This window comes from Acidimicrobiales bacterium (assembly GCA_035547835.1).
Lineage (GTDB): Bacteria > Actinomycetota > Acidimicrobiia > Acidimicrobiales > Iamiaceae > DASZTW01.
Genome location: DASZTW010000012.1, coordinates 115,343 through 167,579 on the forward strand (window position 1 = coordinate 115,343; position 52,237 = coordinate 167,579).

46 protein-coding genes (1 of these 46 only partly in view) are annotated in these 52,237 nt (G+C 70.1%); 28 read left to right on the forward strand and 18 right to left on the reverse strand.

Annotation, left to right across the window (positions count from 1 at the left end; genetic code table 11):
- Nucleotides 1-330: the 5' end (the start) of a TIGR03619 family F420-dependent LLM class oxidoreductase gene (locus tag VHA73_10955; GenBank protein HVX18539.1), read on the reverse strand. It extends 558 nt beyond the left edge of the window; only the first 330 of its 888 coding nucleotides appear in the window; the start codon lies at nt 328-330; the stop codon falls past the left edge of the window.
- Nucleotides 331-403: 73 nt separating this feature from the next.
- On the opposite strand from VHA73_10955, the gene VHA73_10960 reads away from it, so the two are divergent.
- A complete protein-coding gene (locus VHA73_10960; GenBank protein HVX18540.1) occupies nt 404-1,195 on the forward strand; it encodes an SDR family NAD(P)-dependent oxidoreductase in 792 nt (263 codons plus the stop codon).
- A gap of 27 nt (nt 1,196-1,222) precedes the next feature.
- Here VHA73_10960 and VHA73_10965 read toward each other — a convergent pair whose 3' ends face one another.
- Nucleotides 1,223-1,867 (reverse strand): pyridoxamine 5'-phosphate oxidase family protein, encoded by a 645-nt coding sequence (locus VHA73_10965; GenBank protein HVX18541.1) that lies wholly within the window; start codon nt 1,865-1,867, stop codon nt 1,223-1,225.
- Between the two features lie 63 nt (nt 1,868-1,930).
- On the opposite strand from VHA73_10965, the gene VHA73_10970 reads away from it, so the two are divergent.
- The 3 genes from VHA73_10970 (at nt 1,931) to VHA73_10980 (ending at nt 8,128) form a co-directional block, all read left to right on the forward strand.
- Entirely contained in the window at nt 1,931-3,520 is a 1,590-nt protein-coding gene (locus tag VHA73_10970) for an AMP-binding protein (GenBank protein ID HVX18542.1), read from the forward strand.
- 272 nt (nt 3,521-3,792) lie between these two features.
- Nucleotides 3,793-6,339, forward strand: a complete 2,547-nt coding sequence (locus tag VHA73_10975) for a hypothetical protein (GenBank protein HVX18543.1) — start codon at nt 3,793-3,795, stop codon at nt 6,337-6,339.
- Nucleotides 6,340-6,403: 64 nt separating this feature from the next.
- Nucleotides 6,404-8,128, forward strand: a complete 1,725-nt coding sequence (locus VHA73_10980) for a class I adenylate-forming enzyme family protein (protein HVX18544.1) — start codon at nt 6,404-6,406, stop codon at nt 8,126-8,128.
- Between the two features lie 19 nt (nt 8,129-8,147).
- Here the strand turns inward: VHA73_10980 and VHA73_10985 are convergent, their stop codons facing one another.
- Genes VHA73_10985 through VHA73_11005 form a run of 5 tightly spaced genes read right to left on the reverse strand, consistent with a single transcriptional unit; the run spans nt 8,148 to nt 14,364 of the window.
- Nucleotides 8,148-9,938, reverse strand: coding sequence for a biotin/lipoyl-binding protein (locus VHA73_10985; GenBank protein ID HVX18545.1), 1,791 nt, complete (start codon nt 9,936-9,938; stop codon nt 8,148-8,150).
- A 1-nt stretch (nt 9,939) separates the two neighbouring features.
- A complete protein-coding gene (locus tag VHA73_10990; protein ID HVX18546.1) occupies nt 9,940-11,175 on the reverse strand; it encodes an ABC transporter permease in 1,236 nt (411 codons plus the stop codon).
- Nucleotides 11,172-11,888: an ABC transporter ATP-binding protein gene (locus VHA73_10995; GenBank protein ID HVX18547.1), complete on the reverse strand. Its 717-nt coding sequence runs from the start codon at nt 11,886-11,888 to the stop codon at nt 11,172-11,174. The genes VHA73_10990 and VHA73_10995 overlap by 4 nt, the downstream gene beginning before the upstream one ends.
- Entirely contained in the window at nt 11,888-13,252 is a 1,365-nt protein-coding gene (locus tag VHA73_11000; protein ID HVX18548.1) for a biotin/lipoyl-binding protein, read from the reverse strand. The genes VHA73_10995 and VHA73_11000 overlap by 1 nt, the downstream gene beginning before the upstream one ends.
- Nucleotides 13,249-14,364: a DUF5666 domain-containing protein gene (locus VHA73_11005; GenBank protein ID HVX18549.1), complete on the reverse strand. Its 1,116-nt coding sequence runs from the start codon at nt 14,362-14,364 to the stop codon at nt 13,249-13,251. The genes VHA73_11000 and VHA73_11005 overlap by 4 nt, the downstream gene beginning before the upstream one ends.
- Before the next feature lie 156 nt (nt 14,365-14,520).
- On the opposite strand from VHA73_11005, the gene VHA73_11010 reads away from it, so the two are divergent.
- From VHA73_11010 to VHA73_11030, 5 genes are all read left to right on the forward strand, one after another.
- Complete coding sequence (locus VHA73_11010) at nt 14,521-15,423, forward strand: SDR family NAD(P)-dependent oxidoreductase (GenBank protein ID HVX18550.1); 903 nt, start codon at nt 14,521-14,523, stop codon at nt 15,421-15,423.
- Entirely contained in the window at nt 15,424-16,614 is a 1,191-nt protein-coding gene (locus VHA73_11015; protein HVX18551.1) for an acyl-CoA dehydrogenase family protein, read from the forward strand.
- Nucleotides 16,614-17,396 carry an SDR family oxidoreductase gene (locus VHA73_11020; GenBank protein ID HVX18552.1) on the forward strand — a complete coding sequence of 261 codons (783 nt, stop codon included), beginning with the start codon at nt 16,614-16,616 and terminating at the stop codon, nt 17,394-17,396. Before VHA73_11015 ends, VHA73_11020 begins: the two co-directional genes overlap by 1 nt.
- A 122-nt stretch (nt 17,397-17,518) precedes the next feature.
- Complete coding sequence (gene rsgA / locus VHA73_11025) at nt 17,519-18,538, forward strand: ribosome small subunit-dependent GTPase A (GenBank protein ID HVX18553.1); 1,020 nt, start codon at nt 17,519-17,521, stop codon at nt 18,536-18,538.
- 68 nt (nt 18,539-18,606) lie between these two features.
- Nucleotides 18,607-19,032: a hypothetical protein gene (locus tag VHA73_11030; protein ID HVX18554.1), complete on the forward strand. Its 426-nt coding sequence runs from the start codon at nt 18,607-18,609 to the stop codon at nt 19,030-19,032.
- Nucleotides 19,033-19,072: 40 nt separating this feature from the next.
- Here the strand turns inward: VHA73_11030 and VHA73_11035 are convergent, their stop codons facing one another.
- Genes VHA73_11035 through VHA73_11045 form a run of 3 tightly spaced genes read right to left on the reverse strand, consistent with a single transcriptional unit; the run spans nt 19,073 to nt 21,515 of the window.
- The gene (locus VHA73_11035) at nt 19,073-20,284 is read right to left on the reverse strand and encodes a lipid-transfer protein (GenBank protein ID HVX18555.1); all 1,212 of its coding nucleotides are present in this window, start codon (nt 20,282-20,284) and stop codon (nt 19,073-19,075) included.
- On the reverse strand, nt 20,284-20,739 hold the full coding sequence (locus VHA73_11040; protein ID HVX18556.1) for an OB-fold domain-containing protein: 456 nt from the start codon (nt 20,737-20,739) through the stop codon (nt 20,284-20,286). The genes VHA73_11035 and VHA73_11040 overlap by 1 nt, the downstream gene beginning before the upstream one ends.
- Complete coding sequence (locus VHA73_11045) at nt 20,736-21,515, reverse strand: SDR family oxidoreductase (GenBank protein HVX18557.1); 780 nt, start codon at nt 21,513-21,515, stop codon at nt 20,736-20,738. The genes VHA73_11040 and VHA73_11045 overlap by 4 nt, the downstream gene beginning before the upstream one ends.
- Before the next feature lie 77 nt (nt 21,516-21,592).
- On the opposite strand from VHA73_11045, the gene VHA73_11050 reads away from it, so the two are divergent.
- The 6 genes from VHA73_11050 to VHA73_11075 are packed head-to-tail and all read left to right on the forward strand — an operon-like array spanning nt 21,593 to nt 27,197.
- Entirely contained in the window at nt 21,593-22,369 is a 777-nt protein-coding gene (locus VHA73_11050; protein HVX18558.1) for an enoyl-CoA hydratase family protein, read from the forward strand.
- On the forward strand, nt 22,366-23,280 hold the full coding sequence (locus tag VHA73_11055) for a CoA-transferase (protein HVX18559.1): 915 nt from the start codon (nt 22,366-22,368) through the stop codon (nt 23,278-23,280). The genes VHA73_11050 and VHA73_11055 overlap by 4 nt, the downstream gene beginning before the upstream one ends.
- Entirely contained in the window at nt 23,277-24,065 is a 789-nt protein-coding gene (locus VHA73_11060) for a CoA-transferase (protein ID HVX18560.1), read from the forward strand. The genes VHA73_11055 and VHA73_11060 overlap by 4 nt, the downstream gene beginning before the upstream one ends.
- On the forward strand, nt 24,062-25,144 hold the full coding sequence (locus VHA73_11065; GenBank protein HVX18561.1) for a nitronate monooxygenase: 1,083 nt from the start codon (nt 24,062-24,064) through the stop codon (nt 25,142-25,144). Before VHA73_11060 ends, VHA73_11065 begins: the two co-directional genes overlap by 4 nt.
- Nucleotides 25,144-26,334, forward strand: a complete 1,191-nt coding sequence (locus VHA73_11070; protein ID HVX18562.1) for an acyl-CoA dehydrogenase family protein — start codon at nt 25,144-25,146, stop codon at nt 26,332-26,334. The genes VHA73_11065 and VHA73_11070 overlap by 1 nt, the downstream gene beginning before the upstream one ends.
- A 5-nt stretch (nt 26,335-26,339) precedes the next feature.
- Nucleotides 26,340-27,197 (forward strand): acyl-CoA dehydrogenase family protein, encoded by an 858-nt coding sequence (locus VHA73_11075; GenBank protein HVX18563.1) that lies wholly within the window; start codon nt 26,340-26,342, stop codon nt 27,195-27,197.
- A gap of 195 nt (nt 27,198-27,392) precedes the next feature.
- On the opposite strand, the gene ettA is transcribed toward VHA73_11075, so the two are convergent.
- Nucleotides 27,393-29,075 (reverse strand): energy-dependent translational throttle protein EttA, encoded by a 1,683-nt coding sequence (gene ettA / locus VHA73_11080; GenBank protein ID HVX18564.1) that lies wholly within the window; start codon nt 29,073-29,075, stop codon nt 27,393-27,395.
- 86 nt (nt 29,076-29,161) lie between these two features.
- Here ettA and VHA73_11085 point away from each other — a divergent pair, with 86 nt between their 5' ends.
- Together VHA73_11085 and VHA73_11090 are read left to right on the forward strand one after the other, a co-directional pair.
- Nucleotides 29,162-32,845: a multifunctional oxoglutarate decarboxylase/oxoglutarate dehydrogenase thiamine pyrophosphate-binding subunit/dihydrolipoyllysine-residue succinyltransferase subunit gene (locus VHA73_11085; GenBank protein HVX18565.1), complete on the forward strand. Its 3,684-nt coding sequence runs from the start codon at nt 29,162-29,164 to the stop codon at nt 32,843-32,845.
- A gap of 149 nt (nt 32,846-32,994) precedes the next feature.
- The gene (locus VHA73_11090; protein ID HVX18566.1) at nt 32,995-33,939 is read left to right on the forward strand and encodes a DUF559 domain-containing protein; all 945 of its coding nucleotides are present in this window, start codon (nt 32,995-32,997) and stop codon (nt 33,937-33,939) included.
- Nucleotides 33,940-34,023: 84 nt separating this feature from the next.
- On the opposite strand, the gene VHA73_11095 is transcribed toward VHA73_11090, so the two are convergent.
- Nucleotides 34,024-34,662: an HAD-IA family hydrolase gene (locus tag VHA73_11095; GenBank protein ID HVX18567.1), complete on the reverse strand. Its 639-nt coding sequence runs from the start codon at nt 34,660-34,662 to the stop codon at nt 34,024-34,026.
- A 93-nt stretch (nt 34,663-34,755) separates the two neighbouring features.
- On the opposite strand from VHA73_11095, the gene VHA73_11100 reads away from it, so the two are divergent.
- Complete coding sequence (locus VHA73_11100; GenBank protein ID HVX18568.1) at nt 34,756-36,297, forward strand: histone H1-like repetitive region-containing protein; 1,542 nt, start codon at nt 34,756-34,758, stop codon at nt 36,295-36,297.
- Between the two features lie 12 nt (nt 36,298-36,309).
- On the opposite strand, the gene VHA73_11105 is transcribed toward VHA73_11100, so the two are convergent.
- Nucleotides 36,310-36,906 (reverse strand): DsbA family protein, encoded by a 597-nt coding sequence (locus VHA73_11105; GenBank protein HVX18569.1) that lies wholly within the window; start codon nt 36,904-36,906, stop codon nt 36,310-36,312.
- Nucleotides 36,907-36,960: 54 nt separating this feature from the next.
- On the opposite strand from VHA73_11105, the gene VHA73_11110 reads away from it, so the two are divergent.
- From VHA73_11110 to VHA73_11120, 3 genes are read left to right on the forward strand one after another with little or no spacing between them, the layout of a single operon-like run.
- On the forward strand, nt 36,961-37,752 hold the full coding sequence (locus VHA73_11110; GenBank protein HVX18570.1) for an exodeoxyribonuclease III: 792 nt from the start codon (nt 36,961-36,963) through the stop codon (nt 37,750-37,752).
- A gap of 10 nt (nt 37,753-37,762) precedes the next feature.
- Nucleotides 37,763-38,485, forward strand: coding sequence for a PaaI family thioesterase (locus VHA73_11115; protein ID HVX18571.1), 723 nt, complete (start codon nt 37,763-37,765; stop codon nt 38,483-38,485).
- Nucleotides 38,486-38,509: 24 nt separating this feature from the next.
- A complete protein-coding gene (locus VHA73_11120) occupies nt 38,510-40,708 on the forward strand; it encodes a cation:proton antiporter (GenBank protein HVX18572.1) in 2,199 nt (732 codons plus the stop codon).
- 158 nt (nt 40,709-40,866) lie between these two features.
- Here the strand turns inward: VHA73_11120 and VHA73_11125 are convergent, their stop codons facing one another.
- Together VHA73_11125 and VHA73_11130 are read right to left on the reverse strand one after the other, a co-directional pair.
- On the reverse strand, nt 40,867-41,358 hold the full coding sequence (locus tag VHA73_11125; protein HVX18573.1) for a DUF2505 family protein: 492 nt from the start codon (nt 41,356-41,358) through the stop codon (nt 40,867-40,869).
- Nucleotides 41,355-43,403 (reverse strand): ATP-dependent DNA helicase UvrD2, encoded by a 2,049-nt coding sequence (locus VHA73_11130; GenBank protein HVX18574.1) that lies wholly within the window; start codon nt 43,401-43,403, stop codon nt 41,355-41,357. The genes VHA73_11125 and VHA73_11130 overlap by 4 nt, the downstream gene beginning before the upstream one ends.
- 22 nt (nt 43,404-43,425) lie before the next feature.
- Between VHA73_11130 and VHA73_11135 the strand changes: the two genes are divergently transcribed.
- Nucleotides 43,426-44,139, forward strand: coding sequence for a PH domain-containing protein (locus VHA73_11135; GenBank protein HVX18575.1), 714 nt, complete (start codon nt 43,426-43,428; stop codon nt 44,137-44,139).
- Nucleotides 44,140-44,306: 167 nt separating this feature from the next.
- Here VHA73_11135 and galK read toward each other — a convergent pair whose 3' ends face one another.
- Nucleotides 44,307-45,314 carry a galactokinase gene (gene galK, locus VHA73_11140; GenBank protein HVX18576.1) on the reverse strand — a complete coding sequence of 336 codons (1,008 nt, stop codon included), beginning with the start codon at nt 45,312-45,314 and terminating at the stop codon, nt 44,307-44,309.
- 56 nt (nt 45,315-45,370) lie between these two features.
- Between galK and VHA73_11145 the strand changes: the two genes are divergently transcribed.
- Genes VHA73_11145 through VHA73_11170 form a run of 6 tightly spaced genes read left to right on the forward strand, consistent with a single transcriptional unit; the run spans nt 45,371 to nt 50,006 of the window.
- Nucleotides 45,371-46,258 (forward strand): alpha/beta hydrolase, encoded by an 888-nt coding sequence (locus VHA73_11145; GenBank protein ID HVX18577.1) that lies wholly within the window; start codon nt 45,371-45,373, stop codon nt 46,256-46,258.
- Between the two features lie 27 nt (nt 46,259-46,285).
- Nucleotides 46,286-47,434 (forward strand): CaiB/BaiF CoA-transferase family protein, encoded by a 1,149-nt coding sequence (locus VHA73_11150; protein HVX18578.1) that lies wholly within the window; start codon nt 46,286-46,288, stop codon nt 47,432-47,434.
- A gap of 5 nt (nt 47,435-47,439) precedes the next feature.
- Nucleotides 47,440-48,291: a PIG-L family deacetylase gene (locus VHA73_11155; GenBank protein ID HVX18579.1), complete on the forward strand. Its 852-nt coding sequence runs from the start codon at nt 47,440-47,442 to the stop codon at nt 48,289-48,291.
- A gap of 52 nt (nt 48,292-48,343) precedes the next feature.
- Nucleotides 48,344-48,670: an antibiotic biosynthesis monooxygenase gene (locus VHA73_11160; GenBank protein ID HVX18580.1), complete on the forward strand. Its 327-nt coding sequence runs from the start codon at nt 48,344-48,346 to the stop codon at nt 48,668-48,670.
- A gap of 36 nt (nt 48,671-48,706) precedes the next feature.
- Complete coding sequence (locus tag VHA73_11165; protein HVX18581.1) at nt 48,707-49,045, forward strand: hypothetical protein; 339 nt, start codon at nt 48,707-48,709, stop codon at nt 49,043-49,045.
- A 25-nt stretch (nt 49,046-49,070) separates the two neighbouring features.
- Nucleotides 49,071-50,006 carry an oxidoreductase gene (locus VHA73_11170; protein HVX18582.1) on the forward strand — a complete coding sequence of 312 codons (936 nt, stop codon included), beginning with the start codon at nt 49,071-49,073 and terminating at the stop codon, nt 50,004-50,006.
- A gap of 34 nt (nt 50,007-50,040) precedes the next feature.
- Here the strand turns inward: VHA73_11170 and VHA73_11175 are convergent, their stop codons facing one another.
- Nucleotides 50,041-50,277: an Lrp/AsnC ligand binding domain-containing protein gene (locus VHA73_11175; protein ID HVX18583.1), complete on the reverse strand. Its 237-nt coding sequence runs from the start codon at nt 50,275-50,277 to the stop codon at nt 50,041-50,043.
- A gap of 344 nt (nt 50,278-50,621) precedes the next feature.
- A partial coding sequence (locus VHA73_11180) for a phosphoenolpyruvate carboxykinase (GTP) (protein HVX18584.1) occupies nt 50,622-52,237 on the reverse strand: 1,616 nt, incomplete at its 5' end.

Here is a 52,237-nt window from a genome sequence, read left to right on the forward strand (position 1 = left end):
GCGGCCGCCCGAGATCACCGCGGCGGTCGACAGACCTTTCGCCACGGTGAAGAGGTCGCGGGCGGGCGCCACGTAGACGTTGGTCATGAACCGCACGTTGGTGGTGAGCACCGCCATCGCCGAGGTCACCGCGAACGGGTCGGGGTAGTGGGTGTCGGGTCGCCAGAGCGGCTCGCCGTCGGCCGTGTACGGATAGCGCGTCTTGTAGTCGCGGGCGAAGAACAGGTGATCCGGCACCATCATCCCGGCGAGCTCGCATGCGTCGGCGGTGCGGGCCGCCTCCAGCTGCACGTCGGTGTCGAGGAAGGCGACGGAAGCCCAGAAGTCCATGGGAGCCTCGCGGGTAGAAAACGAGAACGTGTTCTACCATCCCGCGAGAGGGCGGGCGAGGAGGGAGCAGCTCATGGCGGTACTCGACGGCCACCGGGTGGTGATCACCGGCGGCGCATCGGGCATCGGCGCGGCGACGGCCCGGCTGATGGCCGCCGAAGGCGCGCGCGTGGCGATCGTCGATCGCGACGAGGGCGGCGCGGCCGAAGTCGCGGCTGCCACCGGCGGCGTGGCGTTCGGGGCCGACGTGGCCGACTCGTCCGCGGTCGGCGAAGCGATCTCGGCTGCTGCCGCGGAGCTCGGCGGCGTCACTGACCTGTTCGCCAACGCGGGCGTCGGGATCCTCAAGCCGCTCCACACCTACACCGATGCCGAGTGGCGGTTGGTGCTCGACGTCAACTTGACCGGCACGTTCAACTGCGTGCGTTCCGTCCTTCCGCTGCTCGCCGAGCGGGGCGGGTCGATCGTGACGAGCGCGTCGGCCGTCGCGCACCGACCCACCCGAGGCGAAGGCCCGTATTGCGCGGCCAAGGCGGGCGTCGTGTCGCTGACGAAGTCGATCGCGCTGGAGTATGGCCCGCGGGTGCGGGCGAACTGCGTGTCGGGAGGATTCATCGACTCGCCGCTCACCGAGGTCGTGATCGCCAACGACGAGCTGCGCTCGCCGCTCGACGCGGTCACGCCGCTCGGGCGGGCCGGCAGCGCGGATGAAGTCGCTTCGGTGGTGGTGTTCCTCTGCTCTGACGCGGCGCGCTACATGACCGGCCAGGACATCGTGATCGACGGGGGCGGCACCCTCCCGAGCGCGCAGGTCGACCACTTGTTGCGCCCTATGGTCGATCCACCGCTGAGTCCTTGGCGTTGACGCCGGCCGAGGTACCGCCCCGGTTGCTCAGGCGGTGAGGCGACCCACGCTGGCGGGGATCGGCGTGCCGGCAGGGACCCGGTCGTCGGGCACCGGCACGCCGAACGTCGTGGTCACCGGCACGACACCCGCCCAGATCGGCAGGTCGTAGTCGTCGGGCTCGTCGTTGGCCGGCCCGGTCCGCACTTTGGCGGAGGCCTCCTCGAGCGACAGCGCCAACACGTTGACGCTGCGCACTTCCTTGTCGGTCGGCACGCGGGCTTCGTCGTAGCGGCCCGGTACGACGTGGTCGGTGATGACCCGCAGCGCTTCGGCCTTCTCGTCGCGGTCGGTCACTTTGCGGGCGCGGCCGAGCACGACGACCGAGCGGTAGTTGATCGAGTGGTGGAACGACGAGCGGGCCAGCACCAGCCCGTCGACCACGGTTGCGGTGAGGCACATGTCGGCCCCCGCGTCGAGGGTGCGCAACATGCGGCTGGCGGGCGAACCGTGCACGTAGACGTTGGCGTCCGACCGGGCGCAGATCGTGGGGATGACGTACGGCTGGTCGTCGACCACGAACCCGATGTGGCAGATGGTGGCGGCGTCGAGGATCGCCGCGACGGTCGCGTCGTCGTAGTGGCCCCGCTCCGGGAGGCGCTTCACGGTCGTTCGGCTGGTCGGCGCGTTCATGCTGCATAAGCTCACACGCCGGCAGAGATCCACCGAGCGATTTTCGCCGGGAAGGGGGACGGGGTGGCCGAGGCCGAGATCATCCGCGACGCCACGTCGATGTGGGACCTGATCGACCGGCGAGCCACGCTCAGCCCGGATCGCCCGATGCTCATCGACGAGTCCGACCGCACGGTGACGTTCGGCGAGTTCCGCGACCGGGTGGAACGGGTCGCGGCGGGGCTGGCCGCCGCGTACGGCATCGGCGAGGGCACCACGGTCGCGTGGCAGCTCCCGACCCGCGTCGACACCATCGTGTTGTCGTCTGCGCTCGCACGCCTGGGCGCCGTGCAGAGCCCGATCCTGCACTTGTACCGCGAGCGCGAGGTCGGGTTCTCGCTGCGCCAGACCGGCGCCGAGCTGTTCTTCGTTCCGGGCGAGTTCCGCGGCTTCGACTTCGTCGAGCTCGCGGAATCGGTCAACGCGGGGCTCGAGCACCCGCCGAAGATCGTGGTGGTCGACGCCGACCACCCGCTGCCCGAAGGCGACCCGGCCACGCTCGACGCCCTCCCGGCGGTGGCCAAAGGGGAGGCGCCGGTTCGCTGGATCTACTACACGTCGGGCAGCACGTCGGATCCCAAAGGCGTGCAGCACACCGACCAGACCCTCATCGCCGGCGGCTGGGGGCTCGCGAAGGCCCTCGACATGTCGCCCGACGATGTCGGGTCGATGGCGTTCCCTTACGCCCACATCGCCGGCCCCGACTACCTCGTCACGATGTTGTGCCTGGGGTTCCCGGCTGTCGTGGTCGAAGCGTTCGTGATCGCCGACGCGCTGCCCTTCTACCGCCGCCACGGCGTGACGATGGCGGGTGGCGGCCCGGCGTTCTACGTGATGTTCCTGGGCGAGCAGCGCAAGCAGCCCGACGAGCCGATCCTGCCCACGTTGCGGCTCATGTCGGGCGGTGGCGGCCCCAAGGCACCCGAGCACCACTTCGCCGTGCAGCGTGAGATCGGGGGGCGGGGCATCGTGCACGGCTACGGCATGACCGAGGTGCCGATGATCGCCAACGGATCGCCGACCGACACCGACGAGCAGCTCGCCAACACCGACGGCTCGCCGATCGAGGGCATCGAGGTGCGGATGGTCACGATCGACGGGTGCGACGCGGCGCCGGGCGAGGAAGGCGAAGTGCGGGTGAAGGGCCCGATGGTGTTCGAGGGTTACCTCGATCCGGCGCTCGACGAAGAGGCGTTCGACGAGCAGGGCTACTTCCGCACGGGCGATCTCGGGATCCTCCGCCCCGACGGGCACTTGAGCCTCACGGGCCGGCTCAAAGACGTCATCGTCCGCAAAGGCGAGAACATCTCGGCCAAGGAGATCGAGGACGTGCTCGCCGCGCACCCGAAAGTCGCCGACGTCGCGGTGATCGGCGTGCCCGACGCCGAGCGCGGCGAACGGGTGTGCGCGGTGGTCCAACCCGCTGACGCGGCCGACCCGTTGACGTTCGACGAGATGGTTCGGTGCTGTCGCGACGCCAAGCTGATGACCCAGAAGATCCCCGAGCAGCTCGAGGTGCGCGCCGACATGCCACGGGCGTCGATCGGCAAGATCGTCAAGAAGGACCTGCGCGCCGAGTACGCGGCGAAGGCGTGGCCGGGCACGTCGACGTGATCTGGTCAGCAGGGCCTCGAGCCCGTCTCGCCTGATCCTTCTCGCGGCAGCCGCGGTGGGCGCTCCTGTGGTGCGCCCGAGACGACACGGACGTTGCCATCGGAAGCACGGAGCGGGTCAGGCGACGATCAAGACGTCCGTTGCGGCGTGAAACGGCCTCGGTGGCTCATCGGGCGTTGCCGGACCAGGCGGGACCACGTGGTCGTCATCTGCCGCCACCACCCGCGTCGTCGCCCGGTGGGGTGCGGGGCGCATCAGCCATGATGGGAGCGATGACGGCGGCAAGGTCGGGGCCTGGGCGGCAGGGGAGGGCGGTCGGTCGCCTCCTCGTCGACCTGGTAGGCCAGCGCGACCACACTGAGATCGACCCGGCGATCCTCGATCTCGTCGCACGGTTGGTCGCCGATCGCCGGGTCGACGAGTTGGCCGTGCTTTTCACGCCCGATCCCGGCGGCGTGCCGACCGGCTACTTGTTGCGGACCGGCGTGTCGGGCGGCTGGGAGCCACCGAGCGACGCGATGGTCGACGACCCGATCGAGGCGTGGGAAACCTTCCGGCGCAGCGGCGACGGTACCGAGTTCGTGGCCGTGTGCGACGACGTGGAGCGGCGCGTGGCGGTGCGCCAGGGCCAAGGCACGGTGCGGTTCCTCGACATCGACGCACTCGCCATCGACGGACCGCGCCGCACCGAGATGCTGGCGGCATGGAGCCGCTTCGGTGGCCTGGCCCCCGCACCGCGCCCGGCGGCGCGCGGCGAGGGGCACGGCGGGTCGGGTGTGCTCGCCGCCGACATGTCGATCCCCGACCCCGAGGAAGCGACGAGCGGCCCACCCTCTGACACGCCCGACGCGACCGCGTCGCGTGAAGCTGCGAGGTCCGAGGGGGTGCCGTCCGCGCCGGCACTGTCTGGGCCGACGCTGCCCGCGTCGGCCACGCCGCCGGCTGCGGCCGTGGTGGTCGGCCCGGCGGTGCCTGCGGAGACGGTCGCCGCCCCGGCCGCGCCCGGCACGACGGTGCCTGACGACGAGACGGCTGACTTCTACCGCGACCAGGACCACCGACCACCGCTGCGCGAGCGGCTGGGTCAGGTCGAGCGGTGGAAGGCCGCGTACTGGGGTTTGGCCCTGGTGACGGTGTTCTTCGTGTGGGTGTTCATCCGCTTCACGCTCGACGACTCGTTCATCACGTGGCGCTACGGCCAGACCCTGGTGCACAGCGGTCACTGGAACTGGAACCCCACCGGCCCCCGGGTCGAGGCATACACCAACACGTTGTACGCGGTGGTGTCGATCATCCCGGCCTTGTTGCGGATCCCGGTCGAGCTGTTCTTCAAGCTCGTGTCGCTCGGCATCTTGGCCGGGTACGTCGCGGGGGTGCGGCGTGCCGGGTTGCCTCGCCGCCAGGAGTTCCTCTTGTTGGCGGTGGCGCTGGCCAGCCCGGTGTTCTACTTGCAGCTGTTCGGCGGGCTCGAGACGGCGTCGTTCGCGTTGCTGATCGCGGTGGTGTTCTCGATGGTGTACCGCACGGGCGAGCTGACCGTGTGGGGCTACGTGGCTGCCGCCGCCCTGGCCTCGAGCCGCCCCGAAGGGATCGTGTTCGCCGGTGTGGCGATGGTGTGGGCGCTGCTCATCGACCGCACGCCGCGCCATGCGCGCGGCCTCGGATGGGTCTGTGGCGGGTGGGTGGTCTACTGGCTGTGGCGCTGGCAGCACTTCGGCTGGTTCTTCCCGAACCCGTTCTACGAGAAGTCCACCAACGGCGGCCCGGCTTCGCACAAGGCGGTCGACGCCCTGTCCTCGCTGTCGCCGGTGCTGGCGTTGGCCGCCATCGCCGGGCTCGTGGCGGTGCTGTTCGTGCGGCGCGCCGAGGGGCCGAAGCGGAGCCGCGCCGAACGGCTGCAGGACGCCACCCCGTTCGTGTTGGCGGTGGTCGCTGCGACGATCGTGCTGGGGCTGTACAAGAGCTCGAACCTCGCGATGGACCCCGCCCACCGCTTCTACTGGCAGCTGCTGTTCCCGGTGGTGGTCGTGGTGCTCAGCCGCCCACTCGCGATCGCCGCGTTCGGTGGCGACGCACGGACCGAGCGCTATGTCGGGCGCGACCTCGGCGGGCTGCTCGGTGTCGGCGTCGCCATGGCCGCAGTGGTGGCCTGGGAGCCGCTCGACCTCAAGACCGGGCTGGTACCGCTTGTCGCCGCGGTCGTGGTGCTGTGCGCGGTGCTGGCGCGGGTCGCGTGGCGCAACCCGCTCGCCGTCGGTGTCGCCGCGATCGCGCTGGCGGTCGGTGTGGGGTACATGGGTGCCAACGACGCGATCGGCTGGCTGGCCTACCGGTACCGCTTGCAGGACGCGCACGAGGCCTTCGGGCACGTGCTGCGCGACGCGCATTTCGAGGGCGGCGTGGCCACGTTCGACGCCGGCGTCCTGCCGTACTTGCTCGACAACCAAGTGGTCGACGTCGGTGGGTTGGCAGATGCCGACGTCGTCCACGGTGGCCTCACCCTCGACGACCTGCGCCGCGCGCACGTCGACCTCGTGATCCTCGGCTTCCACTCCTCGGCGCTGAGCCCCGACATCTTCGGCGGGCCGGGCGCCCCCACCGCGCGGCAGTACGCGGACACGAACAAGTACTGGACGGCCGCCGGGGTGATGTTCCAACCGGGCTACTTCCTGAACTACTTGATGAGCCCGAAGCTGGCGCAGACCGGCCTGCCCGCCAAGATCCAACCCGTCACCGACGCGTCGGTGCGCGCCAACTCGCGCTCTGACACCGACATCGTGCTCGACAACCTGTGGGGCTTCCCGTTCCTGTCGTCGTGACGGGACCGGCCCGCCGCGCGGCCGCACTACGGTCGGGCGAGCAGCGACTCATCAAGGGGATCACATGCTGGAGCACTTCCAGGCCGCGTGGGCGGAGCTGACCGCCGACGGCGCGCCGTTCGCGATGGTCGACACCACCGTCGACGGCGTGCCCATGCGCGTCTTCCCATCCGCGCCCAACGACATGAAGACGATCTGGGACATCAGCGCGAACTACGCCGATCGCGACTATCTGGTGTTCGAGGACGAGCGCCACACGTACGGCGAGGTCCGCGCCCAGGTCAACGCGCTGGCGCACTGGTTGCGCACCGAGCACGGTGTGGGCCGAGGCGATCGGGTCGCCGTGTCGATGCGCAACTACCCCGAGTGGATCGTCACGTACTGGGCCACCGTCGCGCTCGGCGCCGCGCTCGTCGGCATGAACGCGTGGTGGACGGGCCCGGAGATGGAGTTCGGCCTGACCGATTCCGCGCCGAAGGCCCTGATCGTCGACGAAGAACGCCTCGAGCGGGTGACGCCCCACCTCGACAAGTTGCGTGAAGCCGGGCCGCTGCCTGTGGTGCTCGTGCGCGCCGAGCCGCCTGCCGGCAACGACACGGTGCGGTGGGACGACCTCATGGCGGCCGACGGGGTCGACGAGCCGCCTGCGATCGAGATCGACAGCAACGACGACGCGTGCATCTTCTACACGTCGGGCACCACGGGCTTCCCGAAAGGCGCGCAGCTGACCCACCGCGGCTCGGTGCACAACATCCTCCACCTGATGTTCTGGGCGGCGGTGTCGGCCCGGGCCGCCGAGCTCGAGGGCAAGTCCGACAACGTCGCGGCACCCGAGCAGCCCGGCGGTCAGCTGGTGTTCATGGCCCCCACGCCGCTGTTCCACGTCACGGCCTGCAACTGCGTCCTGCACCCCGCCACGCTGGCCGGCGCGCGGGTGGTGCTCACGTACAAGTGGAACGCCGCCCGGGCGATCGAGCTCATCGAACGAGAGCGGGTCACGAACTTCTCGGGCGTGCCAACCATGACCCGCGAGATGCTCGCCCACCCCGACTGGGCCAAGCGTGACACGTCGAGCTTGCGTGGTCTCGGCGGTGGTGGTGCACCGCTGCAAGCAGACCTGGTGGCCAAGATCGACAAGTCGGTGAAAGGCGCCGCGTCGACGGGCTACGGGCTCACCGAGACGCACGGCATCGTCACCGCCAGCAGCGGCGCGTTCTTCGTCGACAAGCCCGACTCGGCCGGGCCGGTCGTGCCCACGCTCGACGCCAAGCTCGTCGACGACGACGGCAGCGAACTGCCTGCCTCGCCGACCACCGTGGGGCAGCTGTGCGTGCGCGGCTCGGTGGTCATCAAGGGCTACCTCAACCAACCGGAGGCCACCGCCGACGCGATCCGCGACGGCTGGTTCAACACCGGCGACGTGGCGCGCATCGACGAGGACGGCTTCGTGTTCATCGTCGACCGGGTGAAGGACATGGTCCTGCGCGGCGGCGAGAACGTGTACTGCAGCGAAGTCGAGGCGGTGATCTACGAGCACGACGACGTGGCCGAAGTCGCGGTCTTCGGCGTGCCCGACGAACGGTTGGGGGAGGAGGTCGCGGCCGCCGTCTACCCGGTCGAGGGCGCCACGATCGACCCCGAGGAGCTGCAGGCCTTCGTCGGCGAGCGCTTGGCGAAGTTCAAGGTGCCCAGCCGCATCTGGGTGCTCGACGAGCCCCTGCCGCGCAACGCCAACCAGAAGTTCCTCAAGCGGGAGCTCAAGGCCTCGCTGGTCGGCGACGACGGGTAGCGCCGAACCCGGCCCGACGTCAGCCGCCGCCTCCCGACCGGGCCCGGTTGAACTGGAACACGGGCGGCCCGCCCGTGACGATGCCGCCGTTGCGCCCGTTGGTGCCGTTCGACGACGACGTGGCGGAGTCGGGCAGCGGTTCGGACAAGTCGGCCAGTGCCACGCGGTCTCCGGCGCGGAGGCCCGACTTGATCTCGGTCCACGTCGAGTCCATCGCGCCCACGGTCACGGCTTTGCGCGTGCCCTTCCCTCCGCTGACCACGGTCACGAAGTGGCGCCCGACGAGCGTCTCGACGGCTGATGTCGGCACCGCCAAGCCGTTTCGGCTCGCGGCCGTGACGATCGACGTGTTCGCCGTCGCGCCGTTGGTGAGGCCGTCGCTGTCGTCTTGCAGGCCGATCACCACCGGATAGACCGTGTCGCCCGTGCTGGCGTTGGTGGTGCCGGCCACACCGATCGCCACGACTTGGCCGTGCAAGGCCGTCGCGTGGCCGTCGGGCGTGACCGACGCATCCTGACCGACCTCGAGGTTGGGGAGGTCGGTGACCGCCACCGTGGTCGTGACCTCGTAGCCGCCTTCGCCTTTGATGACGATGTTCGTGCTGGTCGACGCAGCGCTCACCGAGCTGCCGACCGTCACGTTGACGGCTTCGACGGTGCCGGCGATCGGGCTGACCACCGTGGCTTGCGCGACCGCCTGCTGGGCGACGGCCACCTGGTCGCTCGCCGCGTCGACGGCTTTCTGGTAGGCCACGAGGTCAGAGGCCGAAGGGGCGGTCGAGCCACCACTGCCGCCCGAGCCCTTCGTCGCCGACCCGTTCGAGCCGGTCGCGCCCGAGCCCGACGCGCCGGATCCCTGCGACCGGTCGGTGCCGGTCGCGCCGCCCGTCGAGGGCGTGCTCGACGGCGTCGACGAGCCCGAGCTCGATCCCTTCGCGGCCTGCTCGAGCAGCGAGCTGAGGTGGTCGACCGCCTTCTGGAGCGCGCCCTGGTCCTTCGACACCGTGGCCTGCGCGTCGATCACGCTCTGCAGCGCCTGCTGGCAGGCGGTGATGTCGCTGGTCGACGGCGAGCTGCTCGAGCTCACCGCTGCGCAGACGTTCGACGAGTTGGTGATGGCGGCCTGGGCGGCGGCGAGGTCCTGGTCGACCTGCTGTTGGGCGGCGAGCACGGCTTGTTGGGCGTCGGAGATGTCGGCACTGCTGGGCGCGCTGCTCGTCGAGCTCGTGGGCGACCCGCTGCCCGAGCCGCCGTTCGGGCTGGTCCCGCCGCTGGTCCCGCCGCCGGGGCCGGCGGTGTACGCGGCCGAGTCGAACGGCACGGCAGCACCGGTGGCCGACGTGGTCACCGCGCCACTTCCGCCGCTGCCCGACCTGCCGCTGCCGCTGAGGCCGGGGTTCTGGCCGTCCAAAGCCTCCTGCAGCGCGAGCTGGGCCTGCGCGAGCGCGGCCTGCTTGTCCGACAACGACGCTTGCAGCGCGCTGGCGTCGAGGGCGGCCAGGACTTGGCCGGTCGTCACTGTGTCGCCGACGCTGACGTCGACCGACTTCACGGTGCCGCTCACCGGGAAGGCGACGGTGGCCTGGCGAACCGGCTGCACGACCGCCACGGCGTCGATCGTCTGTTGCACGGGATGACGGCCGACGGTCGCCGTGCGGTACGACGCGGAGCCGGAGTCGGACCCACTGGCGGCCACGACCGAGCCGGCGATGACCGCGCCCACGGCGACCAGCGCTGCGCCGGCCACCACCAGGCGGCGCTTCTTGCGCTGCGGCCGGCGACTCGAGGGGAACGGGTTGGCATCGGTCATGTCACTCGCTCCGGAGGGCGTCGATGGGCGCGAGCCGTGCGGCACGCGAGGCGGGGTAGACGCCGAACACCAGCCCGACGACGACCGACACCGCGATGGCGAGCAGCGCGACCGTTGCCGACAAGTCGATGCGCGAGCTGCTGACGTGCGGGAGGATCAGCGCGCCGGCGATGCCGACGAGGACACCGAGCAACCCGCCGGCCAGGCCGAGCACCGATGCCTCCACCAGGAACTGACGGCGCACGTCGCGCTGCTGGGCGCCGAGGGCCTTGCGCAGCCCGATCTCGCGCACACGCTCGGTGACCGACACCAACATGATGTTCATCACGCCGATGCCGCCGACCAGCAGCGCGATCACGGCGATCCCACCGAGCATCACGGTGAGCGTCGAGTTGACCGACGTGGCGGCCTGCAGGATCGACTGCTGTGTGGCGATCGAGAAGTCGGCCTGCGTCGGCACCGTGATGTGGTGCAGGTTGAGCAGCGTCGCGTTGGCCTCCTGATAAGCAGCCGACAACGCGCCCGCTGAAGTGGCCTTCACGTAGATCGAGCTGACCGAGTTTCGCGAGGTGCCGCCCACGAGCCGTTGCTGGTACGTCGACATCGGCACGATCGCGATGTCGTTGTTCGACGTGTCGTCGGAGCTGCTCAGCGACTGGAGCACGCCGACGACCTGGAGCTCGGTGCCGTCGTACGTCACGGTCTCGCCGACGGGATCCCGGCCGCCGAAGAGCTCCGAGGCGGTGTCGGGCCCGAGCACGACCACTGACGCGCCCGACGACTCGTCCTTGTCGGTCAGGAACCGTCCCGAGGTGACCTTGCGTGAGCGGACGGTCTGCCACGCGGGAGTGGTGCCGGTGAGGCGGGTGGTCCAGTTGGTGGAGCCCTGCATGAGGCTGGCCCCAGTGGAGGCCACCGGCGCGACTGCGGCGATGTCGGGGGCCACCGCTTTGTCGGAGATGGCGGCCGCGTCCTCCGCAGTCAGCGTCGTGGCCGATCCGAGTCCTCCCCGCACGCCGGAGCTCGAGTTCGTGTTGCTGCCGGGCGACACCACGAGGACGTTCGTGCCGAGCTCGTTGATCTGGTCGCGGACTTTCGACTTCGCGCCTTGCCCCAGGCCGACCGTCAGGATCACCGCGGCGATGCCGATCAGGATCCCGAGCATCGTCAGCGTGGAGCGCAAGCGGTGGGTCCGCACCGCTTCGTTGGCGGTGCGGATGGTGTCGGGCCACCTCATGGCGCGCCGACCGCCTCGGCGTCGACCACTCGGCCGTCGCTCATGCGGATCGTGCGGCCGGCGCGGTCTGCGACGTCGTGCTCGTGCGTGATCAACACGATCGTGCGCCCTGACTGGTGCAGGTCGACCATCAAGTCGAGGACTTCACGTGTGGACGTGGAGTCGAGGTTGCCGGTCGGCTCGTCGGCGAGGATCAGCGCCGGCTCCGTCACGAGCGCCCGCGCCACCGCGACGCGCTGCTGCTGGCCGCCGGACAGCTCTCCCGGCTTGTGGTGCGCCCGGTCGGCGAGGCCGACGCTGGCGAGCGCGTCGATCGCCCGCTCCCGGCGCTCGGCAGGATCGAGGCCGGCGTACACGAGCGGGAGCTCGACGTTGCGTTGGGCCGTCAAGTACGAGAGCAAGTTGAACTGCTGGAACACGAACCCGATGTGCGTGTTGCGGACTTCGGCCAGCTGGTCGTCGTCGAGTTGCTGCACGTCGTGGCCTTCGAGGCGGTAGACCCCCGAGGTCGGCACGTCGAGCCCACCGAGGATGTGCATCAACGTCGACTTGCCCGACCCCGACGGGCCCACGATCGCGGCCAGCTCGTTGCGCTCTATCCGTAGCGACACGTCGCGCACCGCAGCCACCTCGAGCGTCCCGGCCCCATACACCTTGGTCACGTCGATCAACTCGATGACGGGAGGTGACCCGTCGGCGATCATCTCCGCCATCAGTTGCCCCCGGCCGTGGTGAAGTTGGCGGGGCCGCCGTTCGACCTGGTCGGCACCGCGCCAGCCGTCCGGCCCGTGACGACGACTTCCTCGCCCGCTTGGAGGCCCGACGTGATCTGGATCATGCCGCCCGACGTGATGCCCGTCTGCACGGTGCGCGTCGAGCGCTTGCCGTTGTCGTCGACGGTGACCGTGCTCGAGCCGCTCGACGAGAACGACACGGCCGTCACCGGAACTTGGACGGCGTTGGGGATCGACTTGTACACGATGCTCACCGAGGCGGTGGCGCCGGGGTTGTACTCACCCGAGGTGGTCGAGAACTCGACCACGACGGGATAGGACGACACGCCGGACGTGGCGCTGGCCACTCGACCGACCGACGTCACCTTCCCTTGCACTGCGGCGACCTGCGACAGGCTCGACGCACCGGATCCCGCGCTGCCGGTCCCCGAGCTGCCCGAACCGGACGAGCCCGAGCCGCTCTGGCGCGATGCGCCTTGGCTCTGCGGCGACTGCCCGCCGCCGAACGCGGCCCCACCAGCGTCGAAGAACCGTCGCGCGAAGCCGCCGGCGCCCCCGCCCGCCGTTCCGGTGGTGAGGCTGACGTTGGCTGTCTGGCCGACGGCCAGGTTCTTGACGTCGAGGTCGCTGATGGCGAGCTGCACCGAGTACTTGCCGGTGCTGATGACCTGGATCTGAGCGGTGGACGAGCCGGTCGACGAATCGCCGCCGTTGCCGCCCGTGCCGCCGGAACCGCTCGGGACGCTGGCGTTGCCTCCCGATCCGCTGCCGCTGCCGGTCTGGCCGGTGCCGCCCCCGCCCGACGAGCCCAACTGCTCGCCGACCGTCAGGTTCACGGCCGAGACCGTGCCGTCGAAAGTGGCGACCAGCTGCGCGCCGGCGAGGTTCTGCTGCGCGGTGGTGAGCGCATCCTGCGCGGACTGGACCTTGGCGCTGTCGGCCGACAGCTGAGCGGACGACGCGCCCGAGGACTCGTCGTCCGACAGCTGGGCTTGCGCTTGCGCGAGCGTCGACTCGGCGGTCGACACCGACGCTTGGAGCTGCGACGAGTCGATGGTGGCAAGGACCTGCCCAGCCTTCACCTTGTCGCCGGCAGCGACGTTGACCGCGGTCACCTTGCCCGACGATGAGAAGCTCAGGTCGTCGGTGTCGGCGGCGGCGATCGTGCCTGTGGCGGTGACGGTCTGGCTCATCGTGCCGCTGGTGGCCGCGACGAGTTGCGAGGTGGACGTGGTCGAGGTGTTGGACCCGCCAGTGGTCGAGCGGACCACGAGCCAACTCGCCAGCGCCAGGATCGCAACCGTGGGCATCACGACCCACGGTTGGAGCAGCCGGCGCCTCATCCGCCGGTGCCCTGCGTGCCGGATCCCTGCGTGCCGGAGCTCTGCGAGCCGGAGCCCTGCGAACCAGGGGCCTGCCCACCCTGGAACTGGAACCGTGGTCCGCCGAAGCCGGCGTCGCCTTCCCGCACCGTCGTGGCCGTCACCGTCGAGCCCGAGCGGGTGCCGGTGGCGATCACCGTGTCGCCCACCTTCAGGTCAGACAGCTTGGCCGTGCGCACCACCGTGAACGTGGTCGACGACGACGTGGTGATCGTCTTCGACTGGCCCTTCGCGTCCTTGATGACGATCTTGGTGCCGTCGACTGACGTCACCGTGCCCGTCGTGAACGTCATGGCCGGCCCGGCCTGCCCGTTCGACCCGTTGGGTGGGCCCGTGAACTGGCCGCCTTGGCCCTGCGGTCCAGCCTGGTTGCTCTGGCCGTTCTGGTTGCTCTGGTTGTTCTGGCGTCGGGCCCGGAAGTCCGGGGTCTGCGTGGTCCCGTTGTCGACCACACGCGTCGCGGCCACCCCGCCGTTGCTGTCGTCGCCGGTGGCCGTCACGTGGTCGCCCACCTTGATGTCGGTGATCTTGCCGGTGACCGATTGGGTGAACTTGGTCTTGCTGGTGGTCTTCACCTTGGTGGTCGACGCGCTGCTCCCAGGGGCGGAGTCCTTGACGGTGAGCGTCTGGCCGTTGATCGCGGTGATCTTGCCGACTGCCCCGCGAGCGCCGGCCGGGCCGAACCTCGACTGGGTCTGGCCGCCGTCTTGGCTGTACGTGGCGGCCGGCGCCGTCTTCGACTTCGACTTGGAGCCGCTCAACGTGACGCCGAGCACCACGCCGATCACGACCACGGCGGTGACGACGCCGGCGATGATCCACGACTTCGCCGTCGACGGCGCGGGCGGCGCCGGCGCCTCAGCTGCCGCGACCGGCGCGGTGCCGCCCGGCGCCGCGGCGCGGTACGCGGGCCCCAGGCCGTCGGGCGGCGCCGCAGGCGGCGGGGTCGCGGTGGGTGGCGCAGCATCGGGGAGCGGGCCGGTGTCCGGCGGCGTTGCGCCGGCCGGTGGCACAGCCGCAGGATCGTGCTCGGGCCGCGGCGGCTCGCCGGAAGGGGGCGGGTTGTCGGTCATGGCTCATTGGTTATCGATCGAATCCGAAAGCACGCAGAGCGCAACCTGAGAGACTGCTGAAGATCGACCGCGCCGGGACTTTCCGTGCGCGCGACGACGCCTCTAGGATCTGACACTCAGTCAGAAACGCGCACGGAGGCGGCACGCAGGATGGGAATGCTCGACGGCAAGGTCGCGATCGTCACCGGCGCCGGCCACGGCATCGGGCGGGGTCACGCCTTGGAGCTGGCCAAGCACGGGGCGAAAGTGGTCGTCAACGACCTCGGCGGTTCGGTCCACGGCGAAGGCAGCGGCAAGGACGCCGACCTCACCGTGGAGCTGATCCGGTCCCGTGGCGGCGAGGCCGTCGGCAACTACGACGACGTCGGCGACTACGGCGGCGCCGGGCGGATGATCGCCCAGGCCGTCGACACGTACGGGCAGCTCGACGTGCTGGTCAACAACGCCGGCATCGTCCGCGACGGCGCCATCTGGAACATGTCCGAGGCCGACTTCGATGCGGTGCTGCGCGTGCACGTCAAGGGCACCTGGGCGCCGTGCCATCACGCGGCGCGCCACTGGCGGGAGCGATCCAAGAACGGGGAGACCTTCACTGGCCGGGTCATCAACACCACGTCCGGAGCCGGGCTGGTCGGCAACTTCGGCCAGACCAACTACGCCACCGCCAAGTCCGGCATCGCCGGCCTCACGCTCACCCTCAGTCTCGAGCTCTACAAGCTCGGCGTCACCGTGAACTGCGTCGGGCCTGCCGCGGCCACCCGTCTCACGGGCACGATGCCCAACGCGCCCACGGTCATCGAGCCCGACGACGTGCCCGACGACGAGTTCAACCCGATGGACCCGGCCACGTCGTCGCCGCTGGTGGCCTGGTTGGCGAGCGACGAGTCGCAGCTCGTGACCGGCCAGATCCTGCGCGCGGTGGGCGCCGACATCGTGTTGATGAAGGGTTGGGCGGAAGGACCGTCGATCTCGACCAGCACCCGTTGGGATGCCACGAAGCTCGGCCAGCAACTCGCCACCGACGTGTTCGGCGTCCGGGCGCCAGGGCTGCGGTATTGAATGACCGTCACCGGCCCGACCGTGGCCGACGACGACTTCCGTGACGAAGTCCGCACCTGGCTGACCGAGCGGCTCGAGGGGTCCTTCGCCGAGGTCAAGGGGCGTGGCGGCCCCGGCGACGAGCACGAGCTGTTCGACGAGCGGCTCGCCTGGGAGCACGAGCTCGGGCGCGCCGGTTGGATCGGTCTGGCCTGGCCGGTGGCGGCCGGGGGGCGAGGGCTGCCGCTCGCCCGGCAGGTGATCTGGCACGAGGAGTACGCCCGCGCGCAAGGGCCCGGGCGCCTCGGTCACATCGGCGAGACGTTGGCCGGGCCGACGATCATCGCGTTCGGCACGGCTGACCAGCAGGCCCGTTTCCTGCCCGGGATCCGCGCCGGCACCGAGCTGTGGTGCCAGGGGTACTCGGAGCCCAACGCCGGCAGCGACCTGGCGAACGTGGCAACGAGGGCCGACCTCGACGGCGACCAGTGGTCGATCACCGGGCAGAAAGTGTGGACGTCGCTGGCGCACTGGGCGCAGTGGTGCTTCGTGCTGGCCCGCACGGACCGCGCCGCCCCCAAGCACAAGGGCATCTCGTACCTGCTCGTGCCGATGGACCAGCCCGGCATCGAGGTCCGCCCCATCCGCCAGGCCACCGGCACGTCGGAGTTCAACGAAGTGTTCTTCGACGACGCACGCACCGACACCGCCAACGTGGTCGGTGGTGTCAACAACGGCTGGAAGGTGGCGATGGGCACGCTCGCGTTCGAGCGCGGCGCGTCGACGCTCGGCCAACAGCTGCTGTTTCGCAACGAGCTCGACCGCATCGAGGCACATGCCCGCGCCAACGGTCGCATCGACGATCCCGTGGTGCGGCAACGTCTGGCACGGGCCGAAGCCGGTCTGCGGATCATGCGGTGGACCGCGCTGCGGGTTCTGGCCCAGGCCGGCGCCGAACTGCCGCGCGAAGCGCTGGTGACCAAGCTGTCGTGGGCCACCTGGCACCGCGAGCTCGGCGACTTGGCGATGGACGTGCTCGGCGCCGACGCGCTCGTCGGCGTGGGCGCGCCCGTGAGCTACGAGCTGTCGTCGCTCCAGCGGTTGTTCCTGTTCAGCCGCTCGGACACCATCTACGCCGGGTCGAACCAGATCCAGCGCAACATCATCGGCGAGCGGGGCCTCGGGCTCCCGCGCGAACCCCAGGAGCACTGATGCCGGCACCTGCCCCCGAGTACGTCCCCGCCCACGCTCTGCTCGCGGGCAAGACGGTGGTGGTCACCGCGGCTGCCGGGACGGGCATCGGGTTCGCGGTGGCCAAGCGGGCTGCCGAGGAAGGCGCACGCCTGGTGATCTCCGACGCGCACGAACGGCGGCTCGGAGAGGCGGCCGACGCGCTCGCCGAGGTGGCAGGCGAGCGGCCCGGCACGGTGCGGTGCGACGTCACCCAGGAGGCGGACGTGGCGGCGCTGTTCGCCGGCGCGGTCGACCACTTCGGCGGGATCGACGTGTTGATCAACAACGCCGGACTCGGCGGAACGTCCGACCTGGTCGACATGACCGACGAGCAGTGGGACAAGGTCATCGACGTCACGTTGAACGGCACGTTCCGCGCCATGCGGGCCGGCCTGCGCCACATGTACGAGCGCGGCAGCGGCGTCATCGTGAACAACGCGTCGGTGCTCGGTTGGCGCGCGCAACAGGGCCAGGCCCACTATGCCGCGGCCAAGGCGGGGGTCATGGCCCTCACCCGTTGCGCGGCGATCGAGGCGGCACCCCACGGCGTGCGGGTGAATGCCGTGGCGCCGAGCTTGGCGATGCACCCGTTCCTGGCGAAGGTCACGAGCGACGAGCTGCTGGCCGAGCTCGAGCAGCGTGAGGCGTTCGGGCGGGCGGCGGAGCCCTGGGAAGTCGCCAACGTCATGGTGTTCCTCGCCTCGGACTACTCGACGTACATGACCGGCGAAGTGGTCGCGGTGTCGTCGCAGCACCCGTGAGATCCGGGCGGATGCGAGTCCGCCGTGGTCGAGCGACGCTCGTCACCAGCGGTTCTCGCGGCGGCCAGCCCCCGCACGTCCAGCGGCTGCCGCGAAGCAGGCACCACTAGGTTGCAGGTCCAGTGGAGCGGCTCACGACCTTCGGCTGGGACGACGGCTGGGCCGACGCGTTCGCCGCGGTCGCGCCGGACGGTGCGATGCCTGGCCGGGTGGTGCAAGGAGGGCAGGACCGCGTGCTGGTCGCCACGGAGGAAGGCGACGACTTCGCGGGTGCGTCCGAGCTGCCGGTGGTGGGCGACTGGGTCGCGCTCACGGCCGGGGTCGACGACGACCCGCGCTTCCAGGTGGCGGCGGTTCTGCCGCGCCGGTCGACGCTGGTGCGACACCGCAGCCGCGGCGTCGCGCGGCCGCACGTGCTGGCCGCCAACGCCGACGTGGTCTTCGTGGTGGCGGGCCTCGACAAGCCCCTCAACCCCGAACGCATCGACCGCGAGCTGGTCACTGCCTGGCAGAGCGGCGCGGAGCCGATCGTCGTCGTCACCAAGGCCGACCTGCTCGACCCCGCCCTCGACCTCGAGGAGGTGGTCGCCGGGCTGCAGCTACGGGTCGGCGCGCGACACCGCATCGTGGTCACGTCGTCGACCGACGGGCGGGGGATCGAGGAGCTGCGCCGGGAGCTGTCCACTCCTGAGCTCCCGCATGCCACCGCGGTCCTGTTCGGGCCGTCAGGTGCCGGCAAGTCCACGTTGGCCAACCGGCTGATCGGCGAGGACGTGCTGGCCACTGGCGCGGTCCGCGAGCGCGACTTGAAGGGACGGCACACCACCACGAACCGGCACCTGAAGTCGGTGCCCGGCGGCGGGGTCCTGCTCGACACACCGGGCTTGCGTTCGATGGGGCTGTGGGAGGTCGACGACGGCCTGTTCCTGGCCTTCCGCGACCTCGAGGACCTCGCGGCCGACTGTCGCTTCTCGAGCTGCACGCACTCGAGCGAGCCGGGTTGCGTGATCCGCGCGGCCGTCGAGGCGGGCGACGTCGATCCCGACCGCGTGGCGAACTGGCAGAAGTTGAACGACGAGTTCGACGCGTTGGTCTCGCCCGAAGCCCAGGCGGCGCGGCGCCCCGGGAGGCCCCGTCGCTGACCGCCGTGTGCGCGCAAGCGGGCGCGGTGCGCGAAGATCTCGGCGTCCATTGCTGGAGGAGATGACGAATGGCCCTTCGCGACAAGCTGGTCGAACGAGCACAACCGTTCCTGCAGCCAGGCGAGCAGATTCGCCACGTGTTCATGGGACAGACCGGCCCGAGTCCGTACCTCGTGTTGGTGAGCTCGCTGATCATGTTGATCGGCGGGAAGTACTACATCTTCGTCGTCACCGACCAGAGCATCACGGTGCTGCGGGCGTCGAAGCTCGTGCCGTCGAAGCCCAAGAGCGAGAACCCCGAAGCCGTGCTGCCACGCGCCACCCGCCTCGGTCCGATGTCGGGATTGTGGGGCCAGACCAATGCGCTCGGCAAGCGCGTGTGGGTCCACAAGCGTTTCCAAAAAGATGTCGAGGCCGCCGACGCCGAGCTCGCGCAGAGCCAGGGTGGCGGCGCGGCGCCGGTACCGCCCGCGCCACCTGCTCCCGCGCAGTAGCCCACCGGCCCGCGTCGCGCCGCGCTGGCGCGGCAGGGCGTCAGCGCACCAGCAGCACGGAGCTGCCGTGGCCGAACAGGCCCTGGTTGGCGGTGACGCCCACGCGCGCGCCCTCGACCTGACGGCCGGTGGCCTGGCCTCGCAGCTGCCACGTGAGCTCGCACACCTGGGCGATCGCCTGGGCGGGGATCGCCTCGCCGAAGCAGGCGAGCCCGCCGGACGGGTTCACGGGGATGCGGCCGCCGATGGTGGTCTCCCCGTTGCGGATGAGCTTCTCGGCCTCACCGGGCTCGCACAGCCCGATGTCCTCGTACCAGTCGAGCTCGAGGGCGGTCGACAAGTCGTAGACCTCGGCGACGTCGACGTCGTCGGGCCCGATACCGGCTTCCTCGTAGCACGCCTGGGCGATGGTGGCCTTGAAGCGCCGGGCCGGCGCCGGCGCGGCAGCCGACGAGTCGGTGGCCAGATACGGGAGGTCCATGGTGGTGTCGGGGTAGCTCGGCGTCACCGTGGAGACCGCGCCGATCCGCACGGGCGCGCCCGAGGTGCCGGCGGCCGATGCGTGGCGCTTGGCGAACTCGGTCGAGCACAGCACCACTGCGGCGGCGCCATCGGAGGTCGCGCAGATGTCGAGCAGTCGCAGCGGGTTCGACACCATCGGCGAGGCGGCGATGTCGGCGGCGGTGACCTCCTTGCGGTACCGCGCGTTGGGGTTCTCGAGACCGTGACGTGCGTTCTTGATCTTCACCAGCGCGAAGTCGTCGGGGGTCGCGCCGTACAGGTCGATGCGGCGCCGGGCGTGGAGCGCGAAGTAGCTGGGGTTGGTGGCGCCGACGAGGCGGAACCGCAGCCAATCGGGATCGTCAGGGCGGTCGCCGCCAACGGGCGCGAAGAACCCTTTGGGTGTGGTGTCGGCGCCGACCACGAGGGCCACGTCGCACAAGCCGGCGAGGATGCGGGTGCGGGCGGCGTCGAGCGCGGTGGCGCCCGACGCGCACGCCGAGTAGCTCGATGCCACGCGGCAGCCGGTCCAGCCCAGCGCCTGCGCCATGGTGCCGCCGGTGACGAAGCCGGGGTAGCCGTTGCGGATCGTCTCGGCCCCCGACACGAACTGGATGTCGCGCCAGCCGACGCCGGCATCGTCGAGCGCGGCTTGCGCCGCGACCAGGCCGTACTCGACGAAGTTGCGGCCCCACTTGCCCCACGGGTGCATGCCCGCCCCGAGGACGACCACGGACTGCGTGTCGACCATCAGCTCGCCTCCTGCCCGACCGGCGCCCACTTCCACACCAGGTACTCGTGCTCGTCGTCGGCGAACAGCGGCTCGACCGCGAGCTCCATCTCCTGGCCGACTTTGAGGGTGTCGACCCCCACTCCTGCGACGACCTGACCCAACACGATGAGCCCCTCGTGGGCGAGCTCGACGGCGGCCAGCGCGTACGGCTCGAACTCGGGCCCCGGCACCACGAACGGCGAGGGCGGTTGGTACTGCGCGTCGGCGTAGGACCAGACCGTGCCGCGACGCGACAGCTCGACCTCGGTGAACGACGTGCTCGTGCAGTCGGGGTTGCGGCACATGCCCGACGCTTTCGGGAACACGTACGTGCCGCACCCGTCGCACCGCTGGCCCACGAGCGCGGGGCTTGCCGTGTCGTACGTGAACCAGCCTTCTGCCCCGACCGCGGGAACTCTCGTGAGGTTGCTCATTGCGCTCCTGATGATGTGGAGAGGTGTTGCGCGAACGCGAGCCGCTCGCCGCCGCCGTCGACGACCAGGTTCGCGCCGCTGATGAACCCGCCGAGCGGCGACGCGACGAACGCCACGGCGTTGCCGACATCGGCGGGCTCCGCCACGCGCCCCATCGGCACCATGGCGCTCACGGCGGCGGCACCTTCGGGCCCGCCGTAGTAGTCCTCGAACCCTTCGGTGCGGACGATCCCGGCCGACACCGCGACCACCCGGACTTTCGGCGCCCACTCCATGGCGAGGGTCTCGGTGAGGTTGAGCAGGGCGGCTTTCGCGGCGCCGTACGCCGCGGTCAGCGGGGTGGCGCGCATTCCCGAGCGGCTGCCGATGTTCACGATGACACCGCCGCCGGCCTGGGTCTGCATCTGCGCGTTGGCGCGGGTGGCGACATGGATCGCGGCGAGGAGGTTCAGGCGCACGATCGCGTCGGTGAAGCGCGGCGACGCCTCGGTGGCGGGGACTGCGGGGGACCCGCCGGCGTTGTTCACCGCGATGTCGAGCGATCCGTGCTGGTCGACGATGCCGGTCACGAGACCGTCGACCGCCTCGGGGTCGCGCACGTCGCAGGCCACGAAGGACGCGCCGTCGGGGAGCGCGTCGGGGGCGGGTTCGGTGCGACCACAGGTCACGACGGTGGCCCCGGCCGCGAGGAGCCGGTCGGTGATCCCGAGACCCACTCCGCGGGTGCCGCCGGTGACCACGGCGACACGGCCGGTCAGGTCGAGCTGGATCGTCATCGCCGTACCTCGTGAACTACCGTGCCGAAGAACCTGACGGTACGTCAGAAACGCAACCGCTGGAGAGAACGTAACCCATGGGGACTTCCCATCAGGTCGACGACCGCGGCATCGCCGAGGTGGTCATGGACAACCCGCCGGTCAACGCGTTGACCGTGGCGGGATGGTTCGACCTCGCCGCGCAGATCCGATCGCTCGGCCACGACCCGGCCGTGCGGGTGGTCGTGCTGCGCGCCGAAGGCAAGGGCTTCAACGCGGGCGTCGACATCAAGGAGATGCAGGCCACCGAAGGGTTCGACGCCCTGATCGGCGCCAACCGTGGTTGCTTCGAGGCGTTCGCCGCCGTCTACGAGTGTGAGGTCCCGGTGATCGCGGCCGTCAACGGCTATTGCCTCGGCGGCGGAGTCGGGTTGGTCGGCAACGCCGACATCGTGGTCGCTGCCGACGACGCCACGTTCGGTCTGCCCGAAGTCGACCGGGGCGCGCTGGGCGCCGCCACCCATCTCAGCCGCCTGGTGCCGCAGCACAAGATGCGGGCGATGGTGTACACCGCGGCCACCGTCACGGCAGCGGAGCTGCACGAGTTCGGTTCGGTGCTGGCAGTGGTGCCCGCGGCCGAGCTGCGCGACAAGGCGTTCGAGGTGGCGACGCAGATCGCCGACAAGAGCCCGGTCGTGATCCGCGCGGCGAAGGAGTCCTTGAACGGCATCGACTTGTGGGACGTGCGGCGCAGCTACCGCTACGAGCAGGGCTTCACGTTCGAGCTGAACTTGGCGGGGGTGGCCGACGAAGCCCGCGATGCGTTCGTCGAGACCGGACGCGCTGCCGACTTCGGGCCGGACGACGAGACGTGAGCACCGACAAGCGGTTGAGCGAGGACGAGGTCGTCGCCCGGCTCGAGTCGGGGATGACGGTCGGCATCGGCGGGTGGGGGAGCCGCCGCAAGCCGATGTCGATGATCCGCGCCATCTGCCGGTCGGACGTGCGCGACTTGCGGGTCGTGGCGTTCGGCGGGCCCGATGTCGGGCTGTTGTGCTCGGCGGGCAAAGTGCGCGAGGTCGTGTTCGCGTTCGTGGCTGCCGACGTGGCGGGCGCCACCAACAAGCACAGCCCGACCCTCGAGCCGCACTTTCGCAGAGCACGTCAGGATGGCGCCGTGTCTGCCGTCGAGTACGACGAAGGCCAAGTGCTGCTCGGCCTGCAAGCCGCGGCGTGGCGGGTGCCGTTCCTGCCGACCCGGGTGGGCTTGGGCTCCGACGTGTTCCGCACGACCCCGGAGCTTGCCACCGTCACGTCGCCGTACCCCGGGCCCGACGGCGTGGGGGAGGAGCTGGTGGCGATGCCCGCGCTCGAGCTCGACGCCGCCCTCTGCCACCTCGACGTGGCCGACGCCCGCGGCAACGCCGCGTTCTTGGGTCCCGACTTGTACTTCGACGACCTCATGCTCGCGGCGGCCAGGACCGGCGGTCGCTTCATCTCGACCGATCGGGTGGTGCCCACCGCGCAGCTCGCCGAGATCGCCGGCACCGAGTTGCGGCTGCGGGTGAACCGGATGATGGTCGACGGCGTCGTGGAGCGCGACGGCGCCGCGCACTTCACGGCGGCGGAGCCACGCCACCCACGCGACGAAGCGGTGCAGCAGGCCTATTTCGCGGCGGCCAAGAGCCCCGAAGCGTGGGAGGAGTTCCGCGCCGAGTACGTCGACGTCGACGAGGACACGTATCAGGCGACCGTGCGCGCCCAAGGCGAAGGAGGTGCCCGGTGAGCGACGCGCAGGGACGCGAGCTCGGCTCGCCGACGCGAGCCGAAGTGTGCGCGGTTGCCGTCGCCGAGTGCTTCCGAGGTGACGGTGAGCTGCTGGCCAACCCGATCGGGACCGTGCCGATGGTCGGCGGTCGCCTGGCGCGGGCCACGTTCGAGCCGGACCTGATGATGACCGACGGTGAAGCGCTGCTGATCGCCAACGACGAGGCCTTCGCCTGGCCCGGCGGCCGCGTCGTCGAGTTCGCCAACAGCTACCGCTCGATGTTCGACATCGTCTGGTCGGGACGCCGGCACGTGATGATGGGCGCGACCCAGGTCGACCAGTACGGCAACCAGAACATCTCCGCGCTCGGTCCCGACCTCGCTCGACCGAAAGTCCAACTCCTCGGCCTGCGCGGCGCGCCCGGCAACACGATCAACGACACCACCAGCTACTGGGTGGCCAACCACTCGCCGCGGGTGTTCGTCGACCACGTCGACGTCGTCTGCGGGATCGGTTACGACCGGGCGGCGCAGCTCGGGCCGGTGGCCGCCCGCTACCACGAGATCCGCCGCGTGATCTCCAACCTCGGTGTGTTCGACTTCGACACCCCAGACCACCGGATGCAGCTCCGCTCGCTCCACCCCGGCGTGACCGTCGACGAAGTGGTCGACGCAACCGGGTTCGAGCTCGCCATCCCCGACGGCCTGTCCGAGTCGCGCCTGCCGACCGACGATGAGCTGCACCTCTTGCGCCACGTCATCGACCCGACCGGCGAGATCGAGCGCGAGGTGCCGAGCTCGTGAGCCACGCCGCGCGGGTCGTCCCGCCCCAACTCCACACCAAGGCCTGCGACCTGCTGGGATCGGAGCTGCCGATCGTGCAGACCGGTATGGGGTGGGTGTCGGGGTCGCACCTGACCGCCGCCACCAGCGCAGCGGGCGGGTTCGGCATCTTGGCCGCCGCGACCATGACACCCGAGCAGCTGCGGGCTGCAGTGCACCGCGTGAAGGACCACACCGACCAGCCGTTCGGCGTGAACTTCGTACCGACGCAGGCCGACCTCGCCGACAGCGCCGCGTGGGTCGCGGCCCAAGGCGTGCGCCTGATCAGCTTCGCCGGCCCACCCGGCGCGGAGGTCATCGCCCGCCTGCACGACCTCGGCGTGAAAGTGATGCCGACGGTCGGTGCGCGCCGCCACGCCGAGAAGATGGTGGGCATGGGCGTCGACGCGGTGATCGCTCAAGGCGGCGAGGGTGGCGGGCACACCGGCACGGTGCCCACCACCTTGTTGTTGGCGCAGGTGGTCGAAGCAGTGGGCGACCAGGTGCCGGTGTTCGGTGCGGGGGGCTTCCACTCCGGCCAGGGCCTGGTGGCGGCCTTGGCGTTCGGCGCGCACGGCATCGCCATGGGCACCCGCTTCCTGCTCACCCAGGAGAGCCGCGTGCCCGACCTGGTGAAGGAGCAGTACCTCGGCGCCGGTGTCACCGACACCGTGGTGAGCACGGCCATCGACGGCGCCCCCCAGCGCGTGATCCGCACCGACCTGGTCGATCGCCTCGAGGCCGGCAGCCCGGTCCGCCGCCTTCCTGCCGCCGTTGCGAACGCGTGGGCGTTCCGCAAGGAGACGGGCCGTTCGATGGCTGGCCTGCTCCGTGAGGGCCTCGCGATGCGCAAGGAGCAGGGTATGACCTGGGCGCAGTTCGCCATGGCGGCCAACGCGCCGATGATGACCAAGGCCGCGATGGTCGACGGCCGCCTCGACGCCGGCATCTTGCCGACCGGCCAGAACGTCGGCGTCATCGACGAGCTTCCGACCGTCGCCGACCTGCTCGACCGCATCGTGGCCGACGCGGCCGCGACGCTCGACCGTCTGGCGGGCTGATGGACCTCACGTGGCGCGACCACGAAGAGGCGTTTCGCGGCGAAGCACGCGCGTGGCTCACCACCAACTTGACCGGGTGGCGTGCCGACGTCGCCGATCCCGACGGCAACATCCCGTCGGGCGACACGGCCGACGGGTTCGCCCGCCACTTGGCGTGGGAGCGGCGCCTGTTCGAGGACCGCTGGGCAGTCGTGTCGTGGCCGGCCGAGTTCGGCGGGCGCGACGCCACCTTGTGGGAGTGGCTGATCTTCGAAGAGGAGTACTACCGGGCGGGCGGGCCGCAGCGGGTCACCCAGAACGGCATCTTCTTGTTGGCCCCGACGCTGTTCGAGTTCGGCACGCCCGAGCAGCAGGCCCACATCCTGCCTCGCATGGCTGCGGCCGAGGACCGGTGGTGCCAAGGGTGGTCCGAGCCCGGGGCCGGGTCCGACCTCGCCAGCCTCACGACCCGCGCCGAGCGGGTCGACGGTGGTTGGCGGCTCGACGGCCAAAAGACGTGGACCACCCGGGGCGGGTTCTGCACCCACCTGTTCGGCCTGTTTCGCACCGACCCCGACGCCGAGCGCCACCGTGGCCTCACGTACCTGTTGGTCCCGCTCGACCTGCCGGGCATCACCGTGCGCGGCTTCGGGCGGCTCGACGGCGACGAGGGGTTCGCCGAGGTGTTCTTCGACGGCGCCTTCCTCGCCGACGACGCGGTACCCGGCGGGGTGGTGCTCGGCGAAGTCGGCCAGGGGTGGAACGTGGCGATGGCCACCACTTCCTCCGAACGCGGCCTCACGTTGCGGTCGCCCGGCCGCTTCCTCGCGGTCGCCGACCGTCTCATCCGCGCGTGGCAGCGGCAGCCGGCGTCGGTGCGAGCGGCCCGCGGCGACCTCCGCGACCGGGTGACGCAGGGCTGGATCGAAGCACGGGCGTACCAACTGCAGACGTTGCAGACCGTCACCGAGACGGTTGCGGGACGGTCTGCCGGTGCCGCGTCGAGCTTGGTGAAGCTGTGGTGGAGCGAGCTCGACGTCGGGCTGCACGAAACCGCGCTCGACCTCGTCGGGTTCGACCAAGCCGCGGCCGCCGATGATGCGTGGTGGAAGGGATGGCAGTTCTCGCTGTCGGGCCCGATCTACGCGGGTACCAACGAGATCCAGCGCAACATCGCCGCCGAGCGGGTGCTCGGCCTGCCGCGGAAGTAGGGCCGGTGGACTTCTCGTTCTCCGCCGATCAGCTCGCGCTGCGCGACACGGTCCGCACCTTGCTCGCCGAGCAGTGCCAGGGCGAGGTCGTGCGGGCTGCGCTGCCGCCGCCATCGGGCGAGCGTCCTGGTCAGGGCATCGGGGTCGGCGCCCGCGCCGAGCCTGGGGCGATCGACCGCTTGTGGTCCGCGCTGGTCGACATGGGGGTGCTCGGTCTTGGCCAACCGGAGAGCGAAGGAGGCCTCGGGCTCACCGAGGTCGACTGGGTGCTGATCGCCGAAGAAGCCGGCTACGCCGCCGCACCGGTGCCGCTCGTCGAGGGGATCGTCGCCGCATCGTCCGCATTGTTGGACGCCGGCGAGGTGGCACGCGCCGATCGCCACCGGATCTCCGCCGCGGTCGTCGACATCGAGCCGGGCTCGGGCCTCGCGTTCGACCGCATGGCGCTCGGCGCAGCTGCCGAGCTGATCGGGCTCAACCGGCGGATGCTCGACCTGACCGTCGCGTACGTCAGCGACCGGCGGCAGTTCGGCGCGCCGATCGGCAGCTTCCAGGCGGTGAAGCACCACTTGGCCGACGCCCGGTTGCAGCTCGAGTTCGCGGCACCGGCGGTGTACGCGGCAGCGTGGTCGCTGGCCACCGGGTCGGCCGATCGCGAGCGCGACGTGTCGGTGGCCAAGTGCCTTGCGTCGGACGCCGCCCGTCTCACCGCCAAGCACGCCCTCCAGTGCCACGGCGCGATCGGTTACACGGTCGAGTACGACCTCCACCTGTACTTCAAGGGGGCGTTCGCACTGGCCGCCCGGTGGGGCGACGCCGCGTGGCACCGCGCACGGGTGGGTCGCGCGATCGGCGTGGAGTGACCCGAGTCGCACGTCGTGGCGAGACACATCACTAGCGGTGCGTCCGGCAAATGGCGGGGCGGTCCTGGCGGCCCCCGGCACCGCTGGGCGGCGTCCTCCTCCTCATCGCAGCTACGGCTGCGACTTCGTCGTGCGTCCTGGCCATCGGCACCGAATGACTCGCCATGACCATCTCCTCAATCACCCGACACACCACTAGCGGCTCAACGGCTTGTACTTGATGCGGTGCGGCTGGTCGGCCGCGGCGCCGAGCTCCTTGTGGCGCCAGCTCTCGTACTCGCTGAAGTTGCCTTCGAACCACCGCGCGACCGAATCGCCTTCGAACGCCAAGATGTGTGTGGCGACCCGGTCGAGGAACCAGCGGTCGTGGCTGATGATCACTGCGCAGCCGGCGTAGGCATCCAAGGCGTCCTCGAGCGCTCGGAGCGTGTCGACGTCGAGGTCGTTGGTGGGCTCGTCGAGCAGCAGCACGTTGCCACCGTCCTTGAGGACTTTGGCGAGATGCACACGGTTGCGTTCACCGCCGGAGAGCTTCCCGACCTCCTTTTGCTGGTCGGACCCCTTGAAGTTGAACGACGCGACATACGCCCGTCCGTGGATCTCCCGGCCGCCGACGACGAGGTCGTCGCGACCGCCGGTGATCTCCTCGTACACCGTCTTGGCCGGGTCGAGCGTGCGCTCCTGATCGACGTACGCCAGCTCCACCGTCGGCCCGATGCGCAACGTGCCGCTGTCGGGCTTCTCGCTGCCGGTCAACATGCGAAACAGGGTGGTCTTGCCGGCGCCGTTGGGGCCGATGACGCCGACGATGCCGGCCGGCGGCAGCGAGAACGACAGATCCTCGTACAGCAGCTTGTCGCCGTAGGCCTTGGTGACGTTGTCGGCTTCGATCACGAGGTCGCCGAGCCGCTGGCCGGACGGGATGACGATCTGCAGCTTGTCGGCCCTGCCGTCGGCCGCGCTGGCCTCGGCGAGCAGTTGCTCGTACGCGTTGAGGCGCGCCTTGCCCTTCGCTTGGCGGGCCTTGGGGCTCATCCGCACCCACTCGAGCTCGCGGGCCAGTGTGCGCCGGCGGACGGAATCGGTGCGCTCCTCCTGCTCGAGACGGGCTTCCTTTTGCTCCAGCCAACTCGAGTAGTTGCCTTCGAACGGGATCCCGCGGCCGCGGTCGAGCTCGAGGATCCAGCCGGCGACGTTGTCGAGGAAGTAGCGGTCGTGGGTGATCGCCACGACCGTGCCCGAGTAGTCGCGGAGGAAGCGCTCGAGCCACGCCACCGACTCGGCGTCGAGGTGGTTCGTCGGCTCGTCGAGCAGCAGCAGGTCGGGGTGTGACAGCAGCAGCCGGCACAGCGCCACCCGGCGCCGCTCGCCGCCCGACAGCACGGTGACGTCGGCGTCGCCCGGCGGCAGGCGCAGCGCGTCCATTGCGATCTCGATCTGGCGGTCGAGGTCGTTGGCGCCCTTGGCCGCGATCTCGGCCTCGAGCCGCGCCTGCTCTTCGCCGATCTTGTCGTAGTCGGCATCGGGGTCGGCGTACTTGGCGAGGCAGGCGTCGTACGCCTCGAGCAGCCCGGCGACGTCGGCGACGCCGTCGAGCACGTTGCCCTTCACGTCCTTGGCCGGGTCGAGCTGCGGTTCCTGTTCGAGCATCCCGACGGTGAAGCCGGGCGTGAGCCGAGCCTCGCCGGTGTAGTCGGTGTCGACCCCCGCCATGATCCGCAACAAGCTCGACTTGCCTGCGCCGTTCGGGCCGAGCACGCCGATCTTGGCACCGGGATAGAACGACAAGCTGATGTTCTCGAGCACTTGGCGGTCGGGCGGGTGGAACCGGCCGACCTTGTGCATGGTGAAGATGAACTGCGCGCCGGTGGGTGGCATCCCTCCATCGTGGCCCATCGCGGAGGGGGTCCCGGACGCCCCACGCCCGTCCCGGGGTTGGGGGGCGTCGTTAGGATCGAAGGGGTATGGCACCTGAGCAGCCCCCCGGATCCGCGCTCGGCCCGAACGCGTGGCTCGTCGACGACATGTACGAGCAGTACCTGGCGGATCCGAGTTCGGTGAGCGACAGCTGGCGTGAGTTCTTCGCCGACTACCAGCGCGACATCGACAAGGCCCCCGCCGCGTCGATCACCGCGGCGACGGCAACCCCCACCGCTGGTGGCGGGTCACCGACCCCGAGCGTCTCGGCACCCACCTCGAACGGCGCGGTGGCCACCACCGCGGCGGCTGCGGTGCCGGCCCCGCAAGGCGCGGTCGTGGAGCCCGAAGCGGCCACCGCGGCCGGTCCGCCGGACGCGGAGGAACCGGGCACGCCGCTCAAGGGGGCCGCGGCGCTGATCGCGGCGAACATGGCCAAGAGCCTCGACGTTCCCACCGCCACCAGCTTCCGTGAGATCCCCGCGAAGCTGCTCGAGGTCAACCGGGCGGTCATCAACGGGTACCTCGGTCGCAAAGGTGCAGGGAAGATCAGCTTCACGCACCTGATCGGCTACGCAGTGGTGCGGGCCATCGCCGATGCGGTGCCGGCGATGAACTCGTCGTTCGTCGACGGTGCCGACGGGCCACGTCTGGTGCGTCACGCGCACGTGAACCTCGGCCTGGCGGTCGATGTGGAGCGCAAAGGCGGCCGCACGTTGCTGGTGCCGGTGATCCGCGACGCGGACACGCTCGACTTCCGGACGTTCTGGGCGGCGTACGACGACCTCATCCGCAAAGTGCGCAACAACAAGCTCACCGCCGACGACATGGTCGGTGCCACCATCACCCTCACGAACCCCGGCACGATCGGCACGGTGCAATCGGTGCCGCGCTTGATGCCGGGCCAAGGCGTGATCGTCGGGGTCGGAACGCTCGACTACCCCGCAGAGTTCTCCGCTGCCGACCGCGAACGCCTGGCCGATCTCGGCGTGTCGAAGGTCATGACGGTCAGCTCCACGTATGACCACCGGATCATCCAAGGAGCCGAGTCCGGCCTGTTCCTGCAGCGTGTCCACGAGCTGCTGCTCGGCGAGGACGATTTCTACGTCGACGTCTTCCGCTCGCTTGGCGTGCCGTACGAGGCGGTTCGCTGGCAGCGCGACACCAACCCGGCCGACGGCGAGACGGCGCGGCTCGACAAGCAGCTCAAGGTCACCACCCTCATCAACATGTACCGGGTGCGGGGCCACCTGATCGCCGACCTCGACCCGTTGGCCGCCAAAGAGCCGCACATGCACGCGGAGCTCGACCCCGCGGCGTACGGGCTGACCATCTGGGACAACGACCGCGAGTTCCTCACCCGCGGTCTGGCCGGCAACGAGCGCATGAAGCTCGGCGACCTGCAACACGTGCTGCGCGACGCGTATTGCCGCACGATCGGCATCGAGTACATGCACATCCAGGACCCGGCCGAGAAGCGCTGGATCCAAGAACAGGTCGAGGGCGTGGCGTTCACCCCGTCGCCCGACGAGCAGCGCCACATCCTGAGCCGTCTCAACGCCGCAGAAGCGTTCGAGATGTTCCTCCAGAAGCGCTACGTGGGCCAGAAGCGCTTCGGCCTCGAAGGTGCCGAGTCGGCCATCCCGATCCTCGACGCGGTGCTCGAACAAGCTGCGGCCGACCACCTCGACAGCGCCGTGCTGGGCATGTCGCATCGCGGCCGGCTCAACGTGCTGGCCAACATCGTCGGAAAGTCCTACGACCAGATCTTCAAGGAGTTCGAGGGCTTCATCGACCCGCAGTCCACCCAAGGCTCGGGCGACGTGAAGTACCACCTCGGCCAGACCGGCAAGTTCGTCAGCCGGCTGGGTGACCAGATCCCCATCGAGCTGGCCGCCAACCCGTCGCACCTCGAAGCCGTCGACCCGGTGGTGGTGGGGATGGTGCGCGCCCGCCAGGACCAGATCAACGAGCCCGACGCGTTCAGCGTGTTGCCGGTGCTGTTGCACGGCGACGCGGCCTTTGCCGGCCAAGGCGTGGTGGCTGAGACGCTCAACTTCTCCACCATCAAGGGCTACCGGGTGGGCGGCACCATCCACCTCATCATCAACAACCAGTTGGGGTTCACCACGCCGCCCGATGCCGCACGCTCGTCGGAGTACTGCACCGACATCGCGAAGATGGTGCAGTCGCCGATCTTCCACGTGAACGGCGACGACCCCGAAGCATGCGTGCGGGTGGCGCGCTTGGCCTACGCGTACCGCCAGAAGTTCCACCAAGACGTCGTCATCGACATGGTGTGCTACCGCCGCCACGGCCACAACGAGGGCGACGACCCGAGCTACACCCAACCGCTGATGTACAAGCGCATCGACGCCAAGCGCTCGGTCCGCAAGCTGTACACCGAGACGCTGGTCAAGCGCGGCGACATCACGCTCGACGAAGCCGAGCAGGCCCTCGACGACTTCCAGTCGCGGTTGCAGTCGAGCCTCGAGCAGACGCGTGAGTCGAAGCCGGCCGAGGAGGTCCAGGCGCTCGCGCCGCCGCCACCGCTCGGGGTGCTGCCCCACGCCGACACGGCCGTCGATCGTGCCACGCTCGATCAGATCTACTCGGTGCTGTCGGGCCCACCTGCCGGCTTCACCGTGCACCCCAAGCTCGCCCGGCAGTTCGCCACCCGCGACCAGATGTACGAAAGCGGCGAAGTCGACTGGGCGCTCGCCGAGGCGCTGGCGTTCGGCTCGCTGCTGCTCGAGGGAACCGACCTCCGCATCGCCGGCCAGGACACCCGCCGCGGCACGTTCTCGCAGCGCCACGCGGTGCTGGTCGACTACGAGACGGGCGCGGAGTGGGCGCCGTTGGCCCACCTCGACGGGCGCCAGGCGAAGTTCTGGATCTATGACTCGCTGCTGTCGGAATACGCCGCGCTCGGCTTCGAGTACGGCTACTCCGTCACCAACAAGGACGCCTTGGTGTGTTGGGAAGCGCAGTTCGGCGACTTCGTGAACGGCGCGTCGATCATCATCGACCAGTTCATCGTGGCGGCCGAAGACAAGTGGGGGCAGACCTCCGGGCTGGTCATGTTGTTGCCCCATGGCTACGAAGGACAGGGTCCCGAGCACTCGTCGGCGCGGATCGAGCGGTTCCTCACTCTGTCGGCAGAGGACGACATCCAAGTGGCGAACGCCTCGACGTCCGCGCAGTACTTCCACCTCCTCCGGCGCCAGATGCACCGCGACATCCGCAAGCCGCTCGTGGTGTTCACCCCCAAGTCGTTGCTGCGGGCGAAGTCGGCGCGGTCGCCGATCAGCGCGCTGACCGATGGCACGTTCGAGGAAGTCCTCGACGACGCGACGATCGAACCCGACACCGTCACCCGGGTCGTGCTGTGCTCGGGGAAAGTCGCGCACGAGGCCATCGCGCACCGCGACGAGCACCAGGCCCCCGCAGCAGTGGTGCGGGTGGAGCAGCTGTACCCGTGGCCCGAGGCGCAGCTGATCGACATCCTCACGCGCTACCCGAACGCGCAAGAAGTGGTGTGGCTGCAAGAGGAGCCGGAGAACATGGGTCCCTGGATGTTCGTGCACCAGATGCTGCACAAGATCCTGCGCGACGACTACCGCCTCCGCCACGTCAGCCGACCGGGCTCGGGCTCGCCCGCCACCGGCTCGCACGGGATCCACGTGCAGGAGCAGAACCTGATCCTCGCCAGCGCTTTCGCCGACCTCTGACCCGTCCCGTCCGGCCAGACCCGTTCTGGGCTGACCAGACCCGTTCTGGGCTGAGAATTACGCGTTGGGACGCGTAGAAAGCAGCCCAGAACGGATGGGGGGGGCCGGGTCTGGGGAGGCTGTCACAGGGCGGCGGTTCACTGGAGGCCATGGACGAGACCGGGACGCGGCTGCGGGAGTTGGCCGCGACACAGCACGGGGTCGTGTCGGTGGTGCAGGCGCAGGCCCTCGGTGCCACGCGCGACTGGTTGCGCCATCAGCGTGCCGCCGGGAGTTGGGAGGCATGGGGCCACCGGGTGCTGCACCTCGTCGGGGCCCCGGTGGACGATGCCGCTATGGCGCTCACCAACCTGTTCGACGCCGGCGTCGGCTCCGTGCTGTCGCACCGCGCCGCGCTGGGTCATTGGGGTCTACCGGGCTTCCGACTCGTCCCCACCCACTGCTGCGTGCTGCGGAGCGGACCGCCGCGGACGGGGCGTGGCGCCATCGCCCACCGAGTCCGCTCGTTGCCGGCCGATGACGTCACCGTGTTGGAGGGGATCCCGGTCGTGCGCCCGGGTCTGGCGCTGTTGCAGATCAGCGCCGAGGAACACCCGGGCAGGGTCGAACGAGCGCTCGACAACGCTTGGAGCATGCGCCTCGTCAGTTTCGACACGCTGCAAGGAGTGTTGGCGCGCAACGCGCGGCGGGGCCGCACCGGCGTCACGCTCCTGCGAGACCTGGTCGAGGCCCGTGGTCCCGACTACGTCCCGCCTGCGAGCGGTCTCGAGGCGCGGTTCGCGTCGATCCTCCAAGCCGCCGGTCTTCCGTCGATGCGCCGCCAAGTTGACACGGGTGACGAGCAGTCATGGATAGGCCGGGTCGACTTTGCCGCCGGCGATCTGCCCCTCGTGGTCGAGGTGAACTCTCAGCGGTTCCACGACGCGCACCTCGATCGTCTGCTCGACGAGCGACGTCACGCTCGCCTTCGTGCGAGCGGTCGCACGGTCCTGGTGTTCACCGATCACGACGTCTGGCATCGCCCCACGCATGTGGTCGCCGAAGTCCGACGCGTGCGCGCCATGCTCCGTGCCGCCCGTCGCCCCGCGAGTTGACCGCCCACCCGCCCCAATCGCGGTTCTGGGCTGAAAATGACGTGTTGGGACGCGTAGAAACCAGCCCAGAACGGTGAGGTTCGGTCAGCGCAGGGTCAGGCCGGTGGCGGTCTCGAGGTCGGCGAGCGCCTGGTCGGGGGACACGACCTTGATGGTGGTCATGCCCATGGCGGCCGCCGGCTTCAAGTTGACGCCGAGGTCGTCGAGGAACACCGCTTCTTTCGCTTCGACTTCGAGCTGCTCGCATGCCATCTCGTAAAATCGCGGGTCGGGCTTTCGGACGCCCACCTGGCTGGACTCGACCACCACGTCGAACAGAGCCAGGACCTCGCCGACCGCGTCGTTGCGCGGGCCGCCGCCGAAGCCGCCCATCCCGACGAAGTTGTTGGTGAGCAGCCCCGTCTTGAACTCGGTGCGGCATGCACGGACGGCGTCGATCATCTCCGGGACGATGTCGCCCGCCAACAGCGCCAGCACGTCGCGACCGGAGACCTCGTGGCCGAGCGCGGTGGACTCGGAGCGGAAGCGCGCGTCGAATGCATCCATGTCGACCTCGCCGCGTTCCAAGCGCGACCACGCATTGTCGTGCGGGTTGGTGGCGTTGACCCTCCGCAAGAAGTCGGCGGGGAGACCGTGCTCGCGCTCGTAGCGATTGAAGGCCACGAACGGACTGGTCGACAGCACCCCACCGAAGTCGAAGAGCACGGCTCGCAATGTCGGCATCGCTGCATCGTAGGATCTCCCCGACTTCCCGCTGACGGCGATGCGGCGACATCCTCCGATCGCGCGTCGCGGGCTGCTTGACTGAGGAGCCACATGGCGTTGCAACACGTCGTCGTCGACGGATCGAACATCGCGACCGAAGGTCGCAACCTGCCCAGCCTCGCCCAACTCGACGAGGCGGTGCAGGCGTTCCTCGCTGAGCAGCCGGTCGAGAAGCTCACGGTCGTGGTCGATGCCACGTTCGGGCATCGCATCCCCGAGTCCGAGCGCGCCGAGTACGACGAGGCCATCGTGAACGGTGAGCTCGTGTGCCCGCCCGCGGGTGCCATCGGCCGGGGCGACGCGTTCGTGCTCCAGATCGCCGACAAGGCCGGCGCCACCGTGCTGTCGAACGACTCCTTCCAGGAGTTCCACGGCGACTACGCCTGGCTGTTCGACGAAGGTCGGCTCATCGGCGGCAAGCCGGTGCCCGAAGTCGGGTGGGTGTTCGTGGCCCGCACGCCGGTCCGCGGTCCAGTCAGTCGCAAGGCCACGAAGAACGTGCGGGGCCCCCGCCGACCGCGACGCAGTTCGACCAAGGCGGCGCTACAACAACCCGCTCCCAAGAGCCCGCCGGTTCCCACAGGCAAGCCACCCAAGGTGGGCGACGTCGGGTTGCAACCCGATGCCGGCGGTCGGTCCGACGCCAACGGGCGGTCGGGCGCCTCGAAACGTGCGAGGTCGTCCGACGCGTCGACCCCGTCCGACGCGTCGACCCCGTCCGACCCGTCGACCCCGTCGAACACGCCCGGTGCCTCGGAACCGTCCGACGGGTCGCCGTCGCGGGGTCGGCGTGGCCGGCGCGGCCGCGCCACCGTCGAGCCCACCAACGAGTTGCTCCCGTTCATCGACTTCGCGGGCGCCCATCCGGTGGGTAGCGAGGTCGAGGCCGAAGTTGAGCGCTTCAGCTCGCATGGCGCCTACTTGCGGACTGGCGGCCTGCTCGCCTACGCACCGTTGCGGCTGATGGGTGAGACGCCGCCCCGCAGCCCACGCGAGAAGTTCGATCTCGGGTCGACGTACACGCTCACGGTCGTGTCGTTCGACTCGTCGCGCCGCGGGGTCGATCTGGCCCTGCCCGAGTTCGCCAGCGACGCGATAGCCGCCGCTGCAGCTTCTGCCACCGCCGAGGACGACGCCGAGTCGTCCGACGCACCGGCAGACGGGCTTGACGCCTCGGGGGCGTCGGCCGCGCACACCCCTGCACCATCCGACGAGGCAGAGGAGACACCGACCATGGCGACCCCGCGCAAGTCCGCGGCCAACAAGTCGGCGGCCAAGAAGACCACCGCCAAGAAGGCCACGGCCAAGAAGACGACGGCCAAGAAGACGACGGCCCGCAAGGCGCCCGCCAAGAAGACCACCGCCAAGAAGGCTGTCGCGAAGAAGGCGACGGCCCGCAAGGCGCCCGCCAAGAAGACGACGGCCCGCAAGGCGCCCGCGAAGAAGACCACCGCCAAGAAGGCTGTCGCGAAGAAGATGACCGCCAACAAGACGACCGCCAAGAAGACGACGGCGCGCAAGACGGCGGCCAAGAAGACCACCGCCAAGCGCGCACCCGCCAAGAAGGCGACCGCGAGGCGCACCTCGCGCTAGCCGCCCTCGGTCTCAGTCCGGCGTCGCTCGTTCGAGGAGACGCCGGACCCAGCGCTCCAGGGTCTCGGTGGGGAGGGCGCCGGGGATCGTCAGGGAACCGACCACCCACGTCGGCGTCCCCGCGACACCGGCATCTCGTGCCGCGGCCATGGACGCCGCCAACACCGTGTCACCGATGTCGGCGACACGGTCGCGCACTTCGTCGGCAGGCGCGCCGCTGGCGGACACCAGGCTGTCGATGACCTCGCTGTCGTCGAGCGGGTCACCGGTGGCGAACTGCGCGGCGAACAACGCCGTGTCGAGCGCGTCGAAGGCCTCGGGCCACTCTGTCCGCACCACTTCCGCCGTCGCCAGCGCGCGATGCGTGTTCGGCATTCGGGTTGGTCGGCGGAAGGGCAGCCCAGCCTCGTCGCACTCGGCTTCGATGCGGTCGAACGTGGGGCCGAGCCGTCCATCGGACCGCACCGTGCGCCCGGCCGGGCCGATCTCCGGGTGGAGCTCGAAGGGCAGCGCCGTCACCGCCAGTCCCAACTCGCGGAGCTTCGCCGTGCGGACCTGCCCCACGTAGCACCAAGGGCACAAGTAGTCGCTCCACAGCAGTGCATCCATCGCCTCGCACCGTACCGGCCGCCGCGGCACATCGGCCTCGGTAACGTGCCATGGATGCGGATCGCGACCTGGAACGTCAACTCGCTCAAAGCGCGCTTGCCTCGGGTCGAGGAGTGGTTGGGCGAGGTCGAGCCCGACATCTTGTGCATGCAGGAGACCAAGCTCGACGACGCCGCCTTCCCGGCGATGACCTTCCAGTCGATGGGCTACGAGGCCGTCCACCACGGCGAGGGGCGGTGGAACGGTGTGGCCATCTTGAGCCGGGTCGGCATCGACGACGTGGTCGACGGCTTCGGTGATGACGATCCGCCCGACGGCGAGGCCCGCCTTGTGTGGGCCACGTGCGGGGGCGTGCGAGTGGGCTCGGCGTACATCCCCAACGGCCGCGAGGTGGGACACGACCACTACCGGTACAAGTTGGCGTGGCTGGCTCGTCTCCGCACCGTCCTCGATCGCCAGGCTGGGGGCGACGGCGCGGATCTGGTCGTGTGCGGTGACTTCAACGTGGCGCCGGCGGACGAGGACGTGTGGAACGTCGCGGCCTTCGAAGGCGCCACGCACGTGAGCGATGCGGAGCGCGCCGCGCTCGCGGAACTGGAGTCCTGGGGCCTGCATGATGTGTTCCGGGAGCGCCAGCCGCAGCCCGGCCTCTTTTCGTGGTGGGACTACCGGGCCGGCAGCTTCCACAAGCGCCAGGGGATGCGGATCGACCTCGTCTTGGCCTCTGGGCCACTCGCGTCGCGGGCCGCGTATGCGGTGGTGGATCGCAACGCACGCAAGGGAAAGGGCCCCTCTGACCACGCGCCCGTGATCGTCGACTTCCGCGCGCCCGTCGACGGTCGGTAACAATCGCGCGATGGAAGACGAGATCTCGGCCGCTGCCGGGCTGCGGGGACGGATCCTCGCCGCGTCGGCCGACGAAGCCACCGAACCCCGCCGAGTTGCCCTCCACGCGCTCGCGTCCCGCGCCCGCGAGCTCATCGAACGGCTGGTGGCCACCACCGCGCCCCGCGAGGTGCTCGAGGCGGCAACGGTCGATCTGGCAGCGACCACCGAGCGCTTCGAGGGTTACGAACCGGTGACATTGATCGGGTTCGCCGAAGTGGCGACGGCAGGCAACGAGCCCGGGGCCGTGTTCGATCACAGCCCGATGATCGGCAAGGCCAACCCGTTGTCTCCGCCGATGACCTTGCGGATCGACGACGACCGGGTGGTCGGCAGGGTCACGTTCGGCTCGGCCTATGAAGGCCCGCCCGGTTGCGTGCACGGCGGCTATGTCGCAGCCATGTTCGACGAGCTGCTCGGCGGCGCCCAGTCGCTGTCGGGTCACGCGGGGATGACCGGCACGTTGACGATCCGCTACCTGCGTCCGACGCCGCTGCACACCGAGTTGCAGCTCGAGGCGACCGTCGACCGAGTCGAGGGACGGAAGATCTTCTGCAAGGGGACTTGCCACGTAGACGGTGAGAAGGTGAGCGAGGCCGAGGGGATCTTCATCTCCCTGACCGCCGACAAGTTCGTCGCCATGCGCGGCGAGCGCGACGCGCGCTTCTCGTCGATCCCGCCGCCCAGCGACTGAGCCGGAACGGAGACTGGTGCCCGCATGCTCTCCTCGCTCGACGAACACCAGCTCCTCGTCCTCTGGGTCCAACTCGCCGCGCTGGTCACCTTGGCGCGGGTGCTCGGCGGGTTGCTGCGGCGGATCGGCCAGCCCGCCGTGGTCGGGGAGCTGTCCGCGGGCCTGCTGCTCGGGCCGTCGGTGTTCGGCAAAGTGTGGCCGAGCGGCTTCCACTGGTTCTTGCCCCGCGATGACATGCAGGGATCCGCGCTCGTGGCGCTCGGGTGGGTCGGCGCTGCGTTGCTGCTGGTGGTCACCGGCTTCGAGACCGACCTCGGCCTGATCCGGCGCTTCGGTCGGGCGGCGGCGCTGGTGGCCGCGGGCAGCCTGGTCCTGCCGTTCGCGTGCGGGATCGCCGTCGGATGGATCCTGCCCGCCACGTTCATGGCCGACCACCACAGCCGCACGGTGTTCGCGCTGTTCATGGCCACCGCGCTCAGCATCTCGTCGCTGCCGGTGATCGCCAAGATCCTGAGCGAGCTGCAGCTGATGCGCCGCAACTTCGGTCAGATCAACCTCGCGGCCGGCATGGCGAACGACACGGTCGGATGGATCCTGCTCGGCCTGATCTCGGGCTTGGCTTCGTCGGGACACGTCTCGCTCGGCAGGGTCGCCTTCGCGATCGTGGGCATGGCGGGGTTCTTGCTGCTGGCATTGACGGTCGGCCAGCGGCTCGTCGACGCCGCGCTGCGGCGCATCCGGTCGGTGCACGGCGACGACGAACAGGGCTCTGGCAGCTCGCTGGGTCTGGCGATCGTGGTGATGCTCGCGTGTGGCGCGGCCGCGCAGGCGCTGGGGCTCGAAGCCGTGCTCGGCGCCTTCATCGCCGGCATCGTGCTCGGCCGCTCCCGCTTTCAGCGCGAGGAGGTCCACGGTCGGATCGAAGCGATGACGTCCGCGTTCTTCGCGCCGGTGTTCTTCGCCACCGCCGGGCTGCGCGTCGACTTGGGTCTGCTGAAGGACTCGACGGTGCTGTGGTGGAGCCTCGGCATCCTCGTGGTGGCCACGCTGAGCAAGTTTCTCGGGTCGTTCATCGGGGCGGAGCTGGCGAAGCTCAGCCGTCGCGAAGCTGTGGCGTTGGGCGCCGGCCTCAATGCGCGGGGCGCGATGGAGATCGTCATCGCGACGGTCGGTCTCGGGCTCGGCGTGCTCAACCAGGCCGCGTTCACCGCGATCGTGTTGATGGCGATGGTGACGTCGATGCTCGCGCCGCCGACGTTGCGGCTCGCCGTGCGGAACTGGCGCGGCAGCGACGAGGAGCAGGCACGCCTCGACCGGGAAGCGACCCTGGGCCGCAACATCGTGGTCAAGGACCGCCGCATGCTGTTGCCGAGCAGGGGACAGGTGAACTCGATCGTGGCGGCGCAGATCCTCAACTTCGCCTGGCCGATCGAGACGCCGGTGACCGTGCTGTCCGTCGCCGACAACGGGGTGGAGCCGGACATCGAGGCGGTGTTGAACGTGGTGGCCGACCGGGCGCACGAGGTGCAGCAGACCTCGGGTCCCGACTCGGTCGGAGCCATCCTGGCGGAGGCGAAGCTCGGCTACGGCGTCATTGGACTGGGGGTCAACGAACGGCCGACGCCGGGCAAGCTGCTCTCGTCGGTCGCCGACGAGCTCGTGCTCCGCGCGGCCCTGCCGCTGGTCATCGTCCGTCGCGCCAGGAACCTCGAGACCTCGCTGCCGGCTGCGTTCACGCGGGCGATCGTCCCGGTGTCGGGCTCCCGTGCGTCGCGCGCCGCGCAGGAAGTCGCCTTCCACCTGTCGAGCCAGCTCGGCACGGAGATCGTGTTGACGCACGTCATCGACCGTGAGCAGACGTCCGACGAGGCCACTGCGGCGACTTCGGCGGGGTACCGGTGGGTCGGACGTCGGGAGGGCGCCGGGGTGCTGTCACGCGACGACGCGCGGGTGAAGGCGGGCGAACGCCTCCTCGAGCGGGCCACCGACTTCGCCGCAGGATTCGAGGTGCATCCGCGCGCGACGTTGCGTTCGGGCACGTCGGCGTCCGATGAGCTGCTGGCCGCCGCGGAGCAGCACGAGTGCGACTTGTTGATCGTGGGTGCCACGGCTCGCGAGCTCGGTGACCGTCCCTACCTCGGTCACCTCGTCGAGGACCTGCTCGCCCGCGCCGACACCACGGTCGTGATCGTCACCGACGCCCCGCCATCGAACGCGACCTAGTGGTGCGTCTGGCAGTTGGCGGGGTGGTACTGGCGGCCCTCGGCACCGCTGGACGGCGTCCACCTCCTCACTGACCCGACACACCGCTCGACGGCCTGTGCCGGGTGGGGTTGTGGTTGTCGTGGCGGCCGATTTCCCACCCAGTTGGGCGATGGGAGTCACTTGCCGTTGACGAACGCCTCCACGACCGGGGCTTCTAGCTCGAAGTGCTCGCGCAGGCCGGACACGATCGCCCGCTCGACTTGGCCGCGTGCCAGCAACACGCGGACGTTGAGCTCGCCCCTGACGGTGCGGATGGTCTGGTCGCCGTCGGCGGTGAACGAGTAGCTACCGTGGCACGAGAAGCGGTCGCGGTAATGGTCGGGTCGCAGCACGAACGACACCTGGTGTGCCGGGAGGTCGTGGTCGGCGACCTCGACCCACGACAACTTGGCGGGATCGATCACGGCTTTCACCGCGGCGGACAAGTCGCCGGTGAAGCGCATCCGCACCTCGAGGTGCACGTCGGTGCCGTCGGTCTCGTGGCGCAGCACCTCCGGTGATCCCACTTTGGGCAAGTCGGCCATGCGGGCGTACAGCTCGGGGTCGGCAAAGGCCGCGGCCACCTGGTCGAGCGGCGCGCGGTAAGCCTGCACGACCTCGAAGTTCACGGCTCGCCCTTGGCCGCCCGGAGCACGGCGAGGAGCGTACTTCCGTAGCGCGACACGAGCAGGGGGCCGAGGCCGTCGACCAGCGCGAGATCGTCGGCGGTCGTGGGCGCTCGTTGCGCGAGCTCGTGGAGGACTTTGTCGGGGAGGACCACGGCCGCAGGGACGGCGCCCCGCCGGGCTTCCTGGCTCCGCCATTGCCAGAGCGCGTCGAATGCACGCCGCACCTGTGGTGGGTCGTCGAGGCGCAACTGCGACGGCTGCTGGTCGGCGGCGTCGCCGAGCGCGCGTCGCGACGCGTGGATCGCGGCGCGGGCGCGCCGTGGGTCAGCGGTGCGCGTAGGCGCCGGCCCGCCGTCCGACGACGGCCTGCGGAGCAGGTGCAGCCATGGCGACGGTTGGCGGCTCACCTCGCGCTCGCCGAACGTGCGGGCGGCGGCCCAGGTCGCGTGGACGGCCTCGCCGGCCCGGGTGACCGCCACGTACAACAGCCGACGTTCCTCGGCCACCGCCTCGTCGTCGCGTGCGTGGGTGATCGGCACCAGGCCCGCCTCGATGCCGGCGAGGTGGACCACTGACCACTCGAGACCTTTGGCGGCGTGGAAGGTGGCGAGCTCCACGGCGTCGCCGCCGTCGCGGGCTTCGCCTCGCACGGTGGCCGCCAGCCATTGGGGGAACGCGTGCGCCGGTGCGACCGGGTCGAGGGCGGCGAACTCGTGACCGAGTCGGACCAGTTCGTCGAGGCCGGCAACGCGATCAGTGTGGCGCTCGGTCGCCACCTCGGTCGCCATCTCGGGCAACTGCTCCTTCGAGGCGCTCAGCGCGCTCTCGAGGTCGGCCAACCAGATCGAGAACAAGGAGTTGGCCTGACGGGCGGCCTGCAACGCATCGCGCACCTCGGGCCGGTCGATGAACGCCCGCCCGCCGCGCACCCGGTAGGGGATGTTGGCTTGGCGGAAGGCCGTCTCGAGCACCGGCAGTTGCGCGTTGGTGCGCACGAGCACCGCTTGCGACGACCATCGTCGGCCCGGGCCGTGGTGGTCGCGGGCGCGGCGCGCCACCGCGGCAGCCTCGTCGACGTCGGTCGGGTGGGCCTCGACGTCGGGGTCGGGCCCGTCGGGGCGGTGCGCAGTCAGCGGCGGGCGGTCGACGCCGGCTGCCCGGCCGAGCACCCGCGCCGCCACTTGGAGGATCTGGGGGCTCGAGCGGTAGTTCGACCCGAGTACCACCACCTCGGCCGAAGGGAAGTAGCTGGCGAACCGCAGGAGGTAGTCGGCGTCGGCGCCGTTCCAGCGGTAGATGGCCTGGGCCGGATCGCCGACCACACACAAGTCGGGCGAGTCGCCCAGCCACGCTTGCAGAAGCTGGAACTGCAACGGGTTCACGTCCTGGAACTCGTCGACGAACAGGTGGCGGAACCGCCAGCGCTGGGCATCCCGGAACGACGGGTCGCGGCGCATCGCGGCGAGGCAGTGGATCAGCAGGTCGTCGAAGTCGACCAGGCCCTTGGCGCGCTTGTCGTCCTCATAGCGCTGGTACAGGCGTGCGACGACCGACAAGCCGACCGACGACCGTCGACCGGCGGCATGGGCCGCTTCCTCGTAGCCGGCGGGTGACACCAACCGGACCTTCGCCCACTCGATCTCGGCAGCGAGCTCGGCCGGCGTGAGGGCACCACCCCGCCGCACGAGGCGGCCGAGCACGGGGACCTTGCGATCGAGCAACGTCGGTGGCCGGCGGTCTCCTCCCGCCCAGTGGCTGCGAAGTTGGGCGTACGCCGCGGCGTGGAACGTGCCCGCCGTCGGGTGGTCTCGCAGGCCGAGTCGATCGAGTCGGTCCGTCAGCTCGCCCGCGGCCTTGCGGGTGAACGTGAGGGCGAGGATCCGTCGGGGGTCGGCGTCGTCGGTCTGCACCCGGTGGGCGATCCGCCGGGTCAGCACCCGGGTCTTGCCCGAGCCGGCACCGGCGACGATGCACAACGGCTGGGCGGTGGAGGTGACGGCCAAGCGCTGCTCGTCGTCGAGCCCGGCGAGCAGTCCGTCGTCCATCGGTCCACGGTACGCTCCCGCGATGGCCTTCCCGCGAAGACTGTTGAACCAGGGCGAGGAGGTTGTCCTCGACCTCAATCCGCACTGGATCGCCCTTGCACCGTCGGGCCTCGCGCTCGTCGCGACGATCGTGCTCGGCATCGTGGTCTGGGCTGGCTGGAACCCAGATCCGGGGAGCCTCGGCGGCAAGATCGTGTACGTGCTGGTGGCGTTGCTGATCCTCGCGGCGCTTGTGTACTTCCTCGCCCGGCTCGCGGTGTGGCGCACCACGCACTTCGTGGTCACCAGCACTCGGCTGATCGCGGGGCACGGCGTGTTGTCCAAGACCCGCAAGGAGATCCCCCTCGACCGGGTCAACGACGTGTCGTTCCACCAGGGCCTGCTCGAGCGGCTCGTGGGCGCCGGCGACCTCACCGTCGAGTCGGCCGGCGAGCGCGGGCAGTCGACTTTCCAGGACGTGAACCATCCCGACCACGTCCAAGCCCAGATCTACGCGCAGATGGAAGCCCGCGAGCAGCGTCGATTCGCGCCCCAGACTGCTCCGCCACAGCTGGCTGACGCTGCTCCGCCGGTCACCGCGCCCGCGCCACCCGTCGCTGTGGCCGGCGGGCCAGGCGGGACCGGGCAAGGTTCGATCGCCGACCAGATCGCCGAGCTGCACGACCTCATGACCCGAGGCGTGATCTCCGAAGCCGAGTTCGAGGCCAAGAAAGCACAACTCCTCGACCGCATGTGACCCCCCGCCAAGAGTCGGCTCGGCTCTCTCGCTGGATCGGCCACGACGTGCGCCTCCAGCGGGTGCGATGCAGCTTTGGCTACTAAGTCGCCAATTGTGCACGAATCGCAAAGATTTGGCGGCGGTCGCGGTGACCCCCGCGCGGGACCACCCGCGCCGGGGCCGGGCTACGAGGTGGGGGACACGAGGTGGGCCCCGCGGGACGCGCGGACGGGGGTCGTCCAGGGGACGGCGCCGCGTTCGGTGATCGCCACGACGCAGCCGCCGAAGCCGGCACCGGTGAGGCGGGCGCCGAAGACGCCCGGGGTCTCGCGCAACGCCTCGACGAGATGGTCGAGGGTGCGGGTCGACACCTCGAAGTCGTCGCGCAGGCTCTCGTGGCTGGCCCACAGCTGTTGGCCGGCGGTGACGTAGTCGCCGGCACGCAACGCAGCGGCGAAGTCTCGCACCCGTCGGTTCTCGGTGATGACGTGGCGGGCGCGGCGCCGGAGCAGGTCGTCGCCGAGGCGGTCGACGTCGGCGAGGTCGGCGTCGCGCAGCGGGCCGATCTCCGACGCGGCGGCCTCGCACTGCGCGCGACGGTCGTCGTAGGCCGAACCCATGAGCTGCCGCTCTTCGCCGGAGTCCAAGATGATGACGTCGACGTCGTCGGGGATGGCGACGGGCTCGACGGCCAACGAGCGGAAGTCGAGCAGCAGCGCGTGGTCCTCCACGCCGGCGGCGACCGCGAGTTGGTCGAGGATCCCGCAGCGGATCCCGGCCCGCTGTTCAGCCTGCTGGCACTGTCGGGCGAGGGCGACCGGGTCGGACCCGTCGGCGCCGAGCGCCAGCGCCAGCGCGACGACGAGCGCGGCGCTTGACGACAATCCACCGCCGACCGGGAGCGTGGTGGTGACGTGGCCGTCGAAGCCATGGGTCGGCGTCAGCTCGACGACCACACCGCCCACGTAGCGCGCCCAGCCGGCGAGGGAGGTGGGGTCCTCCAAGTCGAGGGGGATCTCCACCGGGGCTTCCTCGATGGCCGACCGCAACACGACCGACGTCCCGTCGCCGCGCTGCCCGTACACGGTGGTGCCGAGGTCGATCGCCATGGGCATCGCGAGCCCGTCGGTGTAGTCGGTGTGCTCGCCGATCAGGTTGACCCGGCCGGGCGCATGGGCTTCGACGAACGTCACGGCGACACCCTTCCACAACTTTTGACCGCTCGGTCAAGCACGGCGAGGATGGGCGGATGGCATACGCCCAGGGGGACGGGGTCGAGCTGTACTACGAGGTCGCAGGGCCTGATGACGGCGTTCCCTTGCTGCTCGTCAACGGTCTCGGGTCGCAGATGGTGACGTGGCCGCCCGACCTGGTCGATGCGTTCACCGACCGTGGGTTCCGGGTCATCTCGTTCGACAACCGCGACGTCGGCCGGTCCACCTGGTTGCGAGAGCACGACGGCAAGGTCATGCCGATGATCGCCGACGCCTTCCGCGGCAAGCCGGTCGACGCGCCGTACCGCTTGGCCGACTTGGCGTGCGATGCCGTGGCGGTGCTCGACGCGGTCGGTGTCGACCAGGCGCACCTGTTCGGCACGTCGATGGGCGGCATGATCGTGCAGCAGATGGCCATCGACCATCCCGAACGCGTCGCGTCGCTCACCTCGGCCATCTCCACCACCGGCGACCCCGATGTCGGCCAGCCGCACGACGGCATGGTCAAGGTGCTGTACGAACGGGCGCCAGAGGAGCGCGAGGCCAACATCGCGCACCAGGTCGAGGTCAGCCGCCAGATCGGCAGCCCGTCCGACTTCGACGAGGCCTGGGCGCGCCGCAAGGCCGAGCTCCAGTTCGACCGCGGTCTCAACCCCGAAGGCGTCGGTCGCCAACTCCTCGCGGTGGGCGTGTCGCCGTCGCGCACCGAGGCCCTGGGCCGCGTCGCGGTGCCCGCCCTCGTGATCCACGGCGATGTCGACCCGCTCGTCGACGTGAGCGGTGGTCGCCGCACGGCGGAGGCCATCCCCGGCGCGGAGCTGCTCGAGGTCAACGGCATGGGCCACGACCTCCCGCCCTCGCAATGGGCGCCGATCATCGACGCCGTCACCCGTCTCGCGGCCCGGGTCGCCGACCCGAGCTGAACTGTCACCTCGAAAGGAACCACGCTCGTGACTGGACCCCTCTCCGGCATCAAGGTCCTCGAGTTCCAGGGCATCGGCCCGGGCCCGTTCGCCGCCATGATCCTGAGCGACTTCGGGGCCGATGTCGTGCGCATCGATCGGTCGAAGAACGTGATCGGCGGCGACCCCGAGGCCCCTCCAGCCGACGTGCTGAGCCGCGGCCGGCGCTCGATCGGCATCGACTTGAAGTCGCCCGACGGTGTCGAGGCCGTGCTGTCGCTGGTCGAGCAAGCCGACGTGGTGGTGGAAGGTTTCCGGCCCGGCGTCATGGAGCGCCTCGGGCTCGGGCCTGATGTGTGCCTGGGGCGGAACCCGCGGTTGGTCTACGGCCGCATGACCGGGTGGGGCCAGGAAGGGCCCTACGCGCCGGCGGCGGGGCACGACATCAACTACATCGCGCTCGCCGGCGCCCTCGAGCCGATCGGCCGCAAGGGTCAGCCGCCCCTCCCGCCGCTCAACCTGGTCGGCGACTTCGGTGGTGGCGGCATGCTGCTCGCCCTCGGGGTGTGCGCGGCGCTGACGGAGCGGGCCACCTCGGGCGAGGGCCAAGTGGTCGACGCGGCCATGGTCGACGGCGCCGCGCTGCTGATGACCTTCATCCACGCCATGACCGCCATGGGCGTGTGGGGGCCCGAGCGAGGCACCAACATGCTCGACACCGGCGCCCACTTCTACGACGTGTACGAGACCGCCGATGGCAAGTACGTGTCGATCGGGTCGATCGAGCCGCAGTTCTACGCCGAGCTGCTGAAGCTCACGGGTCTCGAGGGCCAAGACGACCTGCCGTACCAGCACGACCGTGCCCAGTGGCCGGCCATGAAGGAGCGACTCGCCGCGATCTTCAAGGCGAAGACCCGCGACGAGTGGTGCGAGATCATGGAGCACACCGACGTGTGCTTCGCCCCGGTGCTCACGCCCGCCGAGGCGCCCCAGCACCCCCACAACGTCCAGCGCGGCACGTTCCAGGAAGTGGCCGGCATCGTGCAGCCGTCGCCCGCGCCGCGCTTCAGCCGCACGCCCGGCGGGATCGCCGGCCCGCCTGCCCACGCGGGTCAGCACACCCACGAGGTGCTCGTCGAGTGGGGGTTCGACCCGAACCGCATCGCCAAGCTGCGCGAGATCGGGGCGATCGCCTGACGCCCATGGGTACCGTCCTTTGCTTTCACGCGCATCCTGACGACGAGGTCATGACCACTGCCTGCCTCCTGGCGAAGGCCAACGAGGCAGGCCACCGCACCGTGTTGGTGGTGGCCACGCGCGGTGAGCACGGCGACGTGGTCACCGGTGTGCTCGCCGAAGGCGAACAGCTGTCGTTGCGTCGCACGGCCGAGTCGTACGCGTCGGCGGAAGTGTTGGGCATCGATCGTGTCGAGTTCCTCGGCTACATCGACTCCGACATGATGGGCCGTCCCCCCAACGACGATCCGTGGAGCTTCTGGCGCACCGACATCGACCACGCGGCAGGCCGGCTGGCGGCGATCCTGGCCGAGGAGCAGCCCGATGTCTTCACGTCGTATGACCACCACGGCAACTACGGCCACCCCGACCACATCCAAGTGCACCGAGTCGGCCACCGCGCCGCGGAGCTCGCCGGTCTCCCCGTGGTGTGGGAGGCGACGATCAACCGTGACCACTTCAAGCGCCTGATGGACGCCCGTGCGGAACTGCTGGACGAGGTCGACGCCGCTTCGCTCGAGGAGCAGCTCCGCGACGACGACGGTGGACCGCCACCGCTCGACGAGCTGGGCCTCTCAGAGGACGAGGTCACCCACCGGGTCGACGGCGCCGACGTCTGGCAACGCAAGCGTGCGGCCATGCTCGTGTACCGCAGCCAGATCTCCGACTCGCACTTCACGTTGGCCATGCCCGAGGACGCGTTCGCGCTGGGGTTCGGCACGGAGTGGTTCCGCGCCCAGCGCCCCGGCGGCGGCCCGGCCGACGAGTCGTCGACCTCGACCGGCCTGGCCGCGGAGCTGTTCACACCCTTGCGGTGACGCTGCCGCCGCCGCTGGTCAGGCTGCTCGGTCAGCAGGCAGGATGGGGCGCGTGACCGTGATCAAGATCAACGCCATCACCGTCCCTGCCGACTCGGGCGAGGAGCTGGCCCACCGGTTCGCCAAACGGGCGGGCGCCGTCGACGGCCAAGACGGCTTCGAGGGCTTCGAGTTGCTGCAACCCACCGATGACCGCAACGTCTGGTTGGTGGTCACGCGCTGGCGCGACGAGGCCGCGTTCCAGGCATGGCTCGAGTCGCCGTCGTTCGGTCACGGCCACCGCTCCGCCCAGGAGCGCGCGGGTGGCGACGCGCCGCCGCCGGTCTCGACCCACAGCGAGCTCTGGAGCTACCAGGTAGCGCTCACCGACGAGGGCTGAGTCGTTCTCCTCGATCTGCACCGGGCCTGGGCCTGGGTGGTGGTCATCGGCAACGGCACCGCCGGGGCGTGGGCACTGGCAGCGAACTGGTTGCCGTGGCTGCGGACCAAAGTGCTGTGGTGGTACACGATCGCCGCGGAGCTGGCGATCTTCGTGCAGGTGGGTCTCGGTGTCGGGCTCATCAGCGCGCAACATCGCCATGCCCCCCAGTTCCACCTCTTCTACGGATTCGTCGCGCTCGTCGGCGTCGCCATCATCTACAGCTACCGTGCCCAGGTGTGGCGGTACCGCTACTTGCTGTACGGCCTCGGGGGTCTGTTCCTGATGGGTTTGGGCATCCGGGCCATGTTCCTCGCCACACCCGGAACCCGCTGACCTGCCAGCTATCGGAGGCGCCCTGATGCCCGACGAACCCGCCACCGCTCCCGACGGTCCGCCGCGCCCACCCGGTGGTCGTGCGGACTTGGCCGGGAACCAGGTCGCGCGCATCGGTTTCGGCGCCATGCAGCTGCCCGGCCCGGGCGTGTGGGGCCCGCCGAACGACCGCGACGCGGCGCTGGCGGTGCTGCGTCGCGCCGTCGAGCTCGGCGTCGACCACATCGACACGTCGCAGTACTACGGCCGTGGGGTGTCCAACGAGCTGATCCACGCCGCGCTGCACCCGTATCCGGAGGGGCTCGTACTGGTGAGCAAAGTCGGTGGCGACCGCGATGACAACGGCGGTTGGATCCCGGCCCAACGACCCGACCAGCTGCGCGCCGGGGTCGAGGCCAACTTGGCGACGCTCGCGGTCGACCAGGTCGACGTGGTCAACCTCCGCTTGATCGAGCCGGGTTTCGGCGCCAACCCCGACCCCGACCAGGCCGTCGACCTCGACAGTCAGCTCGCCGAGATGGTGGCGCTGCGCGACGAGGGCAAGATCGGCGCGATCGGGGTGAGCAACGTGACGATCGACGACCTGCGCCGTGCGTTGCCCGCCGGCATCGCGTGCGTGCAGAACGCGTACAGCCTGCTCGACCGTGCGGGCGAGCCGATGCTCGACTTGTGCCGCGCGCACGATGTCGCGTGGGTCCCGTTCTTCCCGCTCGGCTCCGCGTTCCCCGGCATGCCGAAGGTGAGCGAGCATCCGGCGGTGGTAGCGGCGGCCGCCCGCCTCGACGCCACACCTGCCCAGGTCGGCCTCGCGTGGCTGTTGCACCACGACGCCCACACGTTGTTGATCCCCGGCACGTCGAGCGTCGACCACCTGGAACAGAACGTCGCCACCGGCAACGTCGTGCTCGATGCCGGGACCGTGGCGGAGCTCGATGGCCTGGCGGGAGCAGACGCCGGCTGACGGCGACGGCCGTCGGTGGTCAGCCCGGGTCTGGTTACAGGTGCACCACCGGGCAGGTGAGCGTGCGGGTGATCCCGTCGATCATCTGCACCCGGCTCACCACCATCCGACCGAGCTCGTCGACGGTCTCGGCCTCGGCGCGGGCGATCACGTCGTAGGGACCGGTCACGTCCTCCGAGCTCACCACTCCGTCGATGCCGCCGACCTCGGAGGCCACCTGCGCGGCCCGCCCGACCTCGGTCTGGATGAGGATGTACGCACTCACCGCCATCGTGTGCCTCCTCGGCGTGGCCTGCGGCGGACACGTGCAGCGTAGTTGCCACCTCTCTCGGCTGCCCTGCGGTGAGCACCGTTCACACGCCGCCACGAGTGCAAGTCGAACGTGCGGGCCATGCCCCCATCGGCGGCGATGGTCTCGCCGGTCACGAACCTGGCCGCGTCGGAGGGTCGTTGGTGAGGCTCGACGCCATGGCCGCGAGGTCGTCGCGTGACCGTGCCGTCCGCGCCACGCGGGCGCCGGCGCGGTCGAGTGCCTGCGGCCGTGGCCGCGCCGATGCCCGCGACGCGCCGGTCACCAGCGAGGTGCGGTCTTCGGGCACGAGCCCGGGAAGGCGCTCAGTTGGCGAGGCGCTTCTCCAACTCGAGGAGCTCGTCGGCCAGCGGCTGCGGCAGCCGCTCGCCCAGGAACGTGAAGTGGTCCTCGATGAGCGGCACTTCCTGACGCCACAGCTCGGGGTCGACCTCGACCAGTTTGGCGACGGTCGCTTCGTCGACCTCGAGGCCGGTCAGGTCGAGCGACCCGGCGGCGGGCACCCGGCCGATCGGCGTGTCTACCGCTTCGGCGTCACCGTCGATGCGGCGCAGCACCCAGTCGATCACCCGGCTGTTCTCGCCGAAGCCGGGCCACAGGAACGAGCCGTCCTCGCCCTTGCGGAACCAGTTCACCCAGAACAGGCGGGGCAGCTTGGCTTCGTTGCCGGTCTCGCCGATCTCGAGCCAGTGGTTCATGTAGTCACCGGCGTTGTAGCCGATGAACGGCCGCATCGCGAACGGGTCGAAGCGCACCTCGCCGATCGTGCCGGCGGCGGCCGCGGTCTTCTCGGAGCTCATGATCGAGCCGAGGAACGTGCCGTGCTGCCAGTTGAACGACTCGGTGACGAGCGGGACGTTGGTGGCCCGCCGACCGCCGAACAGGATGGCCGAGATCGGCACGCCGGCGGGGTCTTCCCACTCGGGGGCGACCACGGGGCACTGGGCGGCCGGGGCGGTGAAGCGTGCGTTGGGGTGCGCGGCCGGCGCGTCGCTCGCCGGCGTCCATTCGTTGCCCTTCCAGTCGACCAAGTGGGCCGGTGGCTCGTCGGTGAGGCCTTCCCACCACACGTCGTTGTCGTCGGTGTGCGCGACGTTGGTGAAGATGCAGTTCTCGTCGAGGGTGCGCAGCGCGTTGAGGTTCGTCTTCTCGCTGGTGCCCGGTGCCACGCCGAAGAACCCGGCTTCGGGGTTGATGGCGTAGAGGCGCCCGTCGGCGCCGAACTTCATCCAGGCGATGTCGTCGCCGATGGTCTCGACCTTCCACCCAGGCAAGGTGGGGATCATCATCGCCATGTTGGTCTTGCCGCAGGCCGACGGGAACGCCGCCGCCACGTACTGGGGCTCCTTGCCGGGCCGGGTGACCTTCACGATGAGCATGTGCTCGGCCATCCAGCCGTCGTCGCGGGCCATGGTCGACGCGATGCGCAGCGCGAAGCACTTCTTGCCGAGCAGCGCGTTGCCGCCGTAGCCCGAGCCATACGACCAGATCGCGCGCTCCTCCGGAAAGTGCACGATGTACTTCTCGTTCTTGTTGCACGGCCAAGGCACGTCCTTCTGTCCTGGCGCGAGCGGCGCGCCCACCGAGTGCAGGCACGGCACGAATGCGCCATCCGTCCCGAGCACGTCGTACACGGCGCGTCCCATGCGCGTCATCGTGCGCATGCTGACGGCGACGTAGGCCGAGTCCGAGAGCTCCACGCCGATATGCGCGATGTTCGAGCCGAGCGGCCCCATCGAGAAGGGGACCACGTACATCGTGCGGCCGCGCATCGACCCATCGAACAGCTTCGTCAGCTTGCGCTTCATCTCCGCTGGCGCGATCCAGTTGTTGGTCGGCCCTGCGTCTTGCTTGCTCACGCTGCAGATGAACGTGCGATCCTCCACGCGCGCCACGTCGCTCGGATCCGAACGCGCCAGGA

What these genes read in the sequence shown, in the direction of transcription:
- VHA73_10960 (HVX18540.1), top strand. Translation starts at nt 404, where the DNA reads ATGGCGGTACTCGACGGCCACCGGGTGGTGATCACCGGCGGCGCATCG.
- VHA73_10965 (HVX18541.1), bottom strand. Translation starts at nt 1,867, where the DNA reads ATGAACGCGCCGACCAGCCGAACGACCGTGAAGCGCCTCCCGGAGCGG.
- VHA73_10975 (HVX18543.1), top strand. Translation starts at nt 3,793, where the DNA reads ATGACGGCGGCAAGGTCGGGGCCTGGGCGGCAGGGGAGGGCGGTCGGT.
- VHA73_10980 (HVX18544.1), top strand. Translation starts at nt 6,404, where the DNA reads ATGCTGGAGCACTTCCAGGCCGCGTGGGCGGAGCTGACCGCCGACGGC.
- VHA73_10985 (HVX18545.1), bottom strand. Translation starts at nt 9,938, where the DNA reads ATGACCGATGCCAACCCGTTCCCCTCGAGTCGCCGGCCGCAGCGCAAG.
- VHA73_10990 (HVX18546.1), bottom strand. Translation starts at nt 11,175, where the DNA reads ATGAGGTGGCCCGACACCATCCGCACCGCCAACGAAGCGGTGCGGACC.
- VHA73_10995 (HVX18547.1), bottom strand. Translation starts at nt 11,888, where the DNA reads ATGGCGGAGATGATCGCCGACGGGTCACCTCCCGTCATCGAGTTGATC.
- VHA73_11000 (HVX18548.1), bottom strand. Translation starts at nt 13,252, where the DNA reads ATGAGGCGCCGGCTGCTCCAACCGTGGGTCGTGATGCCCACGGTTGCG.
- VHA73_11005 (HVX18549.1), bottom strand. Translation starts at nt 14,364, where the DNA reads ATGACCGACAACCCGCCCCCTTCCGGCGAGCCGCCGCGGCCCGAGCAC.
- VHA73_11010 (HVX18550.1), top strand. Translation starts at nt 14,521, where the DNA reads ATGCTCGACGGCAAGGTCGCGATCGTCACCGGCGCCGGCCACGGCATC.
- VHA73_11015 (HVX18551.1), top strand. Translation starts at nt 15,424, where the DNA reads ATGACCGTCACCGGCCCGACCGTGGCCGACGACGACTTCCGTGACGAA.
- VHA73_11020 (HVX18552.1), top strand. Translation starts at nt 16,614, where the DNA reads ATGCCGGCACCTGCCCCCGAGTACGTCCCCGCCCACGCTCTGCTCGCG.
- VHA73_11030 (HVX18554.1), top strand. Translation starts at nt 18,607, where the DNA reads ATGGCCCTTCGCGACAAGCTGGTCGAACGAGCACAACCGTTCCTGCAG.
- VHA73_11035 (HVX18555.1), bottom strand. Translation starts at nt 20,284, where the DNA reads ATGGTCGACACGCAGTCCGTGGTCGTCCTCGGGGCGGGCATGCACCCG.
- VHA73_11040 (HVX18556.1), bottom strand. Translation starts at nt 20,739, where the DNA reads ATGAGCAACCTCACGAGAGTTCCCGCGGTCGGGGCAGAAGGCTGGTTC.
- VHA73_11045 (HVX18557.1), bottom strand. Translation starts at nt 21,515, where the DNA reads ATGACGATCCAGCTCGACCTGACCGGCCGTGTCGCCGTGGTCACCGGC.
- VHA73_11050 (HVX18558.1), top strand. Translation starts at nt 21,593, where the DNA reads ATGGGGACTTCCCATCAGGTCGACGACCGCGGCATCGCCGAGGTGGTC.
- VHA73_11070 (HVX18562.1), top strand. Translation starts at nt 25,144, where the DNA reads ATGGACCTCACGTGGCGCGACCACGAAGAGGCGTTTCGCGGCGAAGCA.
- ettA (HVX18564.1), bottom strand. Translation starts at nt 29,075, where the DNA reads ATGCCACCCACCGGCGCGCAGTTCATCTTCACCATGCACAAGGTCGGC.
- VHA73_11085 (HVX18565.1), top strand. Translation starts at nt 29,162, where the DNA reads ATGGCACCTGAGCAGCCCCCCGGATCCGCGCTCGGCCCGAACGCGTGG.
- VHA73_11090 (HVX18566.1), top strand. Translation starts at nt 32,995, where the DNA reads ATGGACGAGACCGGGACGCGGCTGCGGGAGTTGGCCGCGACACAGCAC.
- VHA73_11095 (HVX18567.1), bottom strand. Translation starts at nt 34,662, where the DNA reads ATGCCGACATTGCGAGCCGTGCTCTTCGACTTCGGTGGGGTGCTGTCG.
- VHA73_11100 (HVX18568.1), top strand. Translation starts at nt 34,756, where the DNA reads ATGGCGTTGCAACACGTCGTCGTCGACGGATCGAACATCGCGACCGAA.
- VHA73_11105 (HVX18569.1), bottom strand. Translation starts at nt 36,906, where the DNA reads ATGGATGCACTGCTGTGGAGCGACTACTTGTGCCCTTGGTGCTACGTG.
- VHA73_11110 (HVX18570.1), top strand. Translation starts at nt 36,961, where the DNA reads ATGCGGATCGCGACCTGGAACGTCAACTCGCTCAAAGCGCGCTTGCCT.
- VHA73_11115 (HVX18571.1), top strand. Translation starts at nt 37,763, where the DNA reads ATGGAAGACGAGATCTCGGCCGCTGCCGGGCTGCGGGGACGGATCCTC.
- VHA73_11120 (HVX18572.1), top strand. Translation starts at nt 38,510, where the DNA reads ATGCTCTCCTCGCTCGACGAACACCAGCTCCTCGTCCTCTGGGTCCAA.
- VHA73_11130 (HVX18574.1), bottom strand. Translation starts at nt 43,403, where the DNA reads ATGGACGACGGACTGCTCGCCGGGCTCGACGACGAGCAGCGCTTGGCC.
- VHA73_11135 (HVX18575.1), top strand. Translation starts at nt 43,426, where the DNA reads ATGGCCTTCCCGCGAAGACTGTTGAACCAGGGCGAGGAGGTTGTCCTC.
- VHA73_11145 (HVX18577.1), top strand. Translation starts at nt 45,371, where the DNA reads ATGGCATACGCCCAGGGGGACGGGGTCGAGCTGTACTACGAGGTCGCA.
- VHA73_11155 (HVX18579.1), top strand. Translation starts at nt 47,440, where the DNA reads ATGGGTACCGTCCTTTGCTTTCACGCGCATCCTGACGACGAGGTCATG.
- VHA73_11170 (HVX18582.1), top strand. Translation starts at nt 49,071, where the DNA reads ATGCCCGACGAACCCGCCACCGCTCCCGACGGTCCGCCGCGCCCACCC.
- VHA73_11175 (HVX18583.1), bottom strand. Translation starts at nt 50,277, where the DNA reads ATGGCGGTGAGTGCGTACATCCTCATCCAGACCGAGGTCGGGCGGGCC.